Annotated in this window: 51 protein-coding genes and 1 tRNA gene; 19 read left to right on the top strand and 33 right to left on the bottom strand. The window is 72.4% G+C overall.

Annotation, left to right across the window (positions count from 1 at the left end; translation table 11 throughout):
* The first annotated feature begins 175 nt into the window (after window positions 1-175).
* Entirely contained in the window at window positions 176-1429 is a 1254-nt protein-coding gene (locus ACO1BR_RS33440) for a PTS transporter subunit EIIC (protein ID WP_426798854.1), read from the top strand.
* Between the two features lie 131 nt (window positions 1430-1560).
* On the opposite strand, the gene ACO1BR_RS33435 is transcribed toward ACO1BR_RS33440, so the two are convergent.
* The 8 genes from ACO1BR_RS33435 to clpS all read right to left on the bottom strand — a co-directional run bounded on the left by ACO1BR_RS33435 (window position 1561) and on the right by clpS (window position 7706).
* Complete coding sequence (locus tag ACO1BR_RS33435) at window positions 1561-2313, bottom strand: MBL fold metallo-hydrolase (protein ID WP_426798853.1); 753 nt, start codon at window positions 2311-2313, stop codon at window positions 1561-1563.
* Between the two features lie 294 nt (window positions 2314-2607).
* Window positions 2608-3558, bottom strand: a complete 951-nt coding sequence (locus ACO1BR_RS33430; RefSeq protein WP_159503565.1) for a PLP-dependent cysteine synthase family protein — start codon at window positions 3556-3558, stop codon at window positions 2608-2610.
* Complete coding sequence (locus tag ACO1BR_RS33425) at window positions 3558-3836, bottom strand: MoaD/ThiS family protein (RefSeq protein ID WP_426798852.1); 279 nt, start codon at window positions 3834-3836, stop codon at window positions 3558-3560. The genes ACO1BR_RS33430 and ACO1BR_RS33425 overlap by 1 nt, the downstream gene beginning before the upstream one ends.
* Before the next feature lie 180 nt (window positions 3837-4016).
* Entirely contained in the window at window positions 4017-4208 is a 192-nt protein-coding gene (locus ACO1BR_RS33420; RefSeq protein WP_426798851.1) for a putative leader peptide, read from the bottom strand.
* Between the two features lie 174 nt (window positions 4209-4382).
* A complete protein-coding gene (locus ACO1BR_RS33415) occupies window positions 4383-4808 on the bottom strand; it encodes a Mov34/MPN/PAD-1 family protein (RefSeq protein WP_159503562.1) in 426 nt (141 codons plus the stop codon).
* 182 nt (window positions 4809-4990) lie between these two features.
* Entirely contained in the window at window positions 4991-6421 is a 1431-nt protein-coding gene (locus ACO1BR_RS33410; RefSeq protein ID WP_426798850.1) for an amino acid permease, read from the bottom strand.
* A 332-nt stretch (window positions 6422-6753) separates the two neighbouring features.
* Entirely contained in the window at window positions 6754-7356 is a 603-nt protein-coding gene (locus tag ACO1BR_RS33405) for a DUF2017 domain-containing protein (RefSeq protein WP_426798849.1), read from the bottom strand.
* The gene (clpS, locus tag ACO1BR_RS33400; protein WP_426798848.1) at window positions 7353-7706 is read right to left on the bottom strand and encodes an ATP-dependent Clp protease adapter ClpS; all 354 of its coding nucleotides are present in this window, start codon (window positions 7704-7706) and stop codon (window positions 7353-7355) included. Before clpS ends, ACO1BR_RS33405 begins: the two co-directional genes overlap by 4 nt.
* A gap of 249 nt (window positions 7707-7955) precedes the next feature.
* Between clpS and ACO1BR_RS33395 the strand changes: the two genes are divergently transcribed.
* Together ACO1BR_RS33395 and ACO1BR_RS33390 are read left to right on the top strand one after the other, a co-directional pair.
* Window positions 7956-9284 (top strand): nicotinate phosphoribosyltransferase, encoded by a 1329-nt coding sequence (locus ACO1BR_RS33395; RefSeq protein ID WP_426798847.1) that lies wholly within the window; start codon window positions 7956-7958, stop codon window positions 9282-9284.
* Window positions 9285-9465: 181 nt separating this feature from the next.
* Window positions 9466-10062 (top strand): isochorismatase family protein, encoded by a 597-nt coding sequence (locus ACO1BR_RS33390; protein ID WP_426798846.1) that lies wholly within the window; start codon window positions 9466-9468, stop codon window positions 10060-10062.
* A gap of 25 nt (window positions 10063-10087) precedes the next feature.
* Here the strand turns inward: ACO1BR_RS33390 and ACO1BR_RS33385 are convergent, their stop codons facing one another.
* Window positions 10088-10438 carry a hypothetical protein gene (locus tag ACO1BR_RS33385; RefSeq protein WP_426798868.1) on the bottom strand — a complete coding sequence of 117 codons (351 nt, stop codon included), beginning with the start codon at window positions 10436-10438 and terminating at the stop codon, window positions 10088-10090.
* Window positions 10439-11185: 747 nt separating this feature from the next.
* Between ACO1BR_RS33385 and ACO1BR_RS33380 the strand changes: the two genes are divergently transcribed.
* The gene (locus ACO1BR_RS33380) at window positions 11186-11500 is read left to right on the top strand and encodes a hypothetical protein (protein ID WP_159503555.1); all 315 of its coding nucleotides are present in this window, start codon (window positions 11186-11188) and stop codon (window positions 11498-11500) included.
* Between the two features lie 18 nt (window positions 11501-11518).
* On the opposite strand, the gene ACO1BR_RS33375 is transcribed toward ACO1BR_RS33380, so the two are convergent.
* Window positions 11519-12424: an RDD family protein gene (locus ACO1BR_RS33375; RefSeq protein WP_426798845.1), complete on the bottom strand. Its 906-nt coding sequence runs from the start codon at window positions 12422-12424 to the stop codon at window positions 11519-11521.
* A gap of 112 nt (window positions 12425-12536) precedes the next feature.
* The gene (locus ACO1BR_RS33370) at window positions 12537-14072 is read right to left on the bottom strand and encodes an RDD family protein (RefSeq protein ID WP_426798844.1); all 1536 of its coding nucleotides are present in this window, start codon (window positions 14070-14072) and stop codon (window positions 12537-12539) included.
* A gap of 239 nt (window positions 14073-14311) precedes the next feature.
* Between ACO1BR_RS33370 and ACO1BR_RS33365 the strand changes: the two genes are divergently transcribed.
* Window positions 14312-14788 (top strand): SsgA family sporulation/cell division regulator, encoded by a 477-nt coding sequence (locus tag ACO1BR_RS33365; protein ID WP_426798843.1) that lies wholly within the window; start codon window positions 14312-14314, stop codon window positions 14786-14788.
* Window positions 14789-14840: 52 nt separating this feature from the next.
* Here ACO1BR_RS33365 and ACO1BR_RS33360 read toward each other — a convergent pair whose 3' ends face one another.
* The 4 genes from ACO1BR_RS33360 to ACO1BR_RS33345 form a co-directional block, all read right to left on the bottom strand.
* On the bottom strand, window positions 14841-16310 hold the full coding sequence (locus tag ACO1BR_RS33360) for a dihydrolipoyl dehydrogenase family protein (RefSeq protein WP_426798842.1): 1470 nt from the start codon (window positions 16308-16310) through the stop codon (window positions 14841-14843).
* A 76-nt stretch (window positions 16311-16386) separates the two neighbouring features.
* Window positions 16387-16680 (bottom strand): ribosomal protein L7/L12, encoded by a 294-nt coding sequence (locus tag ACO1BR_RS33355; protein WP_426798841.1) that lies wholly within the window; start codon window positions 16678-16680, stop codon window positions 16387-16389.
* A 40-nt stretch (window positions 16681-16720) separates the two neighbouring features.
* Entirely contained in the window at window positions 16721-16942 is a 222-nt protein-coding gene (locus ACO1BR_RS33350; protein WP_426798840.1) for a DUF397 domain-containing protein, read from the bottom strand.
* Window positions 16932-17762 carry a helix-turn-helix domain-containing protein gene (locus ACO1BR_RS33345; protein WP_426798839.1) on the bottom strand — a complete coding sequence of 277 codons (831 nt, stop codon included), beginning with the start codon at window positions 17760-17762 and terminating at the stop codon, window positions 16932-16934. The genes ACO1BR_RS33350 and ACO1BR_RS33345 overlap by 11 nt, the downstream gene beginning before the upstream one ends.
* Window positions 17763-18126: 364 nt before the next feature.
* Here ACO1BR_RS33345 and ACO1BR_RS33340 point away from each other — a divergent pair, with 364 nt between their 5' ends.
* From ACO1BR_RS33340 to ACO1BR_RS33330, 3 genes are all read left to right on the top strand, one after another.
* A complete protein-coding gene (locus tag ACO1BR_RS33340) occupies window positions 18127-18297 on the top strand; it encodes a hypothetical protein (protein WP_426798838.1) in 171 nt (56 codons plus the stop codon).
* Complete coding sequence (locus tag ACO1BR_RS33335) at window positions 18294-18701, top strand: hypothetical protein (protein ID WP_426798837.1); 408 nt, start codon at window positions 18294-18296, stop codon at window positions 18699-18701. The genes ACO1BR_RS33340 and ACO1BR_RS33335 overlap by 4 nt, the downstream gene beginning before the upstream one ends.
* A gap of 387 nt (window positions 18702-19088) precedes the next feature.
* The gene (locus tag ACO1BR_RS33330; RefSeq protein WP_426798836.1) at window positions 19089-19964 is read left to right on the top strand and encodes an SCO2400 family protein; all 876 of its coding nucleotides are present in this window, start codon (window positions 19089-19091) and stop codon (window positions 19962-19964) included.
* A 138-nt stretch (window positions 19965-20102) separates the two neighbouring features.
* On the opposite strand, the gene ACO1BR_RS33325 is transcribed toward ACO1BR_RS33330, so the two are convergent.
* A complete protein-coding gene (locus tag ACO1BR_RS33325) occupies window positions 20103-20618 on the bottom strand; it encodes an EF-hand domain-containing protein (RefSeq protein WP_426798835.1) in 516 nt (171 codons plus the stop codon).
* Between the two features lie 236 nt (window positions 20619-20854).
* Here ACO1BR_RS33325 and ACO1BR_RS33320 point away from each other — a divergent pair, with 236 nt between their 5' ends.
* Window positions 20855-21391 (top strand): hypothetical protein, encoded by a 537-nt coding sequence (locus tag ACO1BR_RS33320; protein ID WP_426798834.1) that lies wholly within the window; start codon window positions 20855-20857, stop codon window positions 21389-21391.
* Window positions 21392-21564: 173 nt separating this feature from the next.
* On the opposite strand, the gene ACO1BR_RS33315 is transcribed toward ACO1BR_RS33320, so the two are convergent.
* From ACO1BR_RS33315 to hppD, 3 genes are all read right to left on the bottom strand, one after another.
* Window positions 21565-22524 carry a glycosyl hydrolase gene (locus ACO1BR_RS33315; protein ID WP_426798833.1) on the bottom strand — a complete coding sequence of 320 codons (960 nt, stop codon included), beginning with the start codon at window positions 22522-22524 and terminating at the stop codon, window positions 21565-21567.
* A gap of 400 nt (window positions 22525-22924) precedes the next feature.
* Entirely contained in the window at window positions 22925-24289 is a 1365-nt protein-coding gene (locus ACO1BR_RS33310; protein ID WP_426798832.1) for an FAD-binding oxidoreductase, read from the bottom strand.
* A gap of 96 nt (window positions 24290-24385) precedes the next feature.
* Window positions 24386-25543 (bottom strand): 4-hydroxyphenylpyruvate dioxygenase, encoded by a 1158-nt coding sequence (gene hppD, locus ACO1BR_RS33305; protein WP_426798831.1) that lies wholly within the window; start codon window positions 25541-25543, stop codon window positions 24386-24388.
* Between the two features lie 129 nt (window positions 25544-25672).
* Between hppD and ACO1BR_RS33300 the strand changes: the two genes are divergently transcribed.
* The 5 genes from ACO1BR_RS33300 (at window position 25673) to ACO1BR_RS33280 (ending at window position 30040) form a co-directional block, all read left to right on the top strand.
* Window positions 25673-26140, top strand: coding sequence for an Lrp/AsnC family transcriptional regulator (locus ACO1BR_RS33300; protein WP_043264532.1), 468 nt, complete (start codon window positions 25673-25675; stop codon window positions 26138-26140).
* Between the two features lie 61 nt (window positions 26141-26201).
* Window positions 26202-26849, top strand: coding sequence for an ABC transporter permease (locus tag ACO1BR_RS33295; RefSeq protein ID WP_159503544.1), 648 nt, complete (start codon window positions 26202-26204; stop codon window positions 26847-26849).
* Complete coding sequence (locus ACO1BR_RS33290) at window positions 26842-28155, top strand: ABC transporter ATP-binding protein (protein WP_426798830.1); 1314 nt, start codon at window positions 26842-26844, stop codon at window positions 28153-28155. The genes ACO1BR_RS33295 and ACO1BR_RS33290 overlap by 8 nt, the downstream gene beginning before the upstream one ends.
* Window positions 28152-29042: an ABC transporter permease gene (locus ACO1BR_RS33285; protein WP_426798829.1), complete on the top strand. Its 891-nt coding sequence runs from the start codon at window positions 28152-28154 to the stop codon at window positions 29040-29042. Before ACO1BR_RS33290 ends, ACO1BR_RS33285 begins: the two co-directional genes overlap by 4 nt.
* A complete protein-coding gene (locus ACO1BR_RS33280; protein WP_426798828.1) occupies window positions 29042-30040 on the top strand; it encodes a glycine betaine ABC transporter substrate-binding protein in 999 nt (332 codons plus the stop codon). The genes ACO1BR_RS33285 and ACO1BR_RS33280 overlap by 1 nt, the downstream gene beginning before the upstream one ends.
* Window positions 30041-30091: 51 nt before the next feature.
* Here ACO1BR_RS33280 and ACO1BR_RS33275 read toward each other — a convergent pair whose 3' ends face one another.
* The 3 genes from ACO1BR_RS33275 to ACO1BR_RS33265 all read right to left on the bottom strand — a co-directional run bounded on the left by ACO1BR_RS33275 (window position 30092) and on the right by ACO1BR_RS33265 (window position 33896).
* Window positions 30092-30871, bottom strand: coding sequence for a S16 family serine protease (locus tag ACO1BR_RS33275; RefSeq protein ID WP_426798827.1), 780 nt, complete (start codon window positions 30869-30871; stop codon window positions 30092-30094).
* A gap of 267 nt (window positions 30872-31138) precedes the next feature.
* Window positions 31139-31780 (bottom strand): IclR family transcriptional regulator, encoded by a 642-nt coding sequence (locus ACO1BR_RS33270; protein ID WP_159503540.1) that lies wholly within the window; start codon window positions 31778-31780, stop codon window positions 31139-31141.
* 319 nt (window positions 31781-32099) lie between these two features.
* Window positions 32100-33896: a DEAD/DEAH box helicase gene (locus ACO1BR_RS33265; protein ID WP_426798826.1), complete on the bottom strand. Its 1797-nt coding sequence runs from the start codon at window positions 33894-33896 to the stop codon at window positions 32100-32102.
* A gap of 95 nt (window positions 33897-33991) precedes the next feature.
* Between ACO1BR_RS33265 and ACO1BR_RS33260 the strand changes: the two genes are divergently transcribed.
* Window positions 33992-34306 carry a hypothetical protein gene (locus tag ACO1BR_RS33260; protein ID WP_426798825.1) on the top strand — a complete coding sequence of 105 codons (315 nt, stop codon included), beginning with the start codon at window positions 33992-33994 and terminating at the stop codon, window positions 34304-34306.
* Window positions 34307-34532: 226 nt separating this feature from the next.
* A tRNA-Cys gene (locus ACO1BR_RS33255) sits at window positions 34533-34604 on the top strand.
* 528 nt (window positions 34605-35132) lie between these two features.
* Here ACO1BR_RS33255 and ACO1BR_RS33250 read toward each other — a convergent pair.
* The 7 genes from ACO1BR_RS33250 to ACO1BR_RS33220 all read right to left on the bottom strand — a co-directional run bounded on the left by ACO1BR_RS33250 (window position 35133) and on the right by ACO1BR_RS33220 (window position 44452).
* The gene (locus ACO1BR_RS33250; protein WP_426798824.1) at window positions 35133-37463 is read right to left on the bottom strand and encodes a xanthine dehydrogenase family protein molybdopterin-binding subunit; all 2331 of its coding nucleotides are present in this window, start codon (window positions 37461-37463) and stop codon (window positions 35133-35135) included.
* 100 nt (window positions 37464-37563) lie between these two features.
* Window positions 37564-39480, bottom strand: a complete 1917-nt coding sequence (locus tag ACO1BR_RS33245) for a 2Fe-2S iron-sulfur cluster-binding protein (RefSeq protein ID WP_426798823.1) — start codon at window positions 39478-39480, stop codon at window positions 37564-37566.
* Window positions 39477-40373 carry an FAD binding domain-containing protein gene (locus ACO1BR_RS33240; protein WP_426798822.1) on the bottom strand — a complete coding sequence of 299 codons (897 nt, stop codon included), beginning with the start codon at window positions 40371-40373 and terminating at the stop codon, window positions 39477-39479. Before ACO1BR_RS33240 ends, ACO1BR_RS33245 begins: the two co-directional genes overlap by 4 nt.
* Before the next feature lie 231 nt (window positions 40374-40604).
* Complete coding sequence (locus tag ACO1BR_RS33235) at window positions 40605-42263, bottom strand: beta-N-acetylhexosaminidase (RefSeq protein ID WP_426798821.1); 1659 nt, start codon at window positions 42261-42263, stop codon at window positions 40605-40607.
* A gap of 173 nt (window positions 42264-42436) precedes the next feature.
* The gene (locus tag ACO1BR_RS33230) at window positions 42437-42730 is read right to left on the bottom strand and encodes a DUF3039 domain-containing protein (protein WP_026169910.1); all 294 of its coding nucleotides are present in this window, start codon (window positions 42728-42730) and stop codon (window positions 42437-42439) included.
* Window positions 42731-42818: 88 nt separating this feature from the next.
* Window positions 42819-43502 carry a hypothetical protein gene (locus tag ACO1BR_RS33225; protein ID WP_426798820.1) on the bottom strand — a complete coding sequence of 228 codons (684 nt, stop codon included), beginning with the start codon at window positions 43500-43502 and terminating at the stop codon, window positions 42819-42821.
* Between the two features lie 275 nt (window positions 43503-43777).
* Entirely contained in the window at window positions 43778-44452 is a 675-nt protein-coding gene (locus tag ACO1BR_RS33220) for a YqgE/AlgH family protein (protein ID WP_426798819.1), read from the bottom strand.
* Window positions 44453-44746: 294 nt separating this feature from the next.
* On the opposite strand from ACO1BR_RS33220, the gene murA reads away from it, so the two are divergent.
* Entirely contained in the window at window positions 44747-46093 is a 1347-nt protein-coding gene (gene murA / locus ACO1BR_RS33215) for a UDP-N-acetylglucosamine 1-carboxyvinyltransferase (protein WP_159503532.1), read from the top strand.
* A 129-nt stretch (window positions 46094-46222) separates the two neighbouring features.
* Here murA and ACO1BR_RS33210 read toward each other — a convergent pair whose 3' ends face one another.
* From ACO1BR_RS33210 to ACO1BR_RS33195, 4 genes are read right to left on the bottom strand one after another with little or no spacing between them, the layout of a single operon-like run.
* A complete protein-coding gene (locus ACO1BR_RS33210; protein ID WP_426798818.1) occupies window positions 46223-47290 on the bottom strand; it encodes an ABC transporter ATP-binding protein in 1068 nt (355 codons plus the stop codon).
* Window positions 47287-48228 (bottom strand): ABC transporter permease, encoded by a 942-nt coding sequence (locus ACO1BR_RS33205; RefSeq protein WP_426798817.1) that lies wholly within the window; start codon window positions 48226-48228, stop codon window positions 47287-47289. Before ACO1BR_RS33205 ends, ACO1BR_RS33210 begins: the two co-directional genes overlap by 4 nt.
* On the bottom strand, window positions 48216-49163 hold the full coding sequence (locus tag ACO1BR_RS33200; protein ID WP_426798816.1) for an ABC transporter permease: 948 nt from the start codon (window positions 49161-49163) through the stop codon (window positions 48216-48218). Before ACO1BR_RS33200 ends, ACO1BR_RS33205 begins: the two co-directional genes overlap by 13 nt.
* 46 nt (window positions 49164-49209) lie before the next feature.
* Complete coding sequence (locus ACO1BR_RS33195; protein WP_426798815.1) at window positions 49210-50358, bottom strand: extracellular solute-binding protein; 1149 nt, start codon at window positions 50356-50358, stop codon at window positions 49210-49212.
* A gap of 235 nt (window positions 50359-50593) precedes the next feature.
* On the opposite strand from ACO1BR_RS33195, the gene ACO1BR_RS33190 reads away from it, so the two are divergent.
* Entirely contained in the window at window positions 50594-51334 is a 741-nt protein-coding gene (locus ACO1BR_RS33190) for a GntR family transcriptional regulator (RefSeq protein ID WP_426798814.1), read from the top strand.
* Between the two features lie 50 nt (window positions 51335-51384).
* Window positions 51385-52062 (top strand): HAD family hydrolase, encoded by a 678-nt coding sequence (locus ACO1BR_RS33185; RefSeq protein ID WP_426798813.1) that lies wholly within the window; start codon window positions 51385-51387, stop codon window positions 52060-52062.
* The last annotated feature ends 48 nt before the right edge of the window (window positions 52063-52110 follow it).

The raw sequence follows: 52110 nt of genomic DNA, 5'->3' as shown, positions 1-52110 counted from the left end.
GAACCGCGGTTCCAAGCCCCGGCCCCTATGTGGTCCACACCACTTGGAAGAATGGATTCCTTTATCTCGGGGCTACGTGCTAAGAATGGTCTAAACCACCAGTGGTGTAGACCAAGGCGTAGACCAACAGCGGGCCGTCCCTCTTCCGCGGACCCGCCTCACCAGGAGGAATCCGATGAGCACGGCCACCGCCGCGAAGGCGGCGCCCGCGAAGAAGCGGGGCTCCGGCCTTTTCCAGGGCCTGCAGAAGATCGGCCGCAGCCTCCAGCTGCCGATCGCCGTCCTGCCCGCAGCGGGCATCCTCAACCGTCTCGGCCAGCCGGACGTGTTCGGCGAAAAGGGACTGCACTGGATCGCGGTCAGCAAGGTCTTCGCCGCCGCCGGCGGTGCGGTCTTCGACAATCTGCCGCTGCTGTTCTGCATAGGCGTCGCCATCGGCTTCGCGAAGAAGGCCGACGGCTCCACGGCACTCGCCGCCCTGGTCGGATTCCTGGTCTACAACAACGTCCTCAAGGCGTTCCCGGTCAAGGACGGGCACATCGAGGACGGCAAGTGGGTCGAGCCGGTCGTCAACAACCCCGGTGTCCTCGGCGGCATCGTGATCGGTCTGCTCGCCGCGGTCCTGTGGCAGCGCTACCACCGCAAGAAGCTGGTGGACTGGCTGGGCTTCTTCAACGGCCGCCGGCTCGTCCCGATCATCATGGCCTTCGTCGGCACCGCGATCGGCGTGCTGTTCCTGCTGATCTGGGAGCCCGTCGGCAACGCCATCTCCAGCTTCGGCGAGTGGATGACGGGCCTGGGCGCGGCCGGCGCCGGCCTCTTCGGCCTGATCAACCGCGGGCTGCTGCCGATCGGTATGCACCAGTTCGTCAACGTCGTGTCGTGGTTCCAGCTCGGTGACTACACCGACGCCTCCGGCAAGGTCGTGCACGGCGACATCGCCCGCTTCTTCGCCGGCGACCCGAGCGCCGGGCAGTTCATGTCCGGCTTCTTCCCGATCATGATGTTCGGTCTGCCGGCCGCCGCGCTGGCCATCGCGCACTGCGCCCGCCCGGAGCGCCGCAAGGCCGTCCTGGGCATGATGCTCTCGCTGGCGCTGACCTCGTTCGTCTGCGGTATCACCGAGCCGATCGAGTTCTCGTTCATGTTCATCGCGCCGGTGCTGTACGTGATCCACGCGGTGCTGACCGCGGTCTCGATGGCGGTCACCTGGGCGCTCGGCGTGCACGACGGCTTCACCTTCTCCGCCGGCTTCATCGACTACGTGCTGAACTGGCACCTGGCCAGCAAGCCGTGGCTGATCATCCCGATCGGCCTGGCCTTCGGTGTCGTCTACTACCTGCTGTTCCGCTTCGCGATCACCAGGTTCAACCTCACCACCCCGGGCCGCGAGCCCGAGGAGGAGATCGAGGACCTGACGAAGGCGTAGCCGGCCGGTCCACAGCGCACCGGGAGGGCCCCGGAACCGTCACCGCGGTTCCGGGGCCCTTTCGTGTGCCGGTGTACCTGTGTGCTCGGGTGCCGGTGCGCGCCCGTACGGGGCACCGGGCCGCGCCGCGGTCAGATCTCGTACGCCACGCCGGCCCGGGCGACCTCGACCGGCCCGTCGTAGACCTTCTGGGCGTCGCGGACGCTGATGTCCGGGTCGGTCCACGGCGGGATGTGGGTGAGCACCAGCCGGCCGGCGCCGGCCCGCTGGGCGTGCTCGCCGGCCTCCCGGCCGTTGAGGTGGAGGTCGGGGATGTCCTCCTTGCCGTGCGTGAAGGACGCCTCGCACAGGAAGAAGTCGGTGCCCTCGGCGAGGCTGTCCAGCGCGTCGCAGGGGCCGGTGTCACCGGAGTACGTCAGCGAGCGGCCGCCGTGCTCGATGCGGAAGCCGTACGCCTCGACGGGGTGGCGGACCAGTTCGGTGCGGATGGTGAACGGGCCGATGGCGACGGTGCCCGCGGTCAGCGTGCGGAAGTCGAAGACCTCGCTCATCGCCTTGTCGTGCGGCAGGTCGGCGTGTGCGTCGGTGAGCCGGCGCTCGGTGCCGGCCGGGCCGTAGATCGGCATCGGCGCGCAACGGCCGCCGTCCGGGCGGTAGTAGCGGACGACGAAGTAGCCGCACAGGTCGATGCAGTGGTCGGCGTGCAGGTGCGACAGGAGTACGGCGTCCAGGTCGTAGAGACCGCAGTGGCGCTGCAGCTCGCCGAGGGCGCCGTTGCCCATGTCGAGGAGCAGCCTGAAGCCGTCGGCCTCCAGGAGGTAGCTCGAACAGGGCGATTCCGTGGAGGGGAACGACCCCGAGCATCCGACGACGGTGAGCTTCATGCGGGCGTGAACCTCCGTGGGCGGGGCGGCGGGCCCATATGGGTCGTCCCGGCGGGTCCTTACCGGGTTCTGCCGGGTCCTTGGCGGTCTGTGCGGTGCCCACGAGCGTAAGGCGCGAAAGGTCCTGTGGAGCCTTTGGTGGGGCGAGCTGTGGGCGGAATCACCAGTCCGGGGGGCGGGTGTGGCGCCCGGCTGCCGCCGGGTGGCACCCCGCCCCCCTGGAGTGGCCAGGGCCCGTCGTCGGAGTCCCGTCGTCCGCCCGCAGGGGGGCAGACGGGAGGGTGACGACAGGCCCTACGCCCAGAGCTGGCCGTGCAGCGTAGCGATGGCCGCTTCCGTCGACTCGGCCGTGTAGACGCCCGTCGAAAGGTATTTCCAGCCGCCGTCCGCGACGACGAAGACGATGTCGGCGGACTCGCCGGCCCGCACCGCCTTCCGGCCGACGCCGATGGCGGCGTGCAGGGCCGCGCCGGTGGAGATGCCGGCGAAGATGCCTTCCGTGGCGAGGAGTTCGCGGGTGCGGCGGACCGCGTCCTCGGAGCCGACGGAGAAGCGGGTGGTGAGCACGGACTCGTCGTAGAGCTCGGGGATGAAGCCCTCGTCGAGGTTGCGCAGCCCGTAGACGACGTCGTCGTAGCGGGGTTCGGCGGCGACGATCTGCACACCGGGGACGTGCTCGCGCAGATAGCGGCCGACGCCCATCAGGGTGCCGGTGGTGCCGAGGCCGGCCACGAAGTGGGTGACGGAGGGGAGGTCGGCGAGGATCTCGGGGCCGGTGGTGGCGTAGTGGGCACCGGCGTTGTCGGGGTTCCCGTACTGGTAGAGCATCACCCAGTCGGGGTGCTCGGCGGCGAGTTCCTTGGCGACCCGTACGGCGGTGTTGGAGCCGCCGGCCGCGGGCGAGGAGATGATCTCGGCGCCCCACATGGCGAGCAGTTCGCGCCGCTCCGAGGAGGTGTTCTCGGGCATCACGCAGACGATGCGGTAGCCCTTGAGCTTGGCCGCCATGGCGAGCGAGATGCCGGTGTTGCCGCTGGTGGGCTCCAGGATCGTGCAGCCGGGGGTGAGCCGGCCGTCCTTCTCGGCCTGCTCGATCATGTGGAGCGCGGGCCGGTCCTTGACGGAGCCCGTGGGGTTGCGGTCCTCCAGCTTCGCCCAGATGCGGACGTCGTCGGAGGGTGACAGGCGCGGGAGGCGGACGAGAGGGGTGTTCCCGACCGCCGCCAGCGGGGAGTCGTACCGCATCAGACCATTCCGCCGGCGACCGCGGGAAGGATCGTCACGTTGTCGCCGTCGGCCAGCTCGGTGGAGATGCCCTGGAGGAAGCGCACGTCCTCGTCGTTGAGGTAGACGTTCACGAAGCGGCGCAGCCCCTTGTCGTCGACGAGGCGCTCGCGGATGCCGGTGTGCCGGCTCTCCAGGTCGGTGAAGAGCTCGGCGAGGGTCGCACCGGTGCCCTTTACGGCCTTCTCGCCGTCGGTGTAGGTGCGCAGGATGGTCGGGATTCGGACCTCGATGGCCATGGGACTGCTCCTGTCGGAGTGCGGTGGCGGGATGCGGGACGTGCGCTGCGTGCGGTGCGCCCGGCCGCGCGGCGGCCGGCCGGGGTGCGGGGTGCGCCGGGTGGCGCGGGGCCCGCGCGGGGACGGGTGCGGCGGGGCGCCGCGGGCTGCGGGCGCCTCCGGCGGCGGCCGGGGGCCGGGTCAGCCGGCGGCGCGGCAGGTACAGATGGCGCTGGAGAGGCGGCACAGGTCGACGTGCAGCCGTGCGGCTCCGCAGCCGAAGGCGCCCAGGAGGGCGGATGCGGAGCGGCGCGTGGCGAGCGGGGCATGCGTCAGCATGCCCGGCCTCTGCTCGCTCGCTATACCCGCTACGCCCACGACCCGGTCAACCATGCGGTCATCGTAGCGATTCCCGGTCCGGGTATTGGAACCTCGTCCCAAGATACGGACGTTTGCTGTACGCCAGGTGGGACGCGGGTCCCGCGGGGCCGTCCGGGCACATCGCACCGGGGGATGAACCCCCAGGTCACGCCCGTCGTCCGGCCCCGGCATGAGGTTGGCCACGGCTCAGGCGTACGCCTCGACGATCTCGACCTCTTCCTCGGTGACCTCGCCGTCCACGATGCGGAACGAGCGGAACTGGAAGGGCCCGGCGTCGTCGGTGTCGGCGGTGGAGACGAGGACGTAGTGCGCGCCGGGCTCGTTGGCGTAGGAGATGTCGGTGCGCGAGGGGTATGCCTCGGTGGCGGTGTGCGAGTGGTAGATGATGACCGGTTCCTCGTCCAGGTCGTCCATCTCGCGGTAGAGCTTGAGCAGGTCGGCGGAGTCGAACTCGTAGAAGGTGGGCGAGCGGGCGGCGTTCAGCATCGGGACGAACCGCTCGGGGCGCCCGCTGCCGGCCGGGCCCGCGACCACGCCGCACGCCTCGTCGGGGTGGTCCTGGCGGGCGTGCTCGACGATCCGGTCGTGGAGGGCCTTGGTGAGGGTCAGCATGCGGCCAAGAATAAGAGGGGCGTGCGAGGGGGGTCCCCCCGGGCGGAGCCTGGGGGCACTCGGTTGTGGGTGGTGGAGGGAGACGGGCGGGCAAGCAGAGGGCCCGTACGTACCGAAGGGTGGTACGTACGGGCCCGAATGCTGGACAGGCGGGCGGTGCGGGCCCGCCCCGGCCGCGGGGGCTACTTCTCGGAGGCCCCCACCTCGGCGGCGCTGCGGCGCTTGATGGCGAGGTAGCCCACGCCCAGGATGACCGCCCACAGGGGCGCCGCGTAGAGCGAGATCCGGGCGTCCGGGTCGATGCCCATCATCACGATCACCATGCCGATGAAGGCCAGCGCGAAGATCGAGGTGTAGGGGGCGCCGGGGGCCTTGAACTCGGACTGCGGCAGCTCGCCCCGGTTGGCCTTGGCCCGGTAGCGCAGCTGCGAGAGCAGGATGACGATCCAGGCCCACATACCGGAGATGGTGGCGAAGGAGACGACGTAGTTGAACGCGTCGCCGGGCCACTGGTAGTTGATGTAGACGCCGAACAGCATCAGCGCGACCGAGATGCCGGTGCCCCAGGTGGGCAGGCCGGTCTTGCTGAGCCGGGTGAAGATCTTGGGGCCCTGGCCGTTGAGCGCCAGGTCGCGCAGCATCCGGCCGGTGGAGTACATACCGGAGTTGGCCGAGGACAGCGCCGCGGTCAGCACGACGAAGTTGACGATGCCCGCGCCGGCCGGCAGGCCGATCTGCTGGAAGGCGGCGACGAACGGGCTGACGCCGGGCTTGAAGGCCGTCCAGCTGACGACGGACAGGATGATGATGAGCGCGCCGATGTAGAAGAGGCCGATCCGCCACGGCACGGTGTTGATGGCCTTCGGGAGCACCTTCTTCGGCTCGTTCGCCTCGCCCGCGGTGACGCCGACGAGTTCGACGGCGAGGAAGGCGAACATCACGATCTGGAGCGTCATCAGCGTGCCGCCGATGCCCTTGGGGAAGAAGCCGCCGTGGCTCCACAGGAGGCTGAACGACGCGGTGTCGCCGGCCTTGGAGAAACCGAGGGTGATGACGCCGAGGCCGATCAGGATCATGCCGATGATCGCGGTGACCTTGACCATCGAGAACCAGAATTCCAGTTCACCGAAGATCTTGACCGAGATGAGGTTGATGCCGAAGAGCGCGACGGTGAAGACCAGCGCCGACACCCACTGCGGTATGCCCTTGTCCCAGTACTGGATATAGGTGGCCGCGGCGGTCACTTCCGTGATGCCGGTGACGACCCAGAAGAGCCAGTACGTCCAGCCGGTCACGAAGCCGACGAAGGGGCCGAGGAATTCCCGGCCGTATTCGGAGAACGAACCGGAGACCGGCCGGTACATCAGCAGTTCGCCCAGCGCCCGCATGATGAAGAAGATGACCAGGCCGACGATGGCGTAGGCCAGGATGATGCTCGGTCCGGCTTTCGAGATCGCTTTGCCCGCCCCGAGGAACAGACCGGTTCCGATGGCGCCGCCAATGGCGATCATCTGGATCTGGCGATTGCCCAGACCCCGCTGGTAGCCCTCTTCAGGGGCGTTGCCAGCGGCCTCGTTGCCGTCGTGATGCTTGTCGACCTGCACAGAGGTCATGAGTGGTGCGCCTTTCTCCATTCCGACCCGGTCTGTCCGGATCGGGTCCCGATCCCCCCGGATGGAGTCCTGCACGCCGACGGTCGGCCGGCTCAGCGCTCCCGCAGCGACAGGGGTGGCGTCGCTGACGGCAGGTCGAGAACATTTATCACGAACTGCCGGAGATCACCTAGAGAGAAAGTGAGCAGGGCCACATCGAAATCCGGACAAACTTCGGAAGCGGCGGCACACCACTTGGGTGCGGTGACGCGATCGTTATCCGGATTTGAGGCTCCGCTGAGCGAACACCTGGTGGGCAATCGCGGTGGTACGCCCGGATTTCCTCCCGGATATCATCCGGTGAGTGCTTCGACCAGGGTCTCCTGGAGGCCGCCGAGCCAGAGGTAGGCCAGCACCATCGGCTTGCGCGGATCGCTGTCCGGAAGCCGCAGCAGCTCGCCGCCGTCGTCCTCGTCGGTGACCTCCAGCCGCGTGCCGATGGCCAGCCGGAGGTCGTTGAGCCCGCCGAGCCACTGCCGGCACTCCTCGGGCTTCAGCCGCAGCACGGCGCCGCCCTTCCCGGAGCCCAGCGCGTCCAGCGCGTGGATCAGCGCGAGGGCGTCCTCCCGCTTGCGGGCCCGCAGGTCGTTCTCCGTATAGCGGCGGAACTCGGCGGAGGCGGCGCGGACATCGTCGTCGGGGACCAGGTCCGGACCGCCGTACGCGTCGGGGAAGAGGCGCGCCAGGACCGGGTCGGCGGGCGGCTCGCTGGGGCCGTCGCTGAAGATCGACGCCAGCAGGTCGTCGCTGTCGCCACCGCCGCCGTCGGCGGGCTCCGTGCCGGGACCGACCAGCTCCAGGAGCTGCACGGCGAGGCTGCGCAGGATGGAGATCTCGACCTCGTCAAGCGGTACGGCGGCGCCGCCGTCGGGCAGCGGCTCGAACTGGCCGGTCATGCGCGTTCCTGCTGGAGGGTCGCCCACAGGCCGTAGCCGTGCATGGCCTGCACGTCGCGCTCCATTTCCTCGCGGGTGCCGCTGGAGACGATCGCGCGGCCTTTGTGATGGACGTCGAGCATCAGCTGGTGCGCCTTGTCCTTGGAGTAGCCGAAGTACGACTGGAAGACGTACGAGACATAGCTCATGAGGTTCACGGGGTCGTTGTGAACGATCGTGACCCACAGGACGTCGGGCTCCGGCACCTCGAAGGGTGCCTCGCTCGACTCGGGACGCTCGATCTCGACCGGAACACTGAGGGTGCAGCGGTGCGGCCGGGGAGTGATCGTGGGTGACGGGTGGGCGCTCACAGGGCCCATGCTGCCACCAGGGGGCGGGTGGTGCACAAATGCCCCCCGTGCGGGCCGCGTCGGCGCGGCGCACGGGGGGGCGGTCCGGCCAGCGACCCCACTATCGTCAGAGTGACGAGTAATGGGGGTAGCATCATCTCCATGCCGCCTCTCCGGGGGCTGTGACGACTGCGGCCGCCGCCGCGGGCTGCCGGACCGCGGCCGGCGCCCGAGACGGCGCGCAGGGAGAGAATTGCGAGGGATGTCGAAGTGAACACAGCAGACCTGGGACTGCCGGTGGCCGTGCCGTCGACTGCGCTCTTCACCGACCAGTACGAACTCACCATGCTCCAGGCCGCGTTGCGGTCCGGGAGCGCCCACCGCCGGTCGGTCTTCGAGGTCTTCACCCGGCGGCTCCCCGAGGGCCGCCGCTACGGCGTGGTGGCGGGGACCGGGCGGGTGCTCGACGCGGTGGAGAACTTCCGCTTCGACGAGACCATCCTCGGCTTCCTGCGCGAGCGCGGCATCCTCGACGAGCAGACGCTCAAGTGGCTGGCCGAGTACCGCTTCCGCGGCGACATCTGGGGCTACCCGGAGGGCGAGGTCTACTTCCCCGGCTCGCCGATCATGCGCGTCGAGGGCACCTTCGCCGAGGCGGTCGTGCTGGAGACGGTGATCCTCTCGATCCTCAACCACGACTCGGCGGTGGCCGCGGCGGCCTCCCGGATGGCGGTGGCGGCCGGCGACCGGCCGCTGATGGAGATGGGCGCCCGGCGCACCCACGAGCTGTCGGCGGTGGCCGCTGCTCGCGCCGCGTACGTCGGCGGCTTCCACCTCACCTCGGACCTGGCGGCCGGCTTCCGCTACAACATCCCCACGGTCGGCACCAGCGCGCACGCCTTCACCCTGCTGCACGACACCGAGCGGGACGCCTTCACCGCGCAGGTCGACACCCTCGGCAGCGGCACCACGCTGCTGGTGGACACCTTCGACGTCACCGCGGCGGTGCGCGCCGCGGTCGAGGTGGCCGGCACCGGCCTGGGGGCCGTACGGATCGACTCCGGCGACCTGCTGCTGATCGCGCACCGGGTGCGCCAGCAGCTGGACGAGCTGGGCGCGACCAACACCAGGATCGTGGTCACCAGCGACCTGGACGAGTACGCCATCGCCTCGCTCGCCGCGGCGCCGGTGGACGCGTACGGGGTCGGCACCCAGCTGGTGACCGGCAGCGGGCACCCGACCTGCTCCATGGTCTACAAGCTGGTGGCCCGCGCGGACACCGAGAAGCCGGGCGCTCCGCTGCGGCCGGTGGCGAAGAAGTCGATGGGCGCCAAGTCCTCGGTCGGCGGGCGCAAGTGGGCGGCGCGCCGGCTCGACGAGGCCGGGGTGGCCGAGGCCGAGGTGATCGGCACCGGTCCGGTGCCGGCCGGGCTGACCGACCGGCAGCTCCAGGTGCCGCTGGTCAGCGGCGGCAAGGTGGTGGCCCGGGAGCCGCTGGACGCCGCCCGGGACCGGCACATCGCGGCCCGCGCCGGGCTGCCGCTGTCGGCGACCCAGCTCTCGCGCGGGGAGCCGGTGCTCGCCACCGAATTCCACTGAGCGGCCCCGCGTACGCACCGGGGGAAGCCTCGCACCCGTGCGGGGCCGCCGGGCCCTCCCCGACGGCGCCCGCAGTGGCTACCCTCGGTCACACCACTCCTCTGCGCTCCTCGCGCTCCTCCGCACCTCTCCGCACGCAAAAAAATCAGCGCCTCTCGATTCGAGCCGGAAGGCACGCACCATGCACCGGGCACTCATCGTCGTCGACGTACAGAACGACTTCTGCGAGGGCGGCAGCCTCGCGGTGGCGGGGGGTGCGGATGTCGCGGCGGCCATCACCGATCTGATCGGCCAGGCGGCCGGCGGCTGCTACCGCCACGTGGTGGCCACCCGCGACCATCACATCGACCCCGGCGGCCACTTCTCCGACCACCCCGACTTCCGGGACTCCTGGCCGGCGCACTGCGTCGCGGGCACCGAGGGCAGCGGCTTCCACCCGAACTTCGCGCCGGCCATCGCCTCCGGGGCGGTCGACGCGGTGTTCTCGAAGGGTGAGCACACGGCCGCGTACAGCGGTTTCGAGGGCGCCGACGAGAACGGCACCCCCCTCGCGGACTGGCTGCGTGAGCGCGGCGTCACCGAGGTGGACGTGGTCGGTATCGCCACCGATCACTGCGTACGGGCCACCGCCCTGGACGCGCTCGCCGCTGGGCTGCGCACCCATGTGCTGCTGGACCTGACGGCCGGGGTGGCCGCCGGGACCACCGAGCGGGCGTTGGAGGAGCTCCGCGCGGCGGGCGCGGAGCTCAGCGGCAAGCCGGTGGTCCTCGGCGGCTGACCGACCGAGCGGCCGGGCAACCCCGTCAGGCGCCCGCGGCCTGGCGGGCGGCGGGCCGCAGCAGCGCCCGTATGGGGTGCCAGGACTCCGTCTCGTCCTCCGGTGCCTCGCGCCAGACCAGGCCGTCCGGGTGGTGCAGGACGGCGGTGATCTCGTCCGGTGTCGGCGGCTCGGTGTTGCCGCGCAGGTAGACCGCCCGCAGACCGAGGTTGCGCAGCCTGGTCAGGGCGCGCTGGCGGTTCACGGCGTGCACCAGGACCCGGATACGGCAGCCGCCGTCGTAGGGTCCGCAGAGCGGGCCGTGGTCCGGTCTGGGCAGTGAAAGGGCGACCACCACGCTTCCTCCTGGAAGCCTGATGAAGCCGCCTCTGGTCATCGTCATATCTCCCCCGTGAGACTCGGCGTCAACAAGAGAACTGTAGGACGCATCTAAACGTGAGTCGACCACCGACCGCTAGGGGGTATCGGTCGATAAGGCCCTGACCTGCGATTTTTATTTTTCATTTACCTACGCGGCCCATATGGGACGTTATCGCCGAGCCGCCCTCGGCCTCCCCGGTGATCGTGATCCGGGGGCCGGTGTCAGGAACGGACGACCCGGCGACGGGGAAGATCCACCCGGCGACGGGACCGGTCGACGCCGCCGTCCGACCGCGGCGTGCGGAAGACGTACCGAAGCGGTGCGCCGCTTCGGTACGCCTTCGGCACGCCGCTTCCGCGCGCCGCTTCGGTACGCGGGGCGCCGGCGGCGGAACCGGAGCATCCGGTCCCAACTCCCCTCTACGGCACCCCACTTGATCAAGTGCCGTACGCTGCCTACGTGTTACGGATATCGGACACCGCGCACCGGAAAATTTTTCCCCGATCCGGACGGAGCCGGGGACCCTTCGGCCGCCGAGGTATATGCCCGCCGGGCATGCGCCCCCGCCCTCAACAGGCAGGACGTCGCCGGGGGTTTCCTGTCGGACAAACCTGCAACGAGCCCGTGCGCCCCCTGTGCTTCCGACCCGTGGGTAAGGTCACGCTTACCTGGCGTTCCGCTCGGGCAGAAGGGACCGTAGGCTCGTCCGATGGCGCGCCCTTGAGCCGACCCCCTGCCGACCCTCCGAGGACGGATTCCGCCATGCCTCGTCCGACTGCCACCCAGCTCGTCTACGGTTCGGCCACCGTCTTTCTCTCCACCCTCGCGATGCTGCTGCTCTCCCAGACGCAGACCGGGATCGGGGTCGCGGTCATTGCCATCGCCGGGCTGGGGCTCGGGCTGCTGGTCGCGATGACGGTCCCGATGCCCGGTATGTCGCGGGTGGTCCGCCGGCACACCGCCCGCGTCAAGTCCCCTGCCGCGCCCGCCCCGTTGACGGCGGTACCGGCCCCGGCCGAGCGCTTCGCGCCGCCGCGTCCGCGTGCCGGGGCCCGGGTCGGCGAGCACTCCCGCTGACCCGGCGCCGGCGCCCGCTCAGTCCGTGGCCACCACCACGGTCCGGGCCGCCTTGTCGTGCAGGCACTGCTGGTACGGCTTGTCCCAGGTGCACCACAGGACGTTGACCAGCCAGAAGATGAAGCCGCAGCACGGCACGATCTCCGGCAGGGTGTAGACGGCGGCCCGGGTCCAGCCCGCCTGGGTGGTCGGCACCGACCCGTTGGAGAGCATCGCGACCCGGATCTTCATCGCCATCTTGCCGACGGTCTGCCCGCGGCTGGTCAGCATCAGCCCCTCGTAGATCAGGTACACCAGCATCGTCACCCCGGACACCGTCGCCTGCTTGCTGGTCTCGACGTTGTTGGTGCTGAAGTAGTCCACCCAGCCGACGATCGCGTTCATGATCAGGGTGACCGGTACGCCGATGATGATCGCGTCGATGATGCGGGCGAGCAGCCGCTTGCCGCGGTTCGCCAGCGGCGGCATCCCGGCCAGCGGATCGGCCCCGTACTCCCCCGCGCCATAGGGGCCACCGGCGGGCGGGCCGCCGTAGGGGCCGCCACCGTAGGACGGCGGGGGGCCGCCGGGCGGGGGCGGCGGGCCTCCGGGAGGCGGGCCACCCGGGGGCGGGCCGCCGGGGGGTGGGGTTCCGCCCGGGGGTGGCGGGGTGCCGGGCGGGGGCGGCGGGCCTCCGGGAGGCGGGCCACCCGGGGGCGGGCCGCCGGGGGGTGGGGTTCCGCCCGGGGGTGGCGGGGTGCCGGGCGGGGGCGGGGCGCCGCCCCCGCCGCCCGGTCCGCCGCCCGGTCCGGCGCCCTGCGCGGAGCCGTTGCGCGGTGCGCCGTTGGACGGAGCGCCGCCCGCCGAGGGCTCCGACGGCTTCTTCGGGAACGGCTCGTCCTCCGGCGGTTCACCCGGGCCGGGCCGGGGCTGGTCGGTACTCATGGCCCGAGTCGACCCCCTGCGGACGGCCGCCGCATCCGGCGACGTCCGTTCGGCGGAGCCGGGCCGCCGGGCCGGGTGACAGGGGGACGGGGGCCGGGTGACAGGGTGACGGTCAGTCGGATCCCGGCCGGTCGGCGACGAAGGTACGGGCGAACTTGTCGTGCCAGCACTGCCGCCACGGCTGGTCGAACAGGCACCAGAGGACATTGACCACGCCGACGCCCAGCATCCCGAGCACGCCGTAGAACAACCAGCGCCTGATCGCCTGGCCCAGCTCCGGGGTGTCGTGGCTCTCGATGTCCAACACCCGTACGCCGCACAGCTTCTTGCCCAGCGTGCGGCCCCACTTGAGGGTCGGCAGGATCTCCAGGAGACCGCCGCCGATCAGGAAGACGGCCAGGATCGTGAGGAAGACCGGCGCGGTGGTGCCGTCGACCAGATACACCGTCACCGTCTGGCCGGACTGCTTGGCCGCCTCGACCTTGGCGTCGATGTGGTCGGTGACCGTGGACCACAGGGGCAGCGCCACCGCCAGGGTGAGCACGGCCAGCAGCAGGGTGTCGACGAGCCGGGCCGCGAACCGGCGGCCGAGGGGCGCCGGGTGGCCCTGCTGCGCCTGCGCGGCGGCGAAGAAGACGTCGGCGGTCGGCGGCTTCCAGGGGATGACCCCGTCGTCGCCCGGGGCACCCGTACCGCCCGGAGCACCGGCACCACCCTGCGGCGGGAAGCCGGGCGACGGCGCCGCCGGGGACTGCTGGGCGGGCGGCTGCTGGGCGGGCGGCTGCTGGGCCGGGGTCCGGTCGGGGGTGCCGACGGACGGCAGGGACTGGGGCGTACCGCCGGCGGGCGGGGCGGAGTTGGACCGGCCGTTGGACGGGAGCCGGAAGGCCATCGTCTCGCTCTTGGGGGCGGGCTTGCCGCCGGCGTCCGGCCGTACGGCGCGGAACGCGGTGGTGCCCTGGTCCCCGGACGGCTTGCCGCCGCCGGGCCGCACCGCGCGGATGGCGGTGGTGCCCTGGTCGCCGGAGCGGGGGCGGGCCCCCGGGTTGACGGCGCGGATGGCGACCGTCCCGTCGGCGGGGGCGTCGGGCGTGCGCGGGGCGTCCGGGGCCGGGTCGGCGGACGGCGGGGTGCCGAGGCCGTCACCGGACGCGCCCTCGCCGGTGTCGGACCCGCGCTGCGGCGGGAGGGTGCCCCAGGAGGCGCCGCCGGACGGAGTCCCGGCCGGGGCCTGGTCGGGCGAGCCCCAGGAGACCCGGCCGTCCTCCCCGAAGCCGCTCTGCCGGGAGGCGTCGGCGTGCCAGGAGGCGGCCGGTTCCGGGCCGGAGCCGTGCAGCCGGGCCGGGTCGTCCCAGGCGGCGCCGGGGGCCTCGACCTCGCCGCGGGGGCGCACCACCGGGGTCGCGGCGCCGCTCGCCGGGTCCGCCTCGTCCAGGAAGACCGGGCCGGTCTCCTCGACGGAGGCCGGCGCCGGGGTCACGCCGGGCGGCGGTGCGGGCATCGCCTCGCCGTCGGCGGGGGCGGGGCGGCTGGTGCCCGGCACCCATGCGGCACCGTTCCAGTACCGGATGTAGCCGGGGATGGACGGGTCCGGGTAGAAGCCTGGCGTGGGGCTGCCGCCGGCGGATCCTGAGGTAGGGGCGCTCATGTCCGAAGTCCCGTATCTGTTCTCGGCCTGGTGGGTGTCGGGGTGCAGTCTGCCGCAACGCGGCGTCCACATCTATCAGACCCCGGGTCGCACGGGTGCTCGTGCCCTGCCCGACCACCTGGAAGAGACCCCGGAAAAAAGTTGTACGAAGTCGTGTAAGGGTCCGGCGCCCACCGCCTCTCTCCTGTGGCGGGCCCGCTCACGGGTCGCGCACAGGGAGTTGGAGAGAGGCGGAACCCATGCACACCGTGGTGGAACGAGAGCTGGAACTGGGAATGGTGCTGTCGCCGGAGCGGACCATTCCGGTGCCCGCGCGGCTGGCCTACCGGACGGACGACCCCTATGCCGTCCATGTCACCTTCCATGTCGGGTCGGACTCGCCCGTCAACTGGACGTTCGCCCGCGAACTGCTCGTCGAGGGCGTCTTCCGGCCGTCCGGCGAGGGCGACGTACGGGTCTGGCCGACGAAGCTGGACGGCCGCAGCCTGGTCTGCATGGCGCTGGCCTCGCCGGACGGCGACGCGCTGCTGGAGGCGCCGGCCGCGGCGGTCTCGGCGTGGCTGGAGCGCACCCTGCGGATCGTGCCGCCGGGCTCCGAGCACGCGCACCTGGGCATCGACGAAGGGCTGAGCGAACTGCTCGCGCTGGCCTCCCGGGACGACGCCCGGACGGACGCGCCGTGGCCGTCGGACGAGGCCCCGGAGCCGGGGGCGTGAGGGGGTGCCGGTCCGCGCCTTACGCCCCCGTTCACGCGCCTTACGCCCCCGTTCAGTCGCCGCGGTACGCCTCCAGCAGGCGCAGCCACACCTCGCTGATCGTCGGGTAGGCGGGCACCGCGTGCCAGAGGCGTTCGATGGGGACCTCCCCGGCGACCGCGATGGTGGCGGAGTGCAGCAGTTCACCGACGCCGGGCCCGACGAAGGTGGCTCCGAGCAGCACCTCGCGGCTCAGGTCGACGACCATCCGGGCCCGGCCGCGGTACCCCTCGGCGTACAGGGACGCGCCGGCCACCGCGCCGAGGTCCTGGTCGACGACGCGGATGCGGTACCCGGCGCGTTCCGCCTCGGCGGCGCTCATGCCCACCGCGGCGGCCTCGGGGTCGCTGAAGACGACCTGCGGGACGGCGTCGGTGTCGGCGGTGGCGGAGTGCGCGCCCCAGCGGTCGGTCTCCAGGAGGGGGACGCCGCGGGCGCGCGCGGCGATCGCGGCGCCGGCGATCCGGGCCTGGTACTTGCCCTGATGGGTGAGCAGGGCGCGGTGGTTGACGTCGCCGACGCCGTAGAGCCAGCCGTCGCCGACCGCCTTGACCCGGCAGCTGTCGTCGACGTCCAGCCAGCTGCCGGGCGCGAGCCCGACGGTCTCCAGTCCCAGGTCGTCGGTGCGCGGGGCCCGGCCCGTGGCGATCAGCAACTCATCGGCGATGATCTCGGCCTCCTCCCCGCCGTCCAGGACAACGGTGACCGGCCCGCCCGGCGCCTCCCGCCGGACCTCTCGCACCTCGACTCCCGTACGGAGGAACACCCCCGCCTCGGCCAGCGATTCGGCGACCAGGTGCCCGGCGAACGGCTCCATGCGGGGCAGCAGCCCGTCGCCGCGGACCAGCAGCGTCACCGAGGAGCCCAGCGCCCGCCACGCGGTCGCCATCTCGACGCCGACCACTCCGCCGCCGACGATCACCAGCCGGCCCGGGACGCTCTGCGCGCTCGTGGCGTCCCGGCTGACCCAGGGCCTCGCCTCGGCCAGGCCGGGGATGCCGGGCAGCAGCGGGCGGCTGCCGGTGCACACCGCGACCGCGTGCCGGGCGGTCAGCGTCCGCCCGTCGTCGACGGTCACCCTGCGGGGCCCGGCCAACCGGCCGTGGCCCCGTACAAGATCGACACCGACCGAGTCCAGCCAGCGGACCTGCCCGTCGTCCTTCCAGTACGAGGCGTACACGTCGCGGTGGGCGAGCACGGCAGGTGGGTTCAGCGGCCCGCCGACCGCCTCATCCAGGCCGGGGACCCGGCGCGCCTCGGAGCGGGCGGTGACCGGGCGGAGCAGTGCCTTGCTGGGCATGCAGGCCCAGTAGGAGCATTCGCCGCCGACCAGTTCGCTCTCCACGAGGACCGCGCTCAGCCCGGCGGCGTGCACCCGGTCGGCGACGTTCTCGCCGGTGGGCCCGCCGCCCAGCACGATCACGTCGTAGGTGTCGGTGGCGGTCCCGCCGCCGTCCGCTTCGGTCGCTCGCTTCGCTGACATCGGCGCTCGCTCCCTGCTGGGCGTGGGCCGGGCCGGGTCCCGGGCCCCTATCGGCCATCCTCGGCCCGGCGCCGCCTCAGCGCATCCGGCGCTCGACCGCTTCCTTCGCCTCGGCGAGCCCGGCGCCGGTGATCTCCCGGTACAGCTTGATCGCCTGGATCTGCTTGCCCTCCGCCAGCAGCTCGTCGAGCTGCGCCATACGGGGGTCCTGAGGCTGCTCCGCACCGACATGGGCCATCAGGAGGTCCACCTTCTCCTCCAGCCGCGCGAGGCGACGCTCCAGCGGCTTGTTACGACTGGGGGTGATGGTGGAGCCGAGCACGGCGGCGGCGAGAACGAAGACGGCTATGGAGGTGAAGGTTGTGTCCATGACGGGAATCCTATGGGCCGGAACGGACACGCAGTTGATCTCAGGCGGTCAACTCCCCCGCCTTTACGGCGGCCACGAAGGAGGACCAGCCGGCCGCCGGAACCACGAGTATGGGACCGCGCGGATCCTTCGAGTCACGGACGGGGACGGCGCCGGGGAAACCGTCGGCGACCTCAACGCAATTCGCGTTCTCAGACCCGCTGTACGACGACTTGCGCCATGTGATGAGCGCCGAGGCGTCAGGAATGCGGTTAGCTTTCATCGGCGTACTCTTTCAGGTAACGGCGAATCAGATCGAGAGATTCACTTTCCGGAAGAGCCTTTGAACGCGCAACATCAAAGCGCTGGGCAAGCTCAACAACCTTCTTTGGCGAGTCTACTGCCTCGCCGGAGGCAAAGCTCTCGACGAGAGCCGTCGTCGTGCCGTCCTTCAAGGTCAGCAGGATCAGACTTCCACCCATCAGCGCATGCAACGCCCGGTCAAACGGGAGCACTTGAATGGTGACATGCGGGTTTTCGGCCATTTGCAACAGGTGCTCAAGTTGCCGGCACATGGCATCTTTGCTGCTGGTTACACGCCTTATGGCCGCTTCGTCAATGATTGCCCAGTAAAGTGGCGGGGAGTCGCTGGCGAAGATTTGCTGGCGCTTCATACGGGCGGCGACACGTGCGTCCAGTTCGTTCAGAGCCTCCGCAGCCAAGTCCTCACGGAAGCACTCACGGGTGTACTCCTCCGTCTGAAGCAGCCCTGGAATGATGCTGCTCGTAAAGACCTGAATCCGGATCGCATCACTCTCTTTGCGGACGAACTCGCGGCTGTAGTTGGCGATCAGGCTGTCCTGCGCCATGCCCAGCAATTCGAGGAACAGGCCGTCGGCACTGAAGTAGTCGTCCAACGCTTGCGCCAACGCTTCCGACGGCAGCTGCTCCCCGCGCTCCACGCGGCTCAGGTACGTATGCGGATACCCCACCCGTTCAGCAAGCGCCCGTTGGGAGAGTTGCGCAGCTTCCCGCAGGCGACGCAACCGGCGCCCCAGCAGCGTACGCGGAGTGGCCTTGCCGTCGTCCTCGTGCAGTTCCATGGCTCGAACACGCCTTCAACTCGCTTGTCCACAAGGGACGTTTGGTGACAGGCCAAGCGTGTACTCGGCGCTCCTCATCAGCAATGGTGGAAGCGGAAAGCCCCTCTTTCGGGGCGTTCTCGCCAAGCCCACAAGCCACACGCGGGAAACCCCCGCGACCGTCCGACCGGTCCGGGGGCGTGGCCACCAACTTCAGGGAGTTGATGACGCGATGAACCGTATCGCGAGCCTGTTCACACCGCTGCTGTGGCTGTTATTTCCAGCCTCCGGGCGGCACCGGGCTCCCACCTCGCCGCCCCGCACCGCGCACCGCAGGAGCGCACCGACGGCACGTGCTCTGCCTACCGCGACCTTCCGCCCGCCGGTGCTCCTGTGGAGCGCGGAGAGCCTCCTCCTCCGCCCGTATGTCCTCACCGAGAAGGAGCGCCGGGAGCGGCGGTTGCGGCGCGGGCGGCGCCGCGCCCTGTGGCTGGCCGTGCACGGGGTCGACATCGACCCCCGCCACACACACGGAGTGGAGGTGTACGCCACATGACGGGCCTGGGCCACATGAACAGCGGCACCCCGCGACTGCTGCCGTGGGCGAGTCCGGACGGCAAGCCGTGCTTCCTCCTCCCGGGCGACGGGACCGGGTACGTCTCCCGGCTCGCCGACCGGGTGGAGCGGGAGCAGCTCGGCTCGGCAGCCGTACTCGTCGACGAGGCGCGGAAGGTGCTCCACGGGCGGGCTTGGACGTCCGGTGAACTGCACCTTCTGGCCGTCGAGTTGACCGAGTCGCTCGACACCGTGCACCGGGTCGCGGAGAGCCGCGGCGCGCGCCTGCCCGTAGCCGACGACGAGAACGACGGCTACGAGGACGACGACCGGATCGACGGCCACGCGGACGGCGGCGACATGCTGCGCGCCCTCCCGAACCCCGATTCACCGATCACTCGGTGAATCGGGGTGGCGCCCCCGACGGGACGCACCAGGCGGGGCGTCGGCGGCGGCAAGGCGCTCGGTCCCGCCGCGGTCGAGGGCGCGTTCCGGGGCGGCGGCGATCCGCTCGCGGGCGGGACCCGGGCCGCCCGGGGAGTGGTCGGCAGAGGGTCGGGCGCGTTGCCGAGTGCGGCGTCTCCGGCGGTCCACCGGCCATTCGCCATGACATGTCCGGACTGCGGCGCCCGTCACCAAGGAATCTGCACACAAGGGTCACGGGGGCGCCACATGGCCTACGCGTCGGGACCGAGGTGTGCCGCTAGCGTTGCTCGCCGCCCGTTCCCGCGTGCGAATTTTGGTCAGGTCGTCGGTGCCCCTGGCGGCGCAGTCAGCACAGAAAGATCCCTGATGGACTACTGCTCGTCGTGCAGTCGGACTCTCAACGGGGCACTGGTGTGCCCCGGGTGCGGCGAATACGCCCCGGACATAGCCCCGCCTGCCCGCGGCCGACACGCAGCGGCGGCCGCCGCCCCCGCGGCGTGGGACGCATGGAATCCAGCGGGCTTCGCGGCTCCTGGACACGACGCGGACGCGGGAGCTCACCACGCCCATGCCGCCCCCACCGCCGACGGCGCATCCGGGGTCGAGCTGCCGGACGGGGCGGAGGCCGGTGCGTTCGGCGGCTCCGACGCCGCGGCCTCGACCGGGCAGGGACGAGCGGCCCGGCGCCGTCAGCTCGCGCGGTGGAAGAAGCACCGGCGCCGGGCTGCGGCCGCGACCGCCGTTGCCCTGGTCGGCGGCGGCCTGACCGTCTCTCTGCTGCAGAACAAGCCCTCCGCCGGCCACACCCAGGCGGCCACGACGCCGGACCCGGAGCGCGGGTCCGTTCCCGGAACCACGACGCTCGCCTCCGCACCGGGGGCGGATCCCAACAGCCGGGCCGCACAGCACCGCGACACCCGCCCGTCTGCGACGGCCGGCCGCGATCAGAGCACCGCTGCGACGCCTCCCTCTGCCACGACGTTCCGGCATCCGGATTCCGTCGCCACGGCCCACCCGGCCGCGGCGCCGCGCACGGTGTCGCACGCCGCGCCCGCGCCGGCCGAGCGACCGCACGTCGACCATGCCGCCGCGGCAGCACCGGCACCCGCGGCCACCGCACCCGCCGGCACCGGCAGCACCACTCCGGCGCGCCCCGCACCGGCCGCTTCCACACCGCCGACGGCCCAGCCGACGTCCCCGACGAACGTGTGCCTGCTGGGACTCGTCTGCGTCGGCTCCTGACCGACACCGCGGAACCGGGAACGGGGACCGGGGCGCGCCTGCCCGACCACACCGGTCCCGGCATCGGGAGCGGCCGTTGTCATGGTCGCCCGGACAAGCCCTGGCAGTCCGGATAAGTCCTGGTAGTCCGAACAAGTCCTAGTACAGGGCCTCGCCCATCGGGGAGGCGTCACCGATGACGTAGGCGCGGATCGACGCCAGGTAGTCATCACGGCCCACCCGGCCGTCGCCGTCGCCGTCCAACGCGTCGAAGGCGGCAGCCGCGTTTCCGGGCGCATTGTTCAACGCGGTGCGCAGGAGCGTGAATTCGGCCTTGTCCAGGGCGCCGTCCCCGTCGGCGTCGGCGAGGTCGAACAGCGCGCCCAGGGCGAACCGGCAGACGTTGTCGAACTTGTCGGCGCCGACCCATGCGTCGTATTCCTCGAAGGTCAGCTTCCCGTCGCCGTTCGCGTCCATCGCTCCCCACGCCGTGTGGGCTTCGGCGCGGGCGGCGACGACGAGCGGGTCGTCCTCCGAACGTCCCGTGGCCTGGACGGCCCGGTCGACCCGGGAGAGGTAGTCGTGCGCCGAGATGGTCCCGTCGCCGTCCCCGTCCATCATGGCGAAGATGCGCCCTCGCCCGGCGGTGGCGGCTGTGGCGATGGTACGGCCCACTGGAGATCTCCCCTGCTCGTTTCCTGAACGACGAAGATTCGTCCGGCGCTTGCTACCCGCCGTGTTCCGTGTTCCATACGACCGGAGTCGACCGGAAGGTACTCGGCGGGAGGAGCGGCGCGCGTGGTGGCGCGCCGGGCGGGCCGTGCGCGGGCTGTGCGCTTCGAGGCGCCGGTGCAGCGGGGTGTTCCCTGGGTAGGCCGAGGCCACAGAGGTACGGGACGTGTGGAGGGAATGTGTTCGCTAGGCGTGGCACGGCGGTGGCGCTGGGGTCGCTGATGCTGGTGGGGTCGTCGTTGGTCTGGGCGCCGGCCGGTCAGGCAAGGACGGGCCCGGAGGGCGGCGTCGCCTGCACGGGCCATAGTGAGGGCCGGTACGACCCGCCGCTCACCCTCCAGTCCAGGCCGACCCGCGTCCACGCGGGCATCACGTACGCCTGCACCGACACCCACGGCCGGACCGTCCCCGCCACGGGCTCCTTCGACTCGGGCTCGCGAGTGGCCTCGTGCGTCGCCGTGTCCGGCGGCGGCGGGACGGAAACCGTCCGATACGCCGACGGCGGCAGGTCGCTGATCGTCTACGACAGGGCCACCGCCCTCCGCGTCGCCGGCGTCCTGGTCGTCGTCCAGCGGGGCCGGGTCACCGACGGACGTGGCAAGGGGCACTCCGTACAGCGGACCATCACCGGGCTGCCCCGGGCGCTGCCCACCGCGTGCCTCACGTCCGGCCTCCAGGGAGTCAGCAACGAGGTTCGGCTGGAGATCGCGCCGTAACTCCCCTGCGGGCGTGTGAGACACAGGGCGCGTGCGAGGACCGAGCCCGCATTGCGGAAGCCGGCAGTGGACCGCCAGTCCCCTGGCCTGTCGGACAGCCCCTGGAACCCCTACCAGTGACGTAGGGGCCGGTTCTGAGCGCGCCCGCGGATGCCGTGATGCCGTAGCCGGTGTCAGGGGTGCGCTGGGAAGTGGGTGTCGGCGCCCATGGCGGCGAGGGCGCGTTGCGAAGCGAGGTCCTTGTCGAGGGCGTAGTCGCAGGAGTCCTTGTGGGCGTGGTCGTTCCAGTACATGACAGCGCCGATCTGGGGGTGGGCGACCACGTACGTGGTCATGGCGTTGATGTACGAGGGCCGGATGTCGGGGTGGGTGAAGGGGACGCTGCCCCACTCCGGGATGAACACCGGCTTGCCTTTGGCGTGGGTGGTGCTCCAGGTCAGTGCCGGGCCGAAGACGGCGTCGGGTTTCGTGGCGGTCCTGGCCGGGTCTGCGTAGTTGCCGCTCTGCTGCTTCGTGCAGCCGCCGGACACGTAGCCGTCGGCCCCGACCACGTCCACGTACGGGGCGCCGGGCCAGAAGTTGTTGGCGACGCTGTCCTGATGGAAGCCGCTCGCGGTGAGGATCCACACCCAGTGCAGGCGGCCGCCGTTCTGGGCGTTCAGGTGTGCGTGGGCCGCCAGTTGGTACACGTGGCGCCAGGCGGCGACGAACTGTGCCGGTTTCCCCTTCCCGGCGTCGATCTTCGCGTTCGGTTCGTGATTGAACGACACGTAGATCGCGTTCAGGTGGTGGGTGGTGGCGGCGGTGTTGACCGCACGCAGGAATTTCAGCACGGTGGCGTCCGATGCGCCTGCGGCGATCGACGCCCAGTCCCGGTTCTTTCCCGTACCGAGACTGGTCAGCAAAGTGGCCCCGGAGTGCAGGGCGCTGGTCTCGTCCGTGGAGGGAAACGCGCCGGCGGTGTCGATGGTGTCGTAGGTGCGCACGATCGCCGACGCCCGGCCGAGGTGTGTCAGACCGGACAACTGGGCGTCGCCGCCGAACAGGACGCCCGACGACGCCCCGGTCGAAGGGGAGGGCCCCGGCGTGGCGGAACCCGAAGTGGTCGGCGCCGTTGCGGCGACCGGTGCCACCCCGGAGGCGTTCGGGGTTTCATGGCCTGAACAGCCGGTAACCGCCGCTGTGATCATGGCGAGACATGCAGCGGCGGACGCCACACGGCGACGGCTGCTGAACACCCGGGACACGCGCATAAACTCTCTTCACCTCGTCCGGAAGCTTCCGCAGGCGCACTTTCCAGGCCGCGGGAGAACGCAGGCTGGCAGCCTTCCTTGTGGATTCCTTGTGGATTCCTTGAGGATCCTGAAGCCGCTTCCACACTCCGGGCGGCCGCACCGCCGGCGAGGCAGGACGACGTGGGGCGAGACGGGAGTCAGGGGCAATACCAGGGGCACAGGGCCAGTTCGGCCATCTGGCCTGCTGAGACTCTGCTCCTCGGCGGATTCGGCAGCCGCCGGGTCGCTGGCATCGCCCCTAGAACATCTTCCCCGGGTTCAGAATGCCCAGCGGGTCGAAGACCTGCTTGATGCCGCGGTGCAACGCGATGCCGTCCGGGCCCAGTTCGCGGGCGAGCCAGTCCTTCTTGAGGACGCCCACGCCGTGTTCGCCGGTGATGGTGCCGCCCAGGCGGAGGCCGAGGGCCATGATCTCGTCGAAGGACTCGCGGGCGCGCCGTTCCTCGTCGGGGTCGGCGGGGTCGAAGCAGACCAGGGGGTGGGTGTTGCCGTCGCCGGCGTGGGCACAGACGCCGATGGTCAGGTCGTACTTCTCGGCGATGGCGGTGGTGCCGTCGAGCATGGCGGCGAGCTGGGAGCGCGGTACGCAGACGTCGTCGATGAGCATGGCGGGCCTGATGCGCTCCAGGGCGGGGAAGGCCAGCCGCCGTGCCTGGAGGAGGAGTTCGGACTCGGCGGCGCCCTCGGCGGGGACGACCTGGGTGGCGCCGGCCGCCTCGCACAGGGCGCCGACGGCGGCGAGGTCGGCGGCCGGGTCGGGGGTGTCGAAGGCGGCCAGCAGCAGCACCTCGGTGGTCTCCGGCAGCCCCATCTGCGCCATGGCGTTGACCGCGCGGATGCTGGTGCGGTCCATCAGCTCCAGGAGGGAGGGGGTGTGGCCGCCGGCCATGATGGCGCAGACCGCCTCGCCGGCGGCGGACACGGAGGCGAACTCGGCTACCAGGGCGAGTTGCTGGGGCGGGGTGGGCTTCAGGGCCAGGGTGGCGCGGACGACGACGCCGAGGCTGCCCTCGGAGCCGACGAAGAGGCGGGTGAGGTCGTAGCCGGCGACGCCCTTGGCGGTGCGGCGGCCGGTGGTGATCAGCCGGCCGTCGGCGAGGACGACGTCCAGACCGAGGACGTACTCGGCGGTGACCCCGTATTTCACGCAGCACAGGCCGCCGGCGGCGGTGCCGATGTTGCCGCCGATGGTGCACATCTCCCAGCTGGAGGGGTCCGGCGGGTAGTACAGGCCGTGCTCGGCCACGGCGCGGGAGAGCACGGCGTTGATCACGCCGGGCTCGACGACCGCTATCCGGTCGACGGGGTTGATCTCCAGGATGCGGTCCATCTTGACCAGCGAGAGGACGATGCAGCCGTCGGTGGCGTTGGCGGCGCCGGAGACACCGGTGCGGGCGCCCTGCGGGACGACCGGGACGCGCAGCGCGGTCGCGGTGCGCATCACGTGCTGGACCTGTTCGACGGTGCGCGGCAGGACGACGACGGCGGGGGTGCCGGCCGCGCAGAAGTTCGCCGTGTCCCGGGCGTAGGAGCCGGTGACGTCGGGGTCGGTGAGCAGGGCTTCGTCGGGGAGCCCGGTGCGCAGTCGCTCGATGAGGTCCATGACCTCACCTTCGCATCCGTGGGCCGTACACGGAAGATCGTGTACGGCCCACGGAGGGGGCCTCCCGCCGGCTGGACGGCGCCGGCCGGGGCCGGATCAGAGGTTGCCGCGCCGGTCCTGCTCGCGCTCGATGGCCTCGAAGAGCGCCTTGAAGTTGCCCTTGCCGAAGCCGAGGGAGCCGTGCCGCTCGATCATCTCGAAGAAGACGGTCGGGCGGTCCTGGACCGGCTTGGTGAAGATCTGGAGCAGGTAGCCGTCCTCGTCGCGGTCGGCGAGGATCTTCAGCTCGCGCAGCTCGTCGAGGGGCACGCGGGTGTCGCCGACCCACTCGCCGAGGGTGTCGTAGTACGAGTCGGGCACGTCGAGGAACTCCATGCCCGCCGCCCGCATCTGACGGACCGTCGAGACGATGTCGTTGGTGGCCAGTGCGATGTGCTGGACGCCGGGGCCGCCGTAGAACTCCAGGTACTCGTCGATCTGCGACTTCTTCTTGGCGATGGCGGGCTCGTTGATCGGGAACTTGACCTTCTTGGTGCCGTCCGCGACGACCTTGGACATCAGGGCGGAGTGCTCGGTGGCGATGTCGTCGCCGACGAACTCCTTCATGTTGGTGAAGCCCATGACCTTGTTGTAGAAGGCGACCCACTCGTTCATCCGGCCGAGTTCGACGTTGCCGACGCAGTGGTCGATGGCCTGGAAGAAGCGCTTCGCCGGGGCGGCGACGATCGGGTCGGCCGCCACGTAGCCCGGCAGGTACGGGCCGTCGTAGCCGGAGCGCTCGACGAGGGTGTGCCGCGTCTGGCCGTAGGTGGCGATGGCGGCCCGGACGACGGTGCCGTGCTCGTCCGTGGTCTCGTACGGCTCCTCCAGGCCCGTCGCGCCGTGCTCGACGGCGTAGGCGTACGCGGCGCGGGCGTCCGGCACCTCGATGGCGAGGTCGACGACGCCGTCGCCGTGCGCCGCCACATGGTCGGCGAGGAAGCGGCCCCAGTCGGTGGTGGGCTTGACGACGGAGGTGAACACGAACCGGGCACCGCCGGATTCGAGCACGTAACTGGCCGTCTCCCGGCTGCCGTTCTCCGGTCCCCGGTAGGCGACGCGCTTCATGCCGAAGGCGGTGGAGTAGTAGTGCGCGGCCTGCTTGGCGTTGCCGACGGCGAAGACGACCGCGTCCATCCCCTTGACCGGGAAGGGGTCCGCCTGCCGGGCCGTGCCGGGGATGGTGGGCTTGGTGTGCATCGTGGTGTCTGCCATGGCCGCAGAGTCCCGCCGATCCGCAAGGTGCGCAATAGTTTGTGTATCTGCTGGGCATTCTGTATAGCTAGCTGGGGGTTACACCGGGCGTTCTGTACATCATGACCATCGAAATCGGAGGCTGCGGCGATGGCGATCGATCATTTGGACGGGGCCCTGCTGGAACTGCTGGCCCGGGAGCCGCGGATCGGCGTGCTGGAGGCGTCCCGGCGGCTGGGGGTGGCCCGCGGGACGGTGCAGGCGCGGCTGGACCGGCTTCAGTCGAATGGAGTGATCAGGGGCTTCGGGCCGGACGTGGACCCGGCGGCGCTGGGCTATCCGGTGACCGCATTCGCGACACTGGAGATCAAGCAGGGTCAAGGCAGCGCCATCCGGGCGCACTTGGCGACCGTGCCGGAAGTACTGGAGCTGCATACAACGACGGGACATGGGGACATGCTCTGCAGGCTCGTCGCGCGGTCGAACGCCGATCTGCAGAGGGTGATCGACCGGGTTGTGGGCTTTGATGGCATCGTGCGGGCTTCGACAGCGATTGTGATGGAAAATCCCGTTCCGCTGCGGATCATCCCGCTGGTGCAGCAGGCTGCGGGGGACTGACCGGCGGCGGGCGGCGACGGGCGCGGCGGGCGGTCCGGGCGAGCGACCGAGGAGGCGACGGGTGAGCTTCTGGGAGTACGTCGGCAGCCGGCACGCCCAGCTGCTCACAGACACGTACCAGCACGCCAGCGCCGTCTTCCAGTGCATGGTGATCGCGACCGTGCTGGGCGTCGCCCTCGGCGTCGCCACCTACCGCAGCGAATGGGCCGGCGCGCTCGCCACCACCGCCACCGCCACCGTCCTGACCATCCCGTCCCTGGCCCTGATCGGTCTGCTGATCCCGATCGTCGGCCTCGGCGTCGCGCCGACCGTCATCGCGCTGACGCTGTACGGGCTGCTGCCGGTCGTCCGGAACGCCATCGTGGGGCTGCGCGGGGTGGATCCGGCGCTGGTCGACGCGGCCAAGGGCATCGGGATGTCGCGCGCCGCCCGGCTCTTCCGCGTCGAACTCCCGCTGGCCTGGCCGCCGATCCTCACCGGCATCCGGGTCGCCACCCAGATGCTGATGGGCATCGCGGCCATCGCCGCGTTCGCCTCCGGTCCCGGCCTCGGCAACGAGATCTTCCGCGGCATCGCCTCGCTGGGCAGCGCCAACTCGCTCAACCAGGTGCTCTCCGGAACGCTCGGGATCGCCGTCCTGGCCCTCCTCTTCGACGCCGCCTACGTCCTGATCGGACGCCTGACCATCCCCAGGGGGATCCGTGCCTGAGACGTACGGGAACGGCAGCAGCACGGAGACCACCGCACCGGCTGCCGCGAACCCGGCCGCCGCGGGCGCCGGCATCCGGCTGGAGAACCTGACGAAGGTCTATCCGGGCACCGCGGGACCGGCCGTCGACAACGTCAGCATGGAGATCAGGGCCGGCGAGACGGTGATCTTCGTCGGGCCGTCGGGCTGCGGGAAGTCCACCACGCTGAAGATGATCAACCGGCTGATCGAGCCGACCTCCGGGCGGATCAGGATCGGCGACGAGGACGTCACCGACATCGACCCGGTCAAGCTGCGCCGCAAGGTCGGCTACGCGATCCAGGCGTCCGGCCTGTTCCCGCACATGACCGTCGCGCAGAACATCGCCCTCGTGCCGAAGATGATCGGCTGGTCCGCGGCGCGCACGAAGAACCGGGTCGAGGAGATGCTCGACCTGGTCGGCCTGGACCCGGGAGAGTTCCACGGGCGCTACCCCCGGCAGCTCTCCGGCGGGCAGCAGCAGCGCGTCGGGGTGGCGCGGGCGCTGGCCGCCGATCCGCCGGTGCTGCTGATGGACGAGCCGTTCGGCGCGGTCGACCCGATCACCCGCGACCACCTCCAGGACGAGCTGATCCGGCTCCAGCACGAACTGCACAAGACCATCGTCTTCGTCACCCACGACTTCGACGAGGCGATCAAGCTCGGCGACCGGATCGCGGTGCTCCGCGAACGCTCGCACATCGCCCAGTTCGACACCCCCGAAGCCATCCTCACCAACCCGGCGGACGACTTCGTCTCCGGGTTCGTGGGCGCCGGGGCGGCGCTCAAGCGGCTGAACCTGACCCGGGTCCGGGACGTGGGCGTCGTCGACTTCCCCACCGCCCGGGTCGACGACCCGCTCCAGTCGATCTTCGACCTGCTGCGCGACGGCGCCACCAACGAAGTGCTGCTGCTGGACCGGCACCGCCGCCCGTACAAGTGGCTGCGCCGCGGCGACCTCTCGCGGGCCAAGCAGTCGCTGGCACGGGCCGGGACCCTGGTCGCCGACACGGTCACCCGGGACGCCACGCTGCGGGACGCGCTGGAGGCGGTGCTGACCGACAACGCGGGCCGGGTCGCGGTCACCGGGCGGCGCGGCGAGTACATCGGTGTGGTCGACATGGAGACGCTGATGAACAACGTCCACGAACTGCTGGAGGCGGACCGCCTGGACGCCATGGAGCACCAGCACGAACTCCAGCTCCAGCGCGCCCACCGCACCCAGCTCGCCCAGGAGGGCCTGGACGGCGCGGGCGGGCCCGAGGGCGGTCCGGGGGGCCGGGCATGACGGCGGGCGACGGCGGCGGGGCGGGCCGGGAGGTGCCGCGGGGCGGCGAGCGGCCCGCGAGGGCGCTGCCCGAGGACGAGGAGGTCGTGGCGGCGGACCGGGAGCCGGCGTCCAGGGAGGCGCCCACCCCCTCCGCGGCCCGCGGGGAGCGCCGGATCAGCTGGCAGAAGTGGACGTTCATGCCGTCCTTCCTGGTCCTCGCGCTGCTCGCCACCTGGCTGTGGTTCCGCGGCGCCCGGCTGGACTCCATCGCCCACCAGGCGGTCGACAACGGCAAGGTGTGGCTGGCGCTGCGCCAGCACATCGAACTCACCGCCGTCTCCACCCTCTTCGTACTGATCATCGCGATCCCCCTGGGCATCGCGCTGACCCGAGCCGGGCTGCGCCGGCTCACCCCGTTCGCGATGGCCGTCGCCAACCTGGGGCAGGCGGTGCCGGCGCTGGGCCTGCTGGTGCTGCTGGTCATCTGGCTGGGCATCGGCGCCCGTTCGGCGATCACCGGCATGGTGATCTACGCCGTGCTGCCGGTGCTGGCCAACACCATCGCCGGGCTGCGCGGGATCGACCCGACGCTGACCGAGGCCGCCCGCGGCATCGGGATGTCCCCCATGGGCGTCCTGGGCAGGGTCGAACTCCCGCTGGCCGTACCGCTGATCCTGGCCGGGGTGCGGACCGCGCTGGTGCTCAACGTCGGCACCGCGACCCTGGCCACGTTCGGCGGGGGCGGCGGGCTGGGCGACCTGATCTCGGCGGGCATCATCACCCAGCGGATGCCGGTACTGGTCCTGGGCTCGGTGCTGACCGTGGCGCTGGCGCTGCTCGTCGAATGGCTGGCGTCGCTGGCCGAGCTGCTGCTGCGGCCCCGCGGGCTGGAGGTGGCGGCCTGATGGCGGGCCGCGGAGCCCGCCGGCGCGGGCGCGCCCTCGCAGCGGTCTGCGCGCTGCTGCTGGCGCTGGCCGCGCCGGCCGGCTGCGGGCTGGTCAGCGGCAGCCCGATGTCCGACGGCGTCAGGCCCGGTACGGTCGGCCGGGGCCTGCCCCTCAAGGGCGCCCAACTCACCGTCACGTCCAAGGAGTTCACCGAGAACATCATCCTCGGCCAGATCATGGGCCTGGTCTTCAAGGCGGCCGGCGCCACCGTCATCGACAAGACCAACATCCAGGGCACCATCGGCGCCCGCGAGGCGGTGCGCACCGGCACCGCGGACGGCATGTACGAGTACACCGGCACCGGCTGGATCACCCACCTCGGCCACACCAAGCCGATCCCCGACGTCCAGAAGCAGTGGGAGGCCGTACGGGACGCGGACCGGAGGAACGGCATCGTGTGGCTGCCGCAGTCACGGCTGAACAACACCTACGCGCTGGCGCTCAACGCCGCCAACAACAGGAAGTACCGGGTCCGCACCCTCTCCGACGTCGCCGCGCTGCTGAAGCGGGACCCGGGCGCGGTCACCCTGTGCGTGGAGAACGAGTTCGCCACCCGCAACGACGGGCTGCCCGGTATGGCGCGGGCGTACGGCATGGACATCCCGTCCGGCAACATCCGCAAGATGACCGGCGGCGTGGTCTACACGGAGGCGTCCCAGGGGAAGTCCTGCACCTTCGGCGAGGTCTTCACCACCGACGGGCGGATCCGGGTCATGGGCCTGACCGTGCTCGACGACGACAAGCACTTCTTCCCGAACTACAACGCGGCGCCGGAGATCAACGCCAAGGCGCTGGCGAAGTACCCGCAGATCGCCGAGGTGCTGGCGCCGGTGACCGCGGCGCTGGACAACACCGTCGCCCAGTCGCTCAACCGCAAGGTCGACGTCGAGGGAAAGGACCCGCACGACGTCGCCAGGAAGTGGCTGGTCGACGAGGGCTTCATCAAGGTGGGGTGAGGAACGAGGAGGGGTGGGGCCGAGGAGGGGTGGGGGCCGACCGGGCGGGCGTCAGCAGGTGGGGACGGCGCCGCCGGTGCGGAGCGCCTTGAGGGCGTCCACCGCGCCGCCGAGCGTGGTGATGGGGATCAGCCGCATGCCCCGCGGCAGCTCGGCGCGGGCGTCGGTGCACTCCTGGCGGGGCACGAGGAAGACCGTGGCGCCGTCGCGGTGCGCGGCCTGGGTCTTGAGCGGGACGCCGCCGACCGCGCCGACCGACCCGCCGGCGTCGATGGTGCCGGTCCCGGCGACGGTCCGGCCGCCGGTCAGGTCGTGCCCGGCGCCGTCCCCGTCGAGCTTGTCGATGATCCCGAGGGCGAACATCAGGCCGGCGCTGGGCCCGCCGACGTCCGCCAGGCTGAGGGTGACCCTGACGTCCTTCGGCGACTTGTGGAGCTGCCCGAGGGCCGCCTGGGTGGCGCTGTCCTGGGACTGCTTCATCTGCTCCGCGTTGTGCTCGGCGATCTCCTCGGTGTTGTTGCCCACCGGGTAGACGGACTGGCGCGGCATCACGGCCTGGTCCGTCCGGAACCACGCCGTGACGATGTCCGGCAGGTGGACGGAGGCGTCCGGGCCGGTCGCCGTGATGGAGGTCATCCGCAGCTGCCCGCTGGTGGCCCGGGTGCCGGCGCCGGAGATGGTGATCACCGGCTTGCCCTTGTCGTCACCGAGGACGTTGGCCGTGATACCCGGATACGCGACCGAGTACGGCAGCGGTGCGAGCGCCGCGGTGACGAGCACGGCGAGGACGAGGGCGGTGCAGATCAGCAGGGCGCGGGCGCGTGAGGACACCCCGCCAGCCTAGATGACCCCCGCCCCACCGGCCCCGCGAGGTCCTGTCGTCACGCTGCCGTCGTCCGCCCGATCGGCAGGCAGGCGGAAGTTTGACGACAGGGCCTGGGCACCGGGTCACACCGCGGCGGCACAGGCCCGCCACCTGCGGTGCATGATCGACACACCCGGGGCGGGGCGGTCGTACGGGGCCGGGACGGGCGGCGCGGGGCGGCGCATACACCGGTGACCTGCGTCGGTGCCGTGCCGCCGGCCGGCTCCGCGGCCTCAGCGCAGCGCGTCGGCCACCTCCCGGGCCGCCTCGACGACCCGGTGCCCGACGCGGTCGCCGACGGTGTCCGCGAGCATCACCACGCCCACGCTGCCCTCGATGCCGCTGACCCCGAGCAGCGGCGCCGCGGCACCGCTCGCACCGGCCTCCAACTCCCCGTGTGTCAGGGCGAGTCCGGATTCGTGCAGCCGGCCCTGGCGGGCCTTGAGGATGGCTCGCCCGGCGGCCCCGCGGTCCAGCGGGTGGCGGAAACCGGCCCGGTAGGCGACGTGGTAGTCGGTCCAGGTCGGCTCGACGACCGCGACGGCCAGCGCCTCGGTTCCGTCGACGAGGGTGAGGTGCGCGGTGGCGCCGACGTCCTCGGCGAGCGCCCGCAGCGCGGGTAGCGCGGCTTCCCTGACCAGCGGGTGTACCTGGCGGCCCAGGCGCAGCACGCCCAGGCCGACTCTGGCCCGGCCGCCGGCGTCGCGGCGCACCAGGGCGTGCTGCTCCAGCGTCGCCAGCAGGCGGTAGACCACGGTGCGGTTGACGCCGAGCTTGTGGGAGAGCTCGGTCACGGTCAGCCCGTGGTCGGTTTCGGCGAGGAGTTTGAGGACACGCAGTCCCCGGTCGAGTGTTTGGGAGGTCTCTGCAGTCACGACGCCCCTCCTGGAGTGAGTGGCGGCGTCCGTACGCGGCGCGCTGACGTCCCAGAACAGCGCGCAAAGAGCCGCCGGCCGCTAGCACCGGCTGCGTCCGCGGCGGCGCTGCCACGGGGCGTGTGCGTGAGCGGGACAGTAGCGAGCAGGTCCGCTCAGCGGAAGAGTCCGTCCAGAATCCGGGCTTCCGCGCCCGGAACATCCCTGTTCATCCGCGGGGTATGCCGTCCCGGCTGCCGCGCGGATGCCTCGCCGTTACCCGGGCGTGACATCCGCGCGGGGCGGTGCGGACCGCCCCGCCCGGGCCCGCCGGGCGTGCTCAGCGCATCCGCGTGGCCCACTCCCGCACCTTCTTGATGCGCTCGTTGAGCTGCCCGGCCGTCGCCTCGGCGCTCGGCGGCCCGCCGCACACCCGGCGCAGCTCGGTGTGGATCACCCCGTGCGGCTTGCCGCTCTGGTGGACGTAGGCGCCCACCAGCGTGTTGAGCTGCTTGCGCAGCTCCAGCAGCTCCTTGTGCGTGACCACCGGGCGCCGCTCGGCCGGCATCTCCAGCAGATCCGCCTCCTCGTCCGGCTTCTTCCGGCTGTGCGCTATCTGCCGCGCCTGCCGCTTCTGGAGCAGCATCTGCACCTGGTCGGGCTCCAGCAGGCCGGGGATGCCGAGGTAGTCCTGCTCCTCCTCGCTGCCCGCGTGCGCCTGCATGCCGAACTCGGCGCCGTCGTAGAGGACCCGGTCGAAGACCGCCTCCGACTCCAGCGCCTCGAACGAGAACTGCTCCTGCTCCCCGGTGTCCTCGTCCTGCTCCCTGTTCGCCTCGTCCATCTCCTGCTCGGACTCGGCGTACGGGTCCTCCTCGCCGTCCTTCTTCGGCTTGTCCAGGACGTGGTCGCGCTCGACCTCCATCTCGTTGGCGAAGCCGAGCAGCATCGGGACGGTGGGCAGGAAGACCGACGCGGTCTCGCCGCGCTTGCGGGACCGGACGAAGCGCCCGACCGCCTGCGCGAAGAACAGCGGCGTGGAGATCGTCGTGGCGTAGACGCCGACCGCGAGCCGGGGCACGTCCACGCCCTCGGAGACCATCCGGACCGCGACCATCCAGCGGTCGTCGGAGTGCGAGAAGTCGTCGATGCGCTGCGAGGCGCCGGAGTCGTCGGACAGCACGAGCGTCGCGCCCTGCCCGGTGATCTCCCGGATCAGCTTGGCGTACGCGCGGGCCTGCTCCTGGTCGGAGGCGATGACCAGGGCACCGGCGTCCGGGATGCCCTTGCGCACCTCGGTCAGCCTCCGGTCGGCGGCCCGCAGCACATTGGGCATCCAGTCGCCGCGCGGGTCCAGCGCGGTGCGCCACGCCTGCGAGACGGCGTCCTTGGTCATCGGCTCGCCGAGCCGCGCCGCGATCTCGTCGCCGGCCTTCGTGCGCCAGCGCATGTTGCCGCTGTAGGAGAGGAAGATGACCGGCCGGACGACGCCGTCGGCGAGCGCGTTCCCGTAGCCGTAGGTGTAGTCCGCCGACGACCGCCGGATCCCGTCGTTGCCCTCCTCGTACGCCACGAACGGGATGGGGTTGGTGTCGGACCGGAAGGGCGTACCGGTCAGCGCCAGCCGCCGGGTCGCCGGCTCGAACGCCTCCAGGCACGCCTCGCCCCACGACTTCGAGTCGCCGGCGTGGTGGATCTCGTCGAGGATGACCAGCGTCTTGCGCTGCTCGATGCGGTTGCGGTGCAGCATCGGCCGCACCCCGACACCGGCGTAGGTGATCGCGATGCCGTGGTACTCCCGGCCCAACGGCCCCGCGCTGTACTCCGGATCGAGCTTGATCCCGATCCGGGCCGCCGCCTCCGCCCACTGCTTCTTCAGGTGCTCGGTCGGTGCGACGACGGTCACCTGCTGCACGACGTGGTGGTGCAGCAGCCACGAGGCGAGGGTGAGCGCGAACGTGGTCTTGCCGGCGCCGGGCGTCGCCACGGCGAGGAAGTCTCTCGGCTGGGTCTGGATGTACCGGTCCATGGCCGCCTGCTGCCAGGCGCGCAGCTTGTTCGCGGTACCCCAGGGGGCCCGGCCCGGGAAGGCCGGGGACAGGTGATGGCTGTTGGTGGCGCTGGTGGTGGTAGTCACGGTCTCCGTCGGGCTGAACTCGGCGATCGGCAACCGCGTCAGCCTACCCGTGCGCCGCTTCCCGCTCCGGGGATACCGCACGCTCCCACCCGGGGGTGGGAGCGACGTCACATCGGGACCGCCGCCGCGCACGGCGCGCGGGGCCGCGCGGCGACGGCGGCCGGAACCTCCGCCGACTGCCCCATGAAAGCCTCGGGCCGCGGCCGCCCCGTCGTCCCCGCCGCCGTCAGGACATCGGGCAAGCCGTCCGCATACCCACCTTCCGTAGCCACGACGACGCCGAGCTGCACTACCGCGTCCTGGGGCCCGCCGGCTCATCGCTGCCGCCGCTGCTGCGCCCGGCCGTCGGCCCGGGGCGGGACGCCGCATACCCCGGCGATCTGGGCGGGATGGCCGCGCACGGCAGCTGATCATCCCGGACAGCCGCGGCACCGGCTCGTCGGCCACTATCCGTGGATGGACGAGCCGGAGCTCTTCAGCCCCGTCGTCGAGGAGTTCCTCCGCGCCTCCTGAGGCCGCCCCGGCACCGCCCGACGGCCGTTCGTGAACCGCGTGTTGCAGCATCGTGGCAGCCCGCCCGGCACCCTTGCCCGGCCCCCCACCCCGCGACCTAGAGTCGGAAGCGCACCGCAACCCGGCCGTGTGCCCGAGTGGTTCAGGGGCTCGCCTGCAAAGCGAGTTACGTGGGTTCGAATCCCGCCACGGCCTCAGAGAAAACACACCCGCACCCAAGTGGTCCAGGGGCTCGCCCGCACCGCATCGACCAGCGGGCTCCGCCCGCGGAGAGTTACGCGGGTTCGCATCCCGCCACGGCCTCGCTGCGCGCGGCACGCCGCGGCGTGCCGCGGACGCGCTCCGGCGCAGCCACCGGAAGGCGGCCCCGACGATGGCGGGGACCGCCTTCCGGGGCGTGTGGCCCCCGGTCCCCACGGTCCTCCCGGTCCCGCCGGTCCCCCTGGTCGCACCGGTCCACCCGGTCCTGCCCTGTGCCGTCCCGTACCGCATCGCTGCCCCCGCAGGCTCGACAGTGGTCCGACGCGGCACCGCTCCGACGTCCGGCGCTGCCGCATCCCGTATCACGCATCCCGTAGCGAAAACCACGGTAAGTGACGCCACTGACAACGACCGTGACGGAGGGTGAACAGGTGCGGCGGGACAGGCAGATCGGAGAACGCAGGCCCGAGAACGCAGGTCGGGGGCGGGCCGGCCGGGCGCCGGACGGCGCTCGGCCGCGGACTACTGCGGCGGAGTCTGCGCCACGGCCGCCTGCGGGCGGATCGGGAGCCGGCCGATCGGGCGGCCGGTGGCGGCGCGGACCGCGGAGGCCACCGCGGCCGGCGCGGTGACGACCGGCACCGCGCTGGCGGGCTTGGCGCCGAACGGGGCGACCACGTCGCGCTCCTCGACGAGCCGGACGATCCGGATGTCCGGGGCGTCCAGCGCGGTCGGCAGCGCATAGCCGGTCAGGTCCGGGTGGCGGACCTGACCGCGGGTGGTGCGCAGGTTCTCCATCAGGGCGGCGCCCAGGCCCTGGGTGACCCCGGCCTCGATACGGGCCCGCAGCTGGGCCGGATTGAGCACCCGGCCCACGTCCTGGGCCACGGTCATCTCCACCACCCGGATGGTGCCCAGCTCGATGTCCACGTCCGCGACGCAGCGGATGGCGCAGAAGGCGAGGCCGACGAAGGCGTCGCCCTGGCCGGTGTCGTCCAGGGGTTCGGTGGGGTGCGGCCGGCACTGGGCGGTGGCCCACAGCTCCTTGCCGTCCAGCGCCTCGGCGACGGTGGTGCTGAGCACCCCGTCGTAGGAGGTGATCTTGCCGTCGGTGATCTGGAGCAGCTCGGTGGACATCCCGAACTTGTGGGCCAGCGGCTGCAGTAGCTGCGTACGGACCATCTTGGCGGCGCGCTCGACGGCGCCTCCGGAGACCCAGGTGTGCCGCCCGTGGCAGGCCCGGCCGGCCGGCGGCTGGTCGGTGTCGACGCCCGCGACGTGCACCTCGTCGACGCCCAGGGTCTCCTGGACGATCTGCCGCGCCAGAGTGGAGAACCCCGAACCGGTCTCCACGGCCGCGCAGATGACGGTGGCGACCGAGCCGCTGACCTTGACGGTGGCGGTGGACACCTCGTCGGCACCCTCCGCGCCCAGCATGTGCACCATGCCCAGGGCGTAGCCGACGCCGCGCCGCACCGCGCCGGGCTCGCCCGCGCCCTCGGGCCCGCCCGGCAGCAGCCACTCCGCTTCCGGGGTGTCCTTGGGCAGTTCGGGCAGCGGCGCCTCCTTGACGGCGCGCAGCAGTTCGGCGACCGGTGCGGGGCAGGTGACGGTCTGCCCCGTGGGGAGCAGATCGCCGGTGGCCATGATGTTGCGCAGGCGGACCTCGTCGGGCTCCAGGCCCAACTGGGCGGCCAGCTTGTCCATTTGGCCCTCGTAGGCCGCGCAGACCTGGAGCGCCCCCTCGCCGCGCATGTGGCCGGACGGCGGGTTGTTGGTGCGCACCGCCCAGCCCTCGACGACGGCGTGCGGGACGACGTACGGGCCGCAGGCGAACGAGACGGCGGCGGCCAGCGCCTCGGCGGAGGTCTCCGCGTAGGCGCCGGCGTCCATCAGGATCTGCGCCTCGACCTTGACGAGCCTGCCCTCGGCGTCAGCGTGGTGCCGGTAGCGCAGCAGCGTGGGGTGGCGGTGGGAGTGCGCGAGGAAGGACTCCTCGCGATTGGCGGCCAGTTTGACCGGGCAGCCCGTACGCAGCGCCAGCAGCCCCAGGGACAGCTGGATGCCGGGGTCCTCGCGGTCGGCGGTGGCGCCGGGCACGCCGGTCACCACGACCTTGACCTGGTCCGGCTCCAACCCGAAGGAGGCGGCGGCCAGATCGCGGTCGGCGTGCGGGTCCGTGGAGGCGGTGTAGATCTCCACCCCGCCGTCGGGGCGCGGCACCGCGAGCCCGGCCTCGGCCCCGATGGGCGCCGGGTCCTGCCGGCCGATGCGGTAGAACCCCTCCACCATGACCTCGCCGACGGCCTCGGGGTCGCCGAAGCGGAGCGGGATGTGCCGGATGAGGTTGCCGTCGGGGTGCAGCGGCTCGGCCTCGAAGGCGAGTTGGGGGTCGGTGACGGCGTCCAGCACCTCGTACTCGACGGCGATGGCGGCGGCGGCCAGCCGGGCCGTGTCCGGGTGGTCGGCGGCCACCGCGGCGATCGGCTCACCGTGGTAGCGGACCTCGTCGTGGGCGAAGACCGGCCGGTCGGCGGTGCCCCGGCCGTACCCCTTGTCGCCGGGCACGTCCTCGTGGGTGACCACCGCGCGCACGCCCGGCATCTCGGTCGCGTACCGGGTGTCGACGGACCGGATCCGCGCCCGGGGGTGCGGGGAGCGCAGCACCGCCGCCCACAGCAGCCCCTCCGCCCACAGGTCCGCGGCGTACGGGAAGGTGCCCTCGGTCTTCGCCGGTGCGTCGGCCGACAGGAGCGAGACGCCCAGGCCGTGCGGCGGCGACTCGACGGGGATCTGGACGCCCGCTGCGGGCGTCGCGGTGACGGCGCCCGCGCCGTCGCTCGTACCACTCATGCCGATCCCTCGCTTCGCCCGCCCCCGCATGCGCGGGGCGCGCCCCCTTCGACAACTCTCCCCCGGCCAGCGGCCGGGAGGACCCGCATGCTGCGCTCGGTCACCCGGTACCCCCCGGCTGCGAATCCCGGTGCGGTGCGCCCTCCGTCGGGTCGGCGGGTCCCGCCTGGTGGGGGATGCGCGCGGTTTCGGCCGGCGCCTCGGGGGCGGCCTCGGCCGCCTCGGCACGGGCCTTGACGACGTCGGCGACGGCGTCCAGGACGCCCCGGTAGCCGGAGCAGCGGCAGAGGTTGCCGCAGAGCGCCTTACGGGTCTCCAGCTCCGTGGGGGCGTGGTTGCCCTCCAGGAGGTCGTGCACGGTCATCGCCATGCCCGGTACGCAGAAGCCGCACTGCACGGCCCCGGACGCGGCCAGGGCGCGCTGCACGTCGGAGGGCACGCCGTGCTGCGCGAGCCCCTCGACGGTGCGGACCTCGCTGCCCGCCGTGGTGGCGGCCGGCACCAGGCAGGACGCGACCAGCCGCCCGTCCACCTGGACCGAACACGCCCCGCACTCCCCCTGGGAGCAGCCGTCCTTGGCGCCGGCCAGGCCGAGCCGCTCGCGCAGCACGTAGAGCAGCGACTCCCCGATCCACGCGTCGGTGACCGGCCGGTCGACGCCGTTGACCCGCAGCACGTAGGAGATCGCGGGGTGTTCGTCGTGGGCGTCCGCCCCTTCGGGGTCGCCGGGGGCCGCGGCGGGGTGCGCCTCGGCGACGGCGATGACGGGCCCTGCCGGTTCGGGCGCTTCGGACACTTCGGATGCTTCGGACGCGCCTTCGGCGTCCGCCGGTCCGGTCGGTCCGGTGGGCTCGGGGTCCGCCGCGGGGTGCGGTGCCTCGGCGGGCGCTTCGGGGGCGGCGGCCTCGGCGGCACCGGGGACGTCCACGGCATCGGCGCCGGCGCCGGCCGGTGCGGCGGGCGCGGCGGGCTCGACGGATGCGGGGTGCTCGGCCGGGGCGTCGTGCCCGGCGGGCGCGTCCACGGCTGCCGGCGCGGCGGGCACCGCACCGGGGTCGATCATGAACTCGCCGGAGGTGTCCGGCTGTTCGCCGTCCGCCGCCGGGATCGTCCAGCCCCCGTTGGCACCGGACGCGGGGGCGTCCGCGGGGGCCTCCTGGTGGGCGGCCGTCTCCTCTTGGGGCGGGGCCGGCGGCCACTGGGCCAGCGCGTCGGCCGGCAGCGACCAGTGCCCGGTCGCCCCGCCCGTCCCGGTCGTCGGGGTGGGGTCGGCCGGGTACGGGTCCACCGCGGGAGCCGCAAACCGCTCGCCGGCGCCTCCGGTGTCGCCCGCGGCGCCGCCCGTGGCGTTCAGGCCGGCCGCGAAGTTCCAGTGCCCGGTGCCGCCCGGCTGCCCGGCGGCGTTGTGCGGCGCCGCGCCGTATCCGCCGTACCCGCCGTCCTCGTAGCGCGCGGCGCCGTGCCCGGTCCGCCGGTCGTCGCCGACCAGGTATTCGCCGGACTCCTCCAGGGCGTCGTCCGCCGCCGGGACCGTCCAGGCGGCGCCGGTGGCCTCCGCGCTGCCCGCGACGGGCCAGTCGACCTGCTCGCCGCCCCACGGCTGGGCCGCTTCCGGGGCGCCGGCCTGATAGCCCACGGACGGGTTCCGGTGGGCCGTGGAGTGCCCGGCCCGGGCCGTCCCGCCGTACCCGGCCGACGGGTCGGCGTATCCGGCCGACGGGTCCGCGAACGGCATCGTCCACTGTCCGGTCGCCGCCGGGTCGGTGCCCGCGCCCGGAACCGAGGGCGCGGCGGTGTGCTGGGTGAAGGAGGCCGGCGGGGTGTAGCCGTGGCCGGGCGCGGCGAGCGGGTCCTGGCCCGGGGTGCCGTAACCGGCGCCGTACGCACCCGTGGTGAAGCCTTCCGGGAGCTGGACGAAGGCGGTCGCCTCCGACTCGTATTCGCCGCCCTGGGGGAGCCGCTGCCAGCCCTGGTCGGGGTGCGGGTGCTGCGGATGGCGGTTGTCTGCCTCAGTCACGAGAGCGCCCTCCCAAGTGCGCGGCGGGCCAGTGCTGCCACCGTACGGCGCAGGTGCAGCGCGGCCGGCGGCAGGGCCGCCGGTTCTGAACCGTCCTGCGGCGGCGCCGGATCGGGGATGCAGGCGGCGGCCACGTAGTCGCCGAAGGCGGCCAGCGCCTCGGGGACCAGGCCGCGTTCGCCGTCCCAGTCGATGAGCGAGGCCACCCACTGCTCGGCCTCCAGGGGGCGCAGCGGCATCGCGGCGACCGCGCCGACCGCGCAGCGCACATTGCGCCGGGCCGGGTCCAGGACCAGCGCGACCGAGGCGGTGGCGCGGCCGGGGCCGGTGCGCCCGGTGGCCTTGAGGAAGGTCTGCGGGGCGTGCAGCAGCGGCACCCGTACGAAGCCGACGAGTTCGCCGGGCTGGAGCATCTCGCGGCCGGTCAGCAGGTGGCTGACCGGGATCTCGCGGCGGCTGCCCTCGGGGCCGGCGACGATGAGCGTGGCCTCCAGGGCGGCGAGCACCGGGAGGGTGTCGCCGGTGGCGGCGGAGGTCACGATGTTGCCGCCGAGGGTCCCGGCGTTGCGGATCTGCGGCGGGCCGGCCGCGCGGGCGGCGGCGGCCAGGCCCGGGATGAGGGCGGCGAAGTCGGGGCGTCCCATACGGGCGAGGGTGAGGCCGGCGCCGAGCAGCGCATGGCCGTCCAGGTACTGCCAGCCGCGGATCTCGCTGATCCGGCCGAGGCCCACCAGGCCGGCCGGTCTGAGGAGTCCGGCGTTGACCGCCGCCATGAGGTCCGTGCCGCCCGCGACGGGCACGGCGGCGGGCATGGCGGTCAGTGCCGCCACCGCCTCGTCGAGCGAGGCCGGCAACGTCACCGTGTGCGACGCCTGCGGTGCGTGCGTGGTCAACCCAGCTGCCCCTTCCCCGGTGTCCCGGCAGTTCCGCTCCGCCGTACGGTACGTGCTCAGAGCCCGGACGTGGCAACTCTGGCACATCTTCGCGGGCCCGGTACGCGAGGGTCCGCGAAGCGCCGATCCGTCCCGGAAGAGGGTGCTGGTCCTGGTTCGTCCGCCGGTGCGGGTGGGTGGGCACCACCGTCCCAGGGTCCGGCCGCACGGGCGCCGGCCTTGCCCGGCGGCTCACACGTTCGGGGGCGCCCCGTCGATCGGGCGTCCGAGCAGGCCGGGACGCCGCTGCCAGGGGCGGGGGCCGCCGGGCGGGCGGTAGTCGACGCCGAGCGCGTCGAGCCGGGCGTAGTGGGCGGTCATCCGGCGGTCGAAGTCCTGGTAGTCGCGCAGGCGCGGCGCGGGCAGCCGCGACCAGGCGACCTCGGCGAGGGCGGCCAGCCGCGGGAAGACCTGGTAGTCGAGGCGCTGTTGACTGTCCATGACCTCGGTCCAGGCGTTGGCCTGGGTGCCCAGGACGTGCCCGGCCTGGGCGTCCGTCAGCTCCGGTGGCACCGGCTCGAAACGGTAGACGTCCTCCAGGGTGCGGACGTAGCCGATCGGCACCGGCTCGTCCGGGGAGGCGTGCTGACGGTGGTCCAGGTACACCTGCTGCTCGGGGCACATGACGACGTCGTGGCCGGATTTGGCCGCGGCCACGCCGCCCGCGCAGCCGCGCCAGGAGGACACCGCGGCGCCCTCCGCCAGGCCCCCTTCCAGGATTTCGTCCCAGCCGATGAGGCGCCGCCCGCGGGCGGTGAGCCAGCGGTCGAAGTGCCGGACGAACCAGCTCTGGAGGCCGTCCTCGCCGTCCAGGGACAGTGCGGCGATCCGGTCCTGGGCCGCCGGCGACGCCTTCCACTGGTCCTTGGGGCACTCGTCGCCGCCCAGGTGCACGAACCGCGAGGGGAAGAGCTCCAACACCTCCTCCAGCACGTGCTCGTAGAAGCGCAGAGTCGTGTCGGTGGGCGCCAGTACGTTGGGATTGACGCCCCAGGTGTCCCAGACCTTCAGGGAGGTGGTGTCGACGACGTCGGTGTTGCCCAGTTCCGGGTATGCCGCGATGGCGGCCTGGGAGTGGCCGGGGACATCGATTTCGGGGACGACGGTGATCTGCCGCCGCGCGGCGTAGGCGACGATCTCGCGGAGGTCGTCCTGGGTGTAGTAACCGCCGTGCGGGCGCGGGTCCCAGAGGGGGGAGGCGCGGTGGCCGAGCTTGGTGCGCTCGCGCCAGCCGCCGGTTTCGGTCAGCTTCGGGTAGCGGCGGATCTCGATCCGCCAGCCCTGGTCGTCGGTGAGGTGGAGGTGCAGGACGTTCAGCTTGTGCGCGGCCAGCAGGTCGACGTAGCGGAGCACGCCGTCCTTGGGCAGGAAGTGCCGGGCGACGTCGAGCATCAGGCCGCGCCAGCCGAAGCGCGGGGCGTCCTCGATCGTCTGCTCGGGCAGGGCGGCCGGCCGGCCGGGGACGAGCGGGGCGCGGCGGAAGGCGTCCGGGCCGAGGAGCTGACGGAGCGTCTGGGCACCCCAGAAGACGCCGGCCGGGCCGCCGCCGGCGATGCGCACGCCCCAGCGGGCGTCCGCCTCCAGGCGGTAGCCCTCCGCGGGCAGGGCCGGGTCGAGGGCCAGCGCGAGGGTGTCGGACGCCTCGCCGGAGCCGGGCGGCAGCGGCAGCCCGAAGGCGTCGCCGAGGGTGGCGCGCAGCCAGTGCGCGGTGTCCTCGGTCCCGGGAGCGGCGGCCAGCGCGGTCTGCCCGCCGAGCCGTACGGTCCCGGGGTGCGGCCCGTCGACGCTCAACGGCGCCGGGATCAGAGCCGTGCCACCGCCGCGGTCAGGATGGGTCCGTACTTCTGTCACGGCGTCAATCCTCACCGCCCCGGCGCGGCGGAAAACCCGCCGCGGCGGTCGGTGTCGCGGCCGGACCGGACGGACCCGCGGACCGGGGACGCCGACGGGTCCGGGTCCGTGCGGGACCCGGACCCGGAGGTACGGCGGGCACGGCGAACCGGCCCGGGGCGCAGGCCCTGCGGCTACTTCTTGCCGCCGTCCTTGCCGCCCTTGTCCTTGTCGCCGCCGGCGCCCATGGACTCGAAGATCTCCTTGCACATGGGGCAGACCGGGTACTTCTTCGGGTCGCGACCCGGGACCCAGACCTTGCCGCAGAGCGCCACGACGGGGGTACCGTCGAGCGCGCTCGCCATGATCTTGTCCTTCTGGACGTAGTGGGCGAAGCGCTCGTGGTCGCCGTCGCCGTGCGACACCTGCGGTGTCGGCTCTACGAGGGTCCCCGTACCTGCCCCGCGCTCGGGCTCAAGAGTGCTCATAACAGCCAAGGGTACTCACGCGCGCCGCGCGCCGGGAGCGTCGGCCCGCCGCCAGGTGCAGCGCCGGTCGCGACCGATCGGACAGGCCCTACGACGCGGCCACCGGCACACCGCCCCGGTCCCCGGCCGTCAGCCCCAGCTCCGTGGCGAACGCCAGCCCGGCCTCCGGGCGGACCTCGTACCAGCAGTCCCGGCCGCAGACCGCGTCCAGCAGCGCCGATATGTCCTGGGCACCGACCGCACGGGCCCCGGCCGCGGCGAGGAACGCGCGGACCGCGGCCGCCGCGTCGACCTCCGTCTCGGTCCGCGCCACCAGGTGCTCGATGATCTCGTCGACCGCCTCGTCGCCGGGCGCCGTCCAGCTCACCGCCATGGCCAGCCCGTCGTCCGGCATCGCCGCCGGATACGGGGCGCGGGCCCAGGCGCCGTCCTCGTACCAGTAGACGAACCCGAGGAGGTTCCCCCGGGCGTCGTCCCGCAGGCGCTCCCAGGGCAGCCACTCGGGGCCGCCGGCCAGGAAGTCGATCTGCCGGTCGCCGCTGTGCGTGTAGCTGCCGTCCGAGTCCTGGCCGCAGAGCACGGCGCGGCCGTCGCCGTAGAACGTCAGCCGCCACCAGTAGGCGCCGCCGTCGTTCCAGCACTGCAACCCGTCGGGGCCCCAGGAGAACTCGTCCCAGTCGTCCAGGGCCGCGGCCACCACCGCCAGCGTCGCGGCCCGCGCCCACAGCTGCTCCGGGTGGTCCAGATCCTCGGGCACGCTCGGCCTGTGCATGGCGCACTCTCCTGTCCGTCCTGCGCGGCCCCGATCGGGGTGTCCCCTGCGCATGGGGGTCCTCCCTGTTCGAGCGCAGTCGAGAACTTGGGGGAGGAGTTGGGAGCCTGGGGAGGCGACCGCGCACTGTTGCCTGACACAACGAACGATAGCGACGGGGTCTGACAATCCCCCATGACGAAGCTGTCACAAAGCGCCCGGTGCGCCCCCGGGCGCACCACCCGGCGGGTACAGGGGCGTGCGCGCCGTGCGCAGCGGGCCGCGGCGCGCCCCGGTCAGTTCAGCGAGGGGTCGTCCGGATACGTGGCCACCATCGCCAGTTCGTTCCGCTGCCGCCGCAGCACCGCCCGCCACAGCTGCTCGGGATCGGGCGAGGAGACATCGCCCGGCTCGGACTCGACGACGTACCAGGCGCCCTCCACCAGCTCGTCCTCCAGCTGGCCGGGCCCCCAGCCCGCGTACCCGGCGAAGATCCGCAGACTGCCGAGCACCGCCGCGAGCAGCTCCGGCGGGGCCTCCAGGTCCACCAGGCCGATCGCACCGTGCACCCGGCGCCAGCCCAACGGCTCGTCCTCGGCCACCGGGTCGTCGGCCGCCCCCATGGCCCGCGCGCCGGCCGGGTCGCCGGCCGCGCGATCCGTACGGGCGCCGCCCTCCATGGACGGGACGCCGCTGTCGCCGGGCAGCCCGCCGGGCACCACGGCCACGCCGAGCGCCGAGTCCAGCGAGACCGGGCCGCCCTGGAAGACCACCCCCGGCTCACCGGCGAGCTCGGCCCAGGGGGCGAGGATGTCCGCGACGCCGACCGGCGTGGGGCGGTTGAGGATCACGCCGAGGGAGCCCTCCTCGTCGTGGTCGAGGAGGAGCACCACCGCGCGGTCGAAATTCGGGTCGGCGAGTGCGGGTGTGGCGACGAGCAGCCGGCCTGTGAGCGAGGACACCTCGGTCATGGCCACATGATCCCGCACTTCTGCCCCGAGCGGGGAGTCGACGCCGGGACCGTTGCGAGAGCAGGGCAGGGCGTACGGCGGCAGCCCCGGCGCACGAGGGCCGCGCCCTATGCCCCATTCCAGACATTCTGCGCGTTTTTACCCAAAAGGCGATTACGAATCAAAGCGTGATCGTAGCGGAGCGTGTTGTGGCAAAGCCATTACATGCCGGAACCCCGCACGGCCATACGGACACCCCCTCGGCCGCCCTTACCATTTCCCCTGGCCCTGACCGACTCCAGGAACGCGAGATCCATGACCGTCTCTACTGACGACGTACTGCTTGTCCACGGCGGCACCCCGCTGGAGGGCGAGATCCGGGTTCGCGGTGCGAAGAACCTTGTGCCCAAGGCCATGGTCGCCGCGCTCCTCGGCAGCGGTCCCAGCCGGCTGCGCAACGTGCCCGACATCCGTGACGTACGGGTGGTGCGCGGACTGCTCCAGCTGCACGGCGTCACGGTGCGTCCCGGGGACGAGCCGGGCGAGCTGGTCCTCGACCCGTCGCACGTGGAGAGCGCCAACGTCGCGGACATCGACGCGCACGCCGGCTCCTCGCGGATCCCGATCCTGTTCTGCGGCCCGTTGCTGCACCGTCTGGGCCACGCGTTCATCCCGGGCCTGGGCGGCTGCGACATCGGCGGCCGGCCGGTGGACTTCCACTTCGACGTGCTGCGCCAGTTCGGCGCGAAGATCGAGAAGCGCGCCGACGGGCAGTACCTGGAGGCCCCGCAGCGGCTGCGCGGCTGCAAGATCCGGCTGCCGTACCCGTCGGTCGGCTCGACCGAGCAGGTGCTGCTGACGGCCGTACTGGCCGAGGGCGTCACCGAGCTGTCGAACGCCGCCGTGGAGCCGGAGATCGAGGACCTCATCTGCGTCCTGCAGAAGATGGGCGCGATCATCTCCATGGACACCGACCGGACGATCCGGATCACCGGTGTCGACAAGCTCGACGGCTACACCCACCGCGCCCTCCCGGACCGCCTGGAGGCGGCCTCCTGGGCGTCCGCGGCGCTGGCCACCGAGGGCAACATCTACGTCCGCGGCGCGCACCAGCGGTCGATGATGACGTTCCTGAACACCTTCCGTAAGGTCGGCGGCGCCTTCGAGATCGACGACGAGGGCATCCGCTTCTGGCACCCGGGCGGCTCGCTCGACGCCATCGCCCTGGAGACCGACGTCCACCCCGGCTTCCAGACCGACTGGCAGCAGCCGCTGGTCGTCGCGCTGACCCAGGCTTCGGGCCTGTCGATCGTGCACGAGACGGTCTACGAGTCCCGGCTCGGCTTCACCTCCGCGCTCAACCAGATGGGCGCGCACATCCAGCTCTACCGCGAGTGCCTGGGCGGCTCCGCCTGCCGCTTCGGCCAGCGCAACTTCCTGCACTCCGCGGTCGTCTCCGGCCCCACCAAGCTGCAGGGCGCCGACCTGGTCATCCCCGACCTGCGCGGCGGCTTCTCGTACCTGATCGCGGCGCTGGCGGCGCAGGGCACCTCACGGGTGCACGGCATCGACCTGATCAACCGCGGCTACGAGAACTTCATGGAGAAGCTCGTCGAACTGGGCGCGAAGGTCGAACTCCCCAACGGGGCGCTCCGGGGCTGAGGCGGACACGCCGATTCCCCCCCCCACCCCACCCACACACCCTCCCCCGCCCCCTCCCCCGAAGGGGGAGAGGGGGGTGGGGGCGGGGGCAGAAAACGGCAGGGCGATCCCCCTCCCCCTCGCTCCCCCTCACCCCACCCCTTCCCCCGCCCGCTCCGCCACCAGGACCGGCTTCTCGTGCGGGACCACCGTGCAGCGCGCGCCCACGGTCAGGTCGGCCGCCTCCCAGCTGGGCAGGTCGGCCTTGACCGGCACGCCGGACTCGGTGGTGAGGTGGAGCCGGGTGGTGGCTCCCAGGAAGGTCGCCACCCGTACGGTCGCGGTCGTCCCCTCCGCGTCCGCGTCCGTACGGATGGCGAGCCCCTCCGGCCGCAGCAGTACGTCGACCGCGCGGCCCGCCGCCGGGGCCGTCCCGTGGATGGGCAGCCGGCGGCCGAGGATTTCGACCACCCCGCCCTCCCGGACCGTGCCCGGCAGCCGGTTCATGGTGCCGACGAACTCCGCGACGAACGGGGTCGCCGGGCGCTCGTACAGCTCGTTGGGCGGGGCGCACTGTTCGAGCCGGCCGCCGCGCATCACCGCGACGCGGTCGGCCATGGACAGCGCCTCCTCTTGGTCGTGGGTGACGAAGACGGTGGTGATGCCGAGTTCGAGCTGGATGCGGCGGATCTCCTCCCGCAGGGTGAGCCGCACCTTGGCGTCCAGGGCGGACAGCGGCTCGTCCAGGAGGAGCACACGGGGGCGGATGGCGAGCGCGCGGGCCAGTGCGACGCGCTGCTGCTGGCCGCCGGAGAGCTGGTGCGGGTAGTGGCCGGCGCGGCCGGGCAGGCCGACGAGGTCCAGCAACTCCCGGGCCCGGGCGGTCCGTTCGGCGGCGGGGGTGTTGCGGACCCGCAGCCCGTAGGCGACGTTGCCGGCCGCCGTCATGTTGGGGAAGAGGCTGTACGACTGGAAGACCATGCCGATGTCGCGGCGGTTGGCCGGTACGGCGGTGACGTCCTCGCCGCCCATCAGGAGCGCGCCGCTGTCGGCGGTCTCGAAGCCGGCGATGATCCGCAGTGCGGTGGTCTTGCCGCAGCCTGAGGGTCCGAGCAGGGCGATCAGCTCGCCGGCGGCGATGTCGAGGTCGAGGCCGTCGAGGGCGGTGGTGGAGCCGAACTCCCGGCGCAGCCCTCGGAGTTGCAGCGGGACGGTCATGCGTTCTTCCTTTGTTCGCCGGCTCGGCGGGCCCGGCCGCCGGCCACGGTGGTGAGCAGGAGCAGCAGCCCCCAGGTGAGGAGCAGGCTGAGCATGGCGGCGGCGCCGGCGAGTTCCGCGTCCTGGCCGCCGACCTCGACCATCCAGACGGCGAACGGCCGGTAGCCGAGCACGGAGGCGACGGTGTACTCGCCGAGCACCATGGCCAGGCTGAGCACCGCCCCGCCGACCACCGCGCCACGCAGGTTCGGCAGCACCACCCGCCACAGCGTCACCAGCCGCGAGGCGCCCAGGCTGCGGGACGCCTCGACCAGGGTGCCGAGGTCGACGGCGCGCAGTCCGGCGTCCAGGGAGCGGTAGAGGAACGGCAGCGACATGACGGTGTAGAGCAGGACCAGGACGAGCGGGAAGTTCTCGTTCTGGATGGCCATCAGGGTTTCGTAGAACGGCGTACGGGCCAGGTCGGGCGCCCAGGAGAGGACCGTGTTGACGCCCGCGACCAGCGCGATCGGCGGCACCACGAGCGGCGTCATGCACAGGATCTCCAGCAGGGGCCGCAGCCGGGGCAGCCGCAGGTGGACCACGACCATGGCGGGCACCACCAGCAGCAGTCCCAGCACGACGGTGGTCAGGCCCAGTTCGACGGAGAGCAGCAGGCTGCCCGCCATGTCGGCGGAGATCAGGTGGCCGGTGTAGACGTCGAGGGTGAGGCCCTTGACGGGGTCGTCGACGGTGAACCAGACGGAGGCGGCGACGGGGACGAGGAAGTAGAGCAGCGCCGGCGCCAGGACGGCGAGGCGCCCGTAGGGGAGCCGGCGCCGGCCGCGGCGGGCGCCCGGTGCGCCGCTCGCGGGCCGTTCGCCGTCGTTGCCGGGTCGTTCGCCGTCGTCGGCGGGCCGCGGGGGTGCGTCCTGTGCCGTGGTCGTCATCCCAGCCATCGGGCGCTCCTCCGCTGCAGCGGTATCTGTACGGCCATCACCAGCAGCGCGATCAGCACCATGTTCAGGCTCATGGCCAGGGCGAGGTTCTCCTGGCCGGTCAGGACGTTGCCGGCCAGGGCGTTGGAGATCTGCACGGTGATCAGCGGCACCGAGCTGCCGACCATGACGGCGGCGGTGGCGTGTGAGGCGAAGGCGGTGCCGAAGAGCAGTACCGCGCCGCCGAGGAGGGAGGGGGCCAGGACGGGGATGCCGATGTGCCGCCAGAACTGGCCGCGGGTGGCGCCGCAGGAGGCGGCGGCCTCCTGCCACTGGGTGCGGAGCCCGTCGAGGGCGGGCAGGACGGTCACCACCATCAGCGGGATCATGAAGTACAGGTAAGCGAGCACCAGTCCGGTGAAGCTGTAGAGGCTGAATCCGGCGTCGGACAGCGCGAGCAGCCGGGTCAGGGTGCCGGTGGTGCCCAGGGTGGCGACGAAGGCGAAGGCGAGCGGGGCGCCGGAGAAGTTGGCGAGCACGCCGGAGGCGGCGACCACAGCCTTGCGGAGCGCGGGGCGGCGGGAGGAGACCACGGCCTGCGCGATGAGGGTGCCGGCGACGGTCGCCAGCAGGGCGGACACCAGGGAGAGTTGGATGCTGCCGCCGAGTCCGGTGGCGTAGATCCCGGACCAGGACTGGCGGGCGTTGGCCAGGGTGGCGTGGGCGGTGCCGGTGGCCGGGTCGGTGGCGGTGAAGGCGCCGTATACGAGGGCGCCGGCCGGCAGGCCGAAGCAGAGTGCCAGGAACGCGAAGAAGGGCAGGACGGCCGGCCAGTGGAGGCGGCCCGGTCGGCGGGTCCGGCGCCGGCCGGCGGGGGCGGTGTCCGCGGAGGCGGCAGGTCGGTCGGATCGGTCGGGTTGGTCGGGTTGGTCGGGTTGGTCGGGTTGGTCGCTCATGCGTGGGGGGTTTCTCCAGGGGGCGGGAAAGTGGGGGGAGTTGGGGTTACCCGACGGCCTTTCCCCAGCCCTCGGTGACGGCCACCTTGGCGGCGTCCTCCTGTTCCGGGGTGGGGAACTTCGGGGTGCCGTGGACGGCGGGCAGGCGGGCGGCGGCCTGCTTGTCGGCGGTGCCGTCGCGCTCCATCCGGTCGAGCAGCACGGGCCGGGAGTAGCCGCGCAGCCAGGTGTTCTGGCCTTCGGGGCTGTAGAGGAACTCCAGCCACAGCCGGGCGGCGGCGGGGTGCGGGGCGTAGGCGTTGACGGCCTGGTTGTAGTACTGGGCGTACTGGCCGTCGGAGGGGACGGCGACGCGCCAGTCGACGCCCTTGGACTTCAGGTCGCGGGCGTAGCCGAGGTTGAGGTAGTCCCAGTCGACGGAGATCGGGGTCTCGCCCTTGCGGATGGTGGCGAGGGAGGACTGCACGGGGACGAAGTTGCCGCGCTGCTTGAGCTTGCGGAAGAAGTCCAGGCCGGGGCGGATGTCGTCGAGGGAGCCGCCGTTGGCGAGTGCGGCGGCGAAGACCGCGGAGAACGCCGCGGACGCCTCGGTGGGGTTGCCGTTGAGCGCGATCTTGTCCTTGTACCGCGGGTCGAGGAGTTCGGCGAAGGTCGTCGGGCAGCGTTTGACGGCCTTGGCGTCGCAGCCGATGGAGACATAGCCGCCGTAGTTGTCGAGGGAGGTGCCGTCGGCCTGCTTCTGGGCGCCAGGGACGTGCTGCCACTCGGCCACCTTGTACGGGGCGAGGAGTCGTTTGCCGCGGGCGTTGCGCATGAAGGAGGTGCCGAGGTCGAGGGCGTCGACGGCGCGGTCCTGGCCGCGGCGCTTGTCGGCGGCCCCGAGGGCGAGCTGGCTGGTGCCGCCGGGGTTCTCGTTGTGGACCTGTATGCCGTACCTGCGCTCGAAGGTCCGGATCATCTCGCCGTAGTTCGCCCAATCGGGAGCGAGGGCATAGACGTTGAGCCGGCCTTCCTTCTTGGCGGCCCTGACGAGGCCGGCCATCCCGCCGAGGTCCGCGGCCGACCGGGCGGTGGCCGCCTTGCTGGTGACGGCGGCCGGGGCGTAGCCGCAGCCGGCGGCGGCCGGGGCGGCCACGAGGGCGGCGGCGCAGGCGGCGAGCGCGCGGCGCCGGCGGGCCGGTCGGAGTGGCTTCACGTCGGTACTCCTGGGTCTTCGGCTCTCCACTTGTATGAACAAGCCGCCGTCAGTAAGCCCCGACAAACTAACCTCAAGTCGTCCCCCGCACCAACCCCTGATGAACAATAAAACCGCAGGTCATAAGCGTTATGATGGAAAAGGTTTAGAGCTTCGCAGAGCGGTTAGACGCATACCCCGTACCTGCGTGGACAAGCCATTCTGTGCACAGTGATCTGACCCGCGAGGAGCCCCGTTGACCCGACGCCACCAGCAGATCGCCGAGACGCTGCGCCGGGCGATCACCGATGGCGACCTCCCTGTGGGCAGCGCGCTGCCCTCGGAGACCGAACTGGCCGCCGCCCACGGCGTCTCCCGCGGCACGGTCCGCCAGGCCCTGGCCGCGCTGCTCGGCGAGGGGCTGATCGGCTCCCGCCAGGGCGCCCGGCACATCGTGCTGAGCACCGCGCCGAGCCAGAGCTTCACCGAGCTGCGCAGCTTCGCCCAGTGGGCGCGGGCCGGCGGCCACTCCCCCGGCGGCCGGGTCCTGGAGTCGGCACGCGGCGCCGCCGACCGCGCGGAGGCCGCACTGCTCCAGCTGGCGCCCGGCGCCGGAGTGCTGCGGGTGGTGCGACTGCGCACGCTGGACGGCGCGCCCGTACTGCTGGAGCGGACCGTCTACGCGGGCTGGATCGCCGAGGCAGTCGAGGCGCTGCCGGCCGACTGTGAGTCGGTCACCCAGGCGCTCCTCGACTCCCACGGCCTGGTCTTCGCACACGGCGAGCACCATCTCGACGCGGTCGCCGCGGGCACCACCGACGCCCGGGAGTTGCGGGTGCGACGGGGCAGCCCGCTGCTGCGGGTGCGCCGTACGACGACCACCGCGGAGGGCCGCCCGGTCGAGACGTCCGACGACCGCTACCGCCCCGGCGCGGTGGTCTTCACCGTGCGCAACTCCACCCAGGCCAACCCCCTGGCCCGCACCCCGGCCGGCTGACCGCCCGCCCCGCCCGTCCGCCCCGCTTCCCTACCGAACAGCGAGCCCGCATGCCCACGCCCACTCCTCCCGACCGCGCGCTGCCCGCCGCCCTGCTGTGCGACATGGACGGCACCCTGGTCGACACCGAGCACCAGTGGCTGGCGACGGTGGCCGGCTTCCTGCGCGACCAGGGCGCCCCGGCCGGTGACGAGGCGGTCACCTCGTTCGCCGGCGCGCCCATCGACGACGCCGCCGCGCGCCTGGTGCGCGACCACGGCATCCGCATCGGCCTCACCCGGACGGCCGCCCTCCTGGACCGGGACTTCACTGCCCGGGTCGCGGCGGGGGTCGCCGTCCAGCCGGGCGCGCTGCGGCTGCTGGACCGGGCCCGGGCGCTCGGCATACCGGCGGCCCTGGTCACGGCCTCGGAGCGGCATGTCGCCGATCTGGTGCTGCGCACTCTGGGGGCGCACCGCTTCGCGCTGTCGGTGACGTCCGGCGAGGCGCCGCGCGGCAAGCCGCACCCGGACCCGTATCTGGCCGCCGCGGCCGGTCTCGGTGTCGACCCGGCCCACTGCCTGGCCGTCGAGGACACCCCCACCGGCGCCGCCGCCGCGCTGGCCGCGGGCTGCCGGCTGCTGGCGGTGCCGACGGTGCCGGGCATCGTCCCCGGCCCCCGTACGGCCGTGGTGGCGTCGCTGGAGGACGTGGAGCTCACCGACCTGCCGTTCCCCCGGGCCGCCTGAGCGCGCCGTAGACGGGCATACACAAGGGCGGCCACCCCGGGAGAGGGG

Origin of the sequence: Streptomyces sp. YGL11-2 (genome assembly GCF_050054615.1) — a bacterium.
Taxonomy (GTDB): Bacteria; Actinomycetota; Actinomycetes; order Streptomycetales; family Streptomycetaceae; genus Streptomyces.
Note: the sequence above shows the minus strand (reverse complement) of the source record. Positions and strands in the feature narration are given on the sequence as shown.

Coding starts and splice junctions, on each gene's coding strand:
- ACO1BR_RS33440 (WP_426798854.1), top strand. CDS start 176: ATGAGCACGGCCACCGCCGCGAAGGCGGCGCCCGCGAAGAAGCGGGGC.
- ACO1BR_RS33435 (WP_426798853.1), bottom strand. CDS start 2,313: ATGAAGCTCACCGTCGTCGGATGCTCGGGGTCGTTCCCCTCCACGGAA.
- ACO1BR_RS33430 (WP_159503565.1), bottom strand. CDS start 3,558: ATGCGGTACGACTCCCCGCTGGCGGCGGTCGGGAACACCCCTCTCGTC.
- ACO1BR_RS33425 (WP_426798852.1), bottom strand. CDS start 3,836: ATGGCCATCGAGGTCCGAATCCCGACCATCCTGCGCACCTACACCGAC.
- ACO1BR_RS33420 (WP_426798851.1), bottom strand. CDS start 4,208: ATGGTTGACCGGGTCGTGGGCGTAGCGGGTATAGCGAGCGAGCAGAGG.
- ACO1BR_RS33415 (WP_159503562.1), bottom strand. CDS start 4,808: ATGCTGACCCTCACCAAGGCCCTCCACGACCGGATCGTCGAGCACGCC.
- ACO1BR_RS33410 (WP_426798850.1), bottom strand. CDS start 6,421: ATGACCTCTGTGCAGGTCGACAAGCATCACGACGGCAACGAGGCCGCT.
- ACO1BR_RS33405 (WP_426798849.1), bottom strand. CDS start 7,356: ATGACCGGCCAGTTCGAGCCGCTGCCCGACGGCGGCGCCGCCGTACCG.
- ACO1BR_RS33390 (WP_426798846.1), top strand. CDS start 9,466: ATGCACCGGGCACTCATCGTCGTCGACGTACAGAACGACTTCTGCGAG.
- ACO1BR_RS33385 (WP_426798868.1), bottom strand. CDS start 10,438: ATGACCAGAGGCGGCTTCATCAGGCTTCCAGGAGGAAGCGTGGTGGTC.
- ACO1BR_RS33380 (WP_159503555.1), top strand. CDS start 11,186: ATGCCTCGTCCGACTGCCACCCAGCTCGTCTACGGTTCGGCCACCGTC.
- ACO1BR_RS33375 (WP_426798845.1), bottom strand. CDS start 12,424: ATGAGTACCGACCAGCCCCGGCCCGGCCCGGGTGAACCGCCGGAGGAC.
- ACO1BR_RS33370 (WP_426798844.1), bottom strand. CDS start 14,072: ATGAGCGCCCCTACCTCAGGATCCGCCGGCGGCAGCCCCACGCCAGGC.
- ACO1BR_RS33365 (WP_426798843.1), top strand. CDS start 14,312: ATGCACACCGTGGTGGAACGAGAGCTGGAACTGGGAATGGTGCTGTCG.
- ACO1BR_RS33360 (WP_426798842.1), bottom strand. CDS start 16,310: ATGTCAGCGAAGCGAGCGACCGAAGCGGACGGCGGCGGGACCGCCACC.
- ACO1BR_RS33355 (WP_426798841.1), bottom strand. CDS start 16,680: ATGGACACAACCTTCACCTCCATAGCCGTCTTCGTTCTCGCCGCCGCC.
- ACO1BR_RS33350 (WP_426798840.1), bottom strand. CDS start 16,942: ATGAAAGCTAACCGCATTCCTGACGCCTCGGCGCTCATCACATGGCGC.
- ACO1BR_RS33345 (WP_426798839.1), bottom strand. CDS start 17,762: ATGGAACTGCACGAGGACGACGGCAAGGCCACTCCGCGTACGCTGCTG.
- ACO1BR_RS33335 (WP_426798837.1), top strand. CDS start 18,294: ATGACGGGCCTGGGCCACATGAACAGCGGCACCCCGCGACTGCTGCCG.
- ACO1BR_RS33330 (WP_426798836.1), top strand. CDS start 19,089: ATGGACTACTGCTCGTCGTGCAGTCGGACTCTCAACGGGGCACTGGTG.
- ACO1BR_RS33310 (WP_426798832.1), bottom strand. CDS start 24,289: ATGGACCTCATCGAGCGACTGCGCACCGGGCTCCCCGACGAAGCCCTG.
- hppD (WP_426798831.1), bottom strand. CDS start 25,543: ATGGCAGACACCACGATGCACACCAAGCCCACCATCCCCGGCACGGCC.
- ACO1BR_RS33300 (WP_043264532.1), top strand. CDS start 25,673: ATGGCGATCGATCATTTGGACGGGGCCCTGCTGGAACTGCTGGCCCGG.
- ACO1BR_RS33285 (WP_426798829.1), top strand. CDS start 28,152: ATGACGGCGGGCGACGGCGGCGGGGCGGGCCGGGAGGTGCCGCGGGGC.
- ACO1BR_RS33280 (WP_426798828.1), top strand. CDS start 29,042: ATGGCGGGCCGCGGAGCCCGCCGGCGCGGGCGCGCCCTCGCAGCGGTC.
- ACO1BR_RS33250 (WP_426798824.1), bottom strand. CDS start 37,463: ATGAGTGGTACGAGCGACGGCGCGGGCGCCGTCACCGCGACGCCCGCA.
- ACO1BR_RS33230 (WP_026169910.1), bottom strand. CDS start 42,730: ATGAGCACTCTTGAGCCCGAGCGCGGGGCAGGTACGGGGACCCTCGTA.
- ACO1BR_RS33225 (WP_426798820.1), bottom strand. CDS start 43,502: ATGCACAGGCCGAGCGTGCCCGAGGATCTGGACCACCCGGAGCAGCTG.
- ACO1BR_RS33220 (WP_426798819.1), bottom strand. CDS start 44,452: ATGACCGAGGTGTCCTCGCTCACAGGCCGGCTGCTCGTCGCCACACCC.
- murA (WP_159503532.1), top strand. CDS start 44,747: ATGACCGTCTCTACTGACGACGTACTGCTTGTCCACGGCGGCACCCCG.
- ACO1BR_RS33210 (WP_426798818.1), bottom strand. CDS start 47,290: ATGACCGTCCCGCTGCAACTCCGAGGGCTGCGCCGGGAGTTCGGCTCC.
- ACO1BR_RS33205 (WP_426798817.1), bottom strand. CDS start 48,228: ATGGCTGGGATGACGACCACGGCACAGGACGCACCCCCGCGGCCCGCC.
- ACO1BR_RS33200 (WP_426798816.1), bottom strand. CDS start 49,163: ATGAGCGACCAACCCGACCAACCCGACCAACCCGACCAACCCGACCGA.
- ACO1BR_RS33185 (WP_426798813.1), top strand. CDS start 51,385: ATGCCCACGCCCACTCCTCCCGACCGCGCGCTGCCCGCCGCCCTGCTG.